The organism is Acanthopleuribacter pedis, assembly GCF_017377855.1.
Classification (GTDB): domain Bacteria; phylum Acidobacteriota; class Holophagae; order Acanthopleuribacterales; family Acanthopleuribacteraceae; genus Acanthopleuribacter; species Acanthopleuribacter pedis.
Map to the genome: position 1 here is coordinate 1 of NZ_JAFREP010000050.1, position 52542 is coordinate 52542.

Sequence of the window (52542 nt, forward strand, 5' to 3'; positions counted from 1 at the left end):
CCGTTCCGATTGCCCGGTCAGCCCCCACCCATTTCGTTTCCATCACCCGGCCAACCCACGTCCAATCCGTTCCGATTGCCCGGTCAGCCCCCACCCATTTCGTTTCCGTCACCCGGCCAACCCACGTCCAATCCGTTCCGATTGCCCGGTCAGCCCCCACCCATTTCGTTTCCATCACCCGGCCAACCCACGTCCAATCCGTTCCGATTGCCCAGTCAGCCCCCACCCATTTCGTTTCCGTCACCCGATCAACCCGCGTCCAATCCGTTCCGGTTGCCCGGTCAGCCCCCACCCATTTCGTTTCGGTTGTCGGGCCGGCCCCGCCCAATCCGGTTCCCTTGCCGGGTTAACCCTCATTCATTTCGATGGGGTTCGCCGGGTCAATCCCCTGCTTTTGTGGCACAATGTGCCGATGTTGATCCTTCTTGGAGGCGCACAACCATGCTGACCCAAGCACAACGCGAGACCTACCAAAACCAAGGCTACCTGGTGCTGCCCGATTTCCTTACCCCCGCCCTTTGCGCCCGCCTGCGTGCCGCCGCCGCGGCCCAGGTCGCCGCGTTTGAGCCCGGCGACCACGTCTCCGTTTTTTCTACCCAAGCCGACAAACAGGATCGCGATCAGTACTTCCTCGACTCCGCCACGCGCATCCACTTCTTTTTCGAGGAAGAAGCCTTTGACGCCGCGGGCCGCCCCACCGTCCCCAAAAATCAGGCGATCAACAAAATCGGCCACGCCCTCCATTACCTGGACCCCGATTTCAAAACCCTCTCCGACGATCCCCGCCTGTTCGAAATCGCCGCCGCCCTCGCCTACCGCGAACCCAAGCTGCTGCAATCCATGTACATCTTCAAACAACCCGGCATCGGCGGCGAGGTCACCTGCCACCAGGACAGCACCTTCCTCTACACCGAACCCCACAGCGTGATGGGTTTTTGGTTCGCCCTGGAAGACGCCACCCTCGAGAACGGATGCCTGTGGGCGCTACCCGGTCACCATCGCGGACCCCTCAAATCCCGCTACATCCGCAAACCCGAAGGCGGCACCGGCTTCATCACCTACGACGACACCCCCTGGCCACAAGAAGGTTTAGTCCCTTTGCCGGTCAGCGAGGGCACCCTGGTTCTGCTCCACGGTTCCCTTCCCCACCTCAGCTACGCCAACCGCTCGCCCAAATCACGCCACGCCTACGCGGTCCACATGATCGACGGCGCTTGCCGGTACCCCGCCGAGAACTGGCTGCAACCCGAATAAGCACGGGCACGACCCACGCGCCATCGAGGCCAAATAGAAACAGCCCAAACCCACCCGCGTGGATTTGGGCAATTCCGCCGTCAGCATAATTAACCGGCGTGGGAACCTAAGAAGCGCTGACGCGGTGATTTTAGCGAAACCTCTGGGCTGCAACGGTCTGTAAAAATGCTCAGAGCCACCGAGTGCGGTCGGGCGCGACCCCGGCCCGCTTTTTCCAAGCCATTTCGCTCCAGATCTTTGGCCAAAATCTCTCGCTCTCATCGCGCCTCTTAGGTCGAAACCTCGGCCGCCAATTCTTTGAGCAACGCTTCCAACAGATCCATACCGGCACCCCAACCCTGGTCGAGTCCGGCCACCGCCGCCGCGAAGCAGGACCGTTCCGCCTCGCTCGCCTCGTGTGGCGTCCACGTCAAGGTCATGCGGGTACCCGCCCCTTCTTCGACGAAATCAACCTCCGTCAACAATACCCGCGGCCAATCGGCTTGGCGTGGGTTGCCGACCACATTCCATTCAGCATCGGCGTGGGCCATCAAACACACCAAACGATTGGGCGCGTCGACCTCGGTGAATTCCATGCGTTGAAAAAAGCCGTTTTCGCCCCAACGCATTTCGTTGAGCCATAAACCGCCGGGTTTCACATCGAGCCGGTGAACAATGGTTTCGACGCCGGGTCCGTACCATGTGGCGAGCAATTCGGGTTCGGTCCAAGTCCGCCAAACCAAGGAAGGCGGCGCATTAAAAAAGCGTTCAAGCGTGTACGTCGGTAACTGGGTCACGGGGGGTCTCCTTCGGGTGTTTGTTTTTTTAAGCTTTCGAGTAGGTCGTCCAATTGATCAAAACTGGAGGACCAAAAATCGCGGAAGGTCTCCAACCAATCAATGGCGGCGGCCATGGGTTCGGCATTGAGACGGGCCGGACGACGCTGTTTATCAATGCCCCGCTGGACCAAACCCGCCTTCTCAAGGACCTTAAGGTGTTTGGAAACCGCGGGTTGGCTCATCTTAAACGGAAGCGCCAATTCGCCGACCGAGGCATCCCCCTGCGCCAAGCGAGAAAGAATGGCGCGTCGGGTAGGATCGGCAAGCGCGGCAAAAACCGCGTCGAGGTTGGGAGGTGGAGGTGCATAACCAATTTGTTCCATAACCAGAAGGTAATATAAATAACCCGTTAGGGTCAACCGCGAATTTCAGTTGCCGCCCCGTTCCCATGCGGCCATTCCCTATCCCAATCCCTGGATTGAAACCTGCCCCACGGTTGGGTGGGCGTCACGAGCAATCCATAACGGTTATCCTTGATCCCGATCCGTCAATCTATCCCGTCTGGTGGTACAATGCCGCATCACCTTTTCCAATCCGGGGGCGCCATGCACGGCGATATTCCGAATCAAGATCACCCACTGAAACAGACCCAGTCCGTTTTGTTTAAGATCAGCGCTTTGATCAGTCGCGAGTTGCCCTTGGATGCCTTCTACCAGAGCATCCACGAACTGGTGGGCGAACTCATGCCGGCCGACAACTTTTACATCGCCGTGCGCGAACCCGAATCCGACACCATCTCCTTCCCGTACCATCGCGACGAAATGGACGAGGCCCCCGAACCGCGTCTGCTCGAACGCGTGGCCGACATCGACAGTTCCCATCCCACCGATTACGTGTTCCGTACCGGGCAACCCAAACGCTTGCTCATGGACGAACAGGAAAACCTGGGTCTCAACTACGATGCGGGCACCCTCTCGGTCGCCTGGCTGGGCGTTCCGGTCAAAAATCAGCAGGGCGAAACCTTTGGCGTAATCGCGGTCCAGGTCTACCACGGCGATTGGGTTTACGGACAACAGGAAATGGACATTTTGGTGTATGTCTCGCAAAACCTCAGCGCGGTGCTGGAAATCCGCTGGAAAAACCTCGCCCTCGCCCAGGCCAACCGCGAATTGCGCGAGGCCAACCAGTCCCTGGAAGCCAAGGTCGCCGAACGCACCGCGGGCCTGGAGACGGCCCTCGCCTCCCTCGCCCAAAACCACCAACTCCTGGAAGAAAACCAGGAAGAGTTGTTGGAACAGGCCCACGCCGCGGGCATGGCCGACATCGCGTCCTCGGTGCTGCACAACATCGGCAACATGCTCAACCAATCCTTCGTGGCCGCCACCCATTTGCATGACATCCCGACCCCCACCTGGATCGGCGCCCTGGACCGCATCACCAACCTGATTGAGCAGGAACAATTGTTGGCGGCGGACCATCCCAAAAGCCAAGGCGTGCTGGACTACCTGCGCGGCCTCACCAAAACCATGGGGGAACAGCACGGTCGCCACGAAACCGAGGTCGCCGACCTCACCAATTCCCTGCGTTTAATTCGCGGCCTCACCGAATCCCAGGCCTCGCTCACCCACACCGACACCTTTTACGCCGTGACCCGTTACGAACAAACGGTGCAGCGCGTCCTGGCCTTGTTCTCGACGCGGATTGAAGCGATCCCCGTCACCGTGGCAACCCACTATGCGGACAGCAACCAGGAAAACCTGCCCACCTACACCATCAAACGCGCCATGGCCTACCTCATTGAAAATGCGCTGGATGCGCTGATCGCAACGGAACAAGCGCGCCTCACCATCCGCATGACCCGAACCGAGGACGGTACGCAACTGACCGTTGAAGACAACGGCCGCGGCGTGGCGCCCGAGCACCTCGACGCCGTGTGCAAGCTGGGTTTCTCCACCAAAGGCCGCCACGGGTTCGGCCTGCACTACGCCTGCAACGCGCTGGCCTCGGTCGGCGCCAAACTCAGCTTCGAAAGCACTTTGGGCGAAGGCACCCGCGTCACGCTGCGCTTCCCACGTTACGCGGCCGGGTAAAGAAGCGGGCCAAGCAACGGGAGCGCGACGCGAACACCGCTGGGAAACGGGTGAGATTGGAAGGGCGACTCCCACTACACCGGTCATGGCAACTTTCAATCCGCGCAACGGCTCGGAGGCCGTTGCGACCATGGGGCAACGCCGTCTTCCCTTATTTCGTTCCTTTCAATCCGCGCAACGGCTCGGAGGCCGTTGCGACACTTTTTTAGCCATCAACAGCGCCCGCGTTGGTCTTTCAATCCGCGCAACGGCTCGGAGGCCGTTGCGACGCGAATCTCATGGTGCCCTACTTGACGACATTCTTTCAATCCGCGCAACGGCTCGGAGGCCGTTGCGACGGTGGCGGCATGGCATTACAGGAGGGCGATGTCTTTCAATCCGCGCAACGGCTCGGAGGCCGTTGCGACTTTAAAAGAGGAATGGTGGCGGATTGCATCAGATCTTTCAATCCGCGCAACGGCTCGGAGGCCGTTGCGACAAAAAAAACACAAATAAACCTAAGTCGCTGCGCTTTCAATCCGCGCAACGGCTCGGAGGCCGTTGCGACTCTAGACGTTTTAACATACTTATTCCCAGCGTGTTAAGAGGTCGATTTCGCAGATGTCTGTTTCTTGCACCTTTACAGATTAGCGAATTTTCGCTAACTTCCCGTAACCAACTCAAATAAAACAGCTTACAAAATCCGCCGAAGTCCCGGGTTTTTATGTTCATTTGGGGTCGGCGGATTCGCTCTTTGGCCCCTTCCCGGTCGCAACCGCCCACCTTTCCGCCGCCCGAGGTGCTCATCGACACGGCATGGGCACCCCTGACCATAACCAGGACCCCCGCCGCGGACGGCACCCAACGCACCGTTGCGGTAAACATCCGCGACCCAGCCCTCAAGCACATCATGCCACCGCCTGATACGATTCCGGTACGTCGGATCAGCGTTCCGCCCTCGGCTTCCTTCAGGTCTCGCCGCGCGACCTGTACCCTGGCGCGCGGCGAACCCTTCACCCTAACCGGCCGGGAAGGGACATGAACCCTCGAGCGAGCGCCCCCCGAACACCCACGCAAAAAGCCCCCGGGACGGGGGCTGATCGGTCGTTTGGTCCGCGTTGATCCGAACCAGGGTCGTTATTGTTTGAACGGGGCTTCGTTGGCGATGCGGAACTGGTAACCCGCTTCCACCAAGGTTAAGTTGTCGTCTTGCACCATGCCGATTCCAGCCACGTAGACCTTGGTGGAAATCGCGCAAGGGCCGTCCAAGGGACTTGTTTCATGGAACATAACCGCGTTCTCGAACCACTGATCACCCACTTGAATGCTGCCCATGTCCACAACCTCGGCACGATCCTCCGCGATATGGGGCGCGACCTCTTGGTAAAAACGCGCGCCCAACAGCGGCGTACCCGGCATGTAAATCCCGGCCACCGCGCCGTCGACACCCGCCAACCAACTCCCGTCGTGGCCGATCACCTCACCATCTTCATAAAAGTCCACATCTTCCCCAAAATAATAGATGTCGTTGGTAGCGGCGCAAATCGCAAAATAATTTCGGGAAATCTCGTACAATTCACCGTCGATGAATTCGCGTTCCTCAATCACACGCGTGCGAACACCGGCAACCCTCTTGAATTCCTGCAACACGGTGATCTCAACCCGCACTTCCTCACCGTCATCCTCACCCTCCAATACCACCTGCCAACCTGGCTCCATCGGCCAGTAGGGATTATCGGCACGGTGTGCCAAAAAGCGGGTGCGCCACCGACACCCATCGGTACGAAACTCACTGGAAAAAGCACGTGGATCTTCTTCCTGATCGCAGGGTTCTTCATCCTGAGAGAAAAGCGGTGTGGCCACAGAAAACGCAAGGAACATCAGCAAAAGAAAACGAAAAGACACAAATAAACCGTTCATGGTAAGCCTCCAAGAGCATCCAAGTAAATTGTTGTGTGTTTTTAACTTACGAAGTCAGGCTTCGCATAAGACGCCCGCCCTTCGTTGATATTCAATATAATGCACCCAGATTTCCAACAGATTAACAACACACAATAAACCAAGATTAAATAACAGTATCCTCTCAAACATATTAAACATTAAAAAATGATGAATATGGGCCAAATAAGTTCAAAAACACGGTAGTTCATCGCAATCGAACCAACGCGCACACCCTCACTAAAACCTAAGAAGCGCGATAAGAGCGAGGTATTTTGGCTAAAAGTCTGGAGCGAAATGGTTTGGGAAAAGCGGACCGCGGTCGCGCACGACGCGCACCCATTGGGTGCGGTGAGCATTTTCACAGACCGTTGTCGCCCAGAGGTTTAGCTAAAATCACCGCGTCAGCGTTTCTTAGGTAAAAAGCCGCGGTCGGGATGGTCTCCCGACCGCGGCTTTTGGGTGCCAGTCGTCCCACCCGATCCCAAGGAACGCTTATCTCACCAACGGATTTCCCTCGGTACAGGGATCATCGTCGGTAGCCCAACACCAAGAAAAAACGGCGACCCGCGCGTTCCGTTTCCCGTCCCATCTCCGCCGGCAACGCCTCGGTGCGCGCGCCGTCATAGGTCCGATAACTGAGCCGTTTGGCGTGGTCGAGCAGATTACGGGCGGTCAGGCGCAGGGACCAATCGCCGCGTCGCCACGAAACCATGGCCTCGACATTGTGGGTTGCGGCTTCCGCCACGGTTTCGTCGTACAACCACTCGCGGCTTTCGCCTTGCATCAGCCAATTAACACCCCAGTCCAGGCCCCGACCCGGCATGCCGTGAATGAAACCCATGTTGAGCACCCCGTCCGCTTGGCCGTTAAAGGCGCGCGATGCACCGGTGAGTGGATCGCGCAACGCGGTGTGGTGCAAGGCGAGGTTGGCAAAAAGGCTGACATTGGGGAGGCCGGCGGCGTGGAGCGGCAACCCGAGGTCGAGTTCCAGGCCCGAGGCACGTGCGTCGCCGAGATTTTGGAACAACAGCAGGCGTGGACCGATTGAGGCCGCCGCGACATGATCCCGAATCGCGCGATGGTACAGGTTGAGCCCAACATTGCCGTGGTGATGCAGCCTTCGATGGACGCCCACATCCAGGCCCCAGGCGGTTTCGGCCCGTAGTCCGGGGTTGCCCAGGGTGGTCAGGCCGTCGCGAGGCGTGTCGCGAAGGGGAAAAGGCTGGAGGTTTTGGAAATCCGGCGCCGTCAGGGCGCGGCTCAGACTTAAATGATAGGTGGTGTTGGGGTCGGGCCGGCAGCGGTAATGGAACGCCGGGAGGATCGTCTGGGTTTGGCGCGACGACGCCGTTCCGGGGAAACGGCGTTCCAGGTGTTGCAAGCGCAGCCCGAATTGGAAACCGTGCGCGGGTGCCGGTTGCCAATCCAAGGTGGCAAAACCCTCGGCGCGACCTTCCTTGATGCGGAACCACGTCTGCGCCGCCGGCATCTCGGCTTCACCGGTTTCGCCGCGCGCCGCGTCTCGCTCGCGCTCGGCCAGGAGGAGACCGGTGGTTAGGTTGCGGGTGGCATTCAATCGATGGGTCCAGTCGAGGTTAAGCCGCGTCTCGCGATCATCGATGCGCGTGGTATCCCGTTCTTCGACACCCTCCTGCCGGGTACCGATCTCGGCGTCGCGGTTGAGGTCCAACAGGTTGTGGCTGAGCTTGGCTTGAAGATGACCGCCTTGACGGGTGGGTTGGGTAAACGCCGCGTGCAGGCGTCCGCCGCGGTGGGTTTCGTGACCGTAATCAAAGGGATCAGATTCGAGGGGTTCGTCGTCCTCGTCGTCCTCGTCGTCCTCGTCATCCTCGTCCTCATCCGCATCACCCGATTCGGGATTGTTTTTGCCGTCGCCTGATCGCGCCGGCGGGAGCGCGCGCGGTCGAATGCGCGCCTCCTCGCTTTCCCGGCGATCCGAGTTGAGCCAAAAGGCCGAAAGGGACCAGCGCCGACCCGACGCCTCCTGCCGATGCCAATCCAAGGCCAGACTAAGGTCTTCTGCTTCCAAGGTGTTGCGCTCGCTTTGCAGGAGGTCCGGGCGGTCGGCCTCACTAAGTAAGGTGGTTTGCCGTTTGGGGTTGTAGCGCTGTTGCCAACTCCCGTGGAGGTTGAGGCGCCCGCGCCCGAGGGTGAACCCTTGCGAGAAGGCGCCGTGCCCCTTGCGTTGGTCCGCGTGTTCGTAAGCATGGGCGGCCGCGGTCCAGGTGGGTTTCTCGCCTTCTTGGTTTTCTTTCAGCACGATGTTAATGGTGCCGCCGATGCCCGCGGCCTGGTCGGCGGCACTTGGACCGCGGCGAATTTCGACACGGGCGACCAGGGCGGCGGGGATGCGGTCCAGCGCGGCGGCGCGGTCGTCGGCCGCGGTGAGCATCGGTTGGCCGTTAATCAGGATCGTGGTGTGGCGCGCGGGCAGGCCGCGCAGCCGCGCGCGTTCGAACTCACCGGCATCCGCGTTGCCGGTAATCCCTGGCAAGCGTTTGAGGATATCGCCCAGGCTAAGCGGTTCGAAGCGATCAAAAAAGAGTTGGTCATAAACCAGGGTCGGGACCGGGTCGGCGGCGCGGTGTTGAAAGTCGCTCCGTTGGTAACGGACGGTGACCGTTTCCGCAACAGCAGGCGGTTCGTTGCCGGGGGCGCCGTCGCCCGCGAACCATGTCAGGGGTAGCAAAAGCCAGGCAAAAAGCATGGTTCCTTCCTTTGGGGAGCAATGGGGGCTGGATTGGGGGTGAAGGGCCGAATAGGATTTAACCCGCGGCACCGTCGCCGTGCGCGGCCGGTGGCGGGGTAGCTGGAAAACGCAGCTTAAAAATCAGGTTGTGATTCACCAGAGAAGTGTCGAGCTGGATGCCGCCGTGTTGGCAAAAGGCGTGGACAATGGCCAGCCCCAGCCCGGTATTTTTGCCTCCGGTTCGGGCCGCGTCCTTTTGCCAGAAGCGGTCGTACAAACAAGAGAGGTCGGCAGCTTCCAGATCCGGCGCGGGATTGCTGATGGTTAAGCCTGGATGGGGTGCGGCCTCGAGTGTGACGGCGATACGGCAGCCGTCGGGGCCGTGGGTGGCCGCGTTGTTGACCAAATTCTGCACGATGTGTTCAATCAGGGCGCGGTCGGTGGTAACCGTCAAGCTCGTGGGCGCATCCAGTGCAAGCGTGCGCGAGCCGGCCTGGGGTTGCGCCCGTGCCCAAGCCTTGGCGACGACCTGCACCAGATCGACGCGCTCGGTGACCAGCATGCGACGGCCACCGTCGCAGCGGCTGAGTTCCAATAAATTTTCGACCAGTTGCTGCATTTCCAAACCCACCTCGTGCACGTCTTCCAGGAAACCGGTGAGGAGCGCGGTGTCGTCGCGGTTGCGCAGGCCGACCTCGCTCAGCGTGCGCAGTTCCGCGAGCGGGGTGCGCAATTCATGGGCGACATCGCTGGTGAACCGACGTTCCCTGGCCACGGCCTCGTCCAAGCGTTGCAGCAAGGCGTTGAGTTGCTGGACCACCGGGGTGAGTTCATCGGCCTGGGTCGGCGGCACAATGCGGGTGGCCAGATTCTCGTGGTCGATTTTTTGGACCTGATCGCGAATCGCATCCAGGGGACGCAATCCGCGCTGAAGCGCAAGCCGGACCAGCACGATGATAAAAGCCAGCAACAAAGCCTGTGATCCCCAGATCCAGGCGCGAATCAGGTGTAGGAAGGCGTCGAATTCGTCGCGTCGGCGGGCGAGTAACAAGGTCATCACCGGCTGGTCACCGCTTGACAGCGCTTGATCGTCGGCGATAAATCCCTCGGCATCAAAGGGGCCGTCTTCTTCCTCACCTTCCCGTTGCGGTACAAACGAAAGGCGCACCACGCGACAGCGCCCGAGCGGATGACCGTCGAGATCTTGGAAAACCGCCGCCGTGACCGGTTGGTTCGGGAGGGGAATGTGGCCGCCCGCCAGGGATTCACTGGCCTCGAGAAGTTCGCCGTTGGGTAACCACAATTCGAAGAAATGCCCGCCCGCCGGGGTTTCGAAACGCGGCATAAACTCGCCGGCGAAATCGAGTTCCACCCCTTCTTCCGTTTCTTTGGTGAGGGTAATTAACATCTCGGCACCGCGCAGCAAGTCGCGGTCGTAGCGTTGTTGCAAAAAGGCGCGGATTTGGTGGTCGAGCAAAAGCGCGATGAGGAGGACCACGGTGCCGGCGCCGACCAGCAGGGCCGCCGTCAGGGTGCCGCGGATGGAGCCGGGCCCGCCGAGGAACAGCGTTTTTTTCATGGAATCACGTAACCAAAACCGCGTTTGGTTTGGATCAAATCGGCCTGGCCGGCGACGCGCACTTTTTTGCGAATTTTACAGACGACCACATCAATGACATTGCCGGTGACGTCGCCGTAGCCCTCGTAGAGGTGATCGCGGATTAAATCGCGGCTCATCACGCGGCCGCGTTTGGCGAGCAGGAATTGAAGGAGGGCGAACTCCTTGGGTGAGAGCGCGACCTCGCGGTCGTTGCACCAGACTTGGTTGAGGGCGGTATTAACCTTGACCGCGCCGATGGTGGTGATCGGGCTTTTGGCGGCGTAGCGACGGCGAACCAAGGCCTTGAGGCGCGCCACCAACTCATTGAAATCAATGGGTTTGATCAAGTAATCATCGGCACCGAGTTCGAGACCGCGGATGCGATCTTGCACCTGATCTTTGGCGGACAGAATCAGGACATGGGTCTGGCGCGCCGCGTTGCGGAGGCGGGCCAGGAGGTCGAGCCCGTTCATGCCGGGCAGCATCAAGTCGAGCACGAGCACGTCGTAGTCGTAGGCGAGGGCCCATTCCAGGCCCTCGGCGCCGTCACCGATTGCATCCACGGCAAAACCTTCTTTTTCAAGGCCTTTCTTGAGCGCGTTGCGAAGCCGCTGCGAATCTTCCACCAGCAAAAGTTTCATGGTCGGGCACCTCGTGAGGGGATGAGGGCCGGGGCCCTCCCTCCCTAATCTATTCGACGAAGATTAAGGTTGGATTAACGTTTGGGTGCCGGCGGACCTGGATTTGGCGGGTGGTGTTCCCAGACCCGGCTTCGCGAGGCGCTTGCAAACGGCCAAACCTGGCTGCGCAACCGGGTTAAGCGAAAGGGTGCGCGGCGGGCGAGCAAGGGCACAGTTCGGCGCGAAATGCGCCGAGGTTTGGCGCGAAATGCGCCGAGGTTTGGCGCGAAATGCGCCGAGGTTTGGCGCGAAGTGCGCCGAGGTTTGGCGCGAAATGCGCCGAGGTTTGGCGCGAAATGCGCCGAGGTTTGGCGCGAAATGCGCCGAGATTCGACACAAAGGCCATGACTCGAGCAAGCCTGAGTCTGCGCTGGATTCACTTTTGAGCGCGCGAGCATGATCTCGCGTTCCCCGCGCTAGCCCGCCGGGTAATAAAACAGGGTAGGCGAATTGGGTAACGACGAAGTCCGAGGAAGGCGGATGTGGGGTCCTGCCCCCGCTTGGCGGAAGGTGACGCCGCGAGGTGATGCTGCTTCAAGCCGGCGCTGGAAAAAGCGGGAACCGCCGGCCGGGTTCCCGCTCGCTTAGGTGGGTTTCAGGATCGAGCCGCGATTACCAGGGCGGAAGCGGGTAGTACAGCTGCACGGATGTGGTGGCGGTTGCGCCGTAGCGATCCGTAACGGTCACGGTCGCGTAGGAATTCGTCCCTAGCGCGGTGATGAACCGCGCCTGAGCACCGGTAAGCCCTCTATCGGGAACCACATAGGGACCGGCACGCCATTGGTAGCTGTAGGGCGCGCAGCCCCCTTGCACGGTGGCCGTGGTGGTGGAGTACACCAGCCGCCAGACGCCGCCACTCCGCACCGCGGAAGCGGAGACAAGCAGCGGGGGATGGGATTTATTTTCACGGTTAAGGTCAGTCTGGGTGGTTGGGGCGAGTTCCGAATCAAGCGCGCCGGAGGGCACGGTGATTTCGGAGGATGCGATGCTTTGGGAAGCATCGGCGCCAACCATGGGTTCGCTCATTAAGGTTGTTAACAAAAGACAGAACACAAAAGGCGTCATGGTTCACTCCCTTTGACGTTTTCTCTGAACTTTTGGAAATTTCCATGCAAAAAGCGCTTTCTGAACCCTCAAGCAAACTTTCTCGCTGAAATGGCTCATGCCAGGAGCCGAGGCCGTTGCGACGCTCGTAATTTACCGTTCCAACCGATTACCCTCTTTCAATCCGCGCAACGACCCTGAGGCCGTTCCGACGGGGTTACTTACGAACTCAATGGTTTTGTTGGGTTTCCATCCGCGCAACGACCCTGAGGCCGTTGCGACACGGGAGATCTACAAGCGGACCATCCGCTGTTGGTTTCCATCCGCGCAACGACCCTGAGGCCGTTGCGACTCAAGAGAGCGATAACGTCGCCCAATTGCACCGTTTCCATCCGCGCAACGACCCTGAGGCCGTTGCGACCCACCCGCGCGGATATGACGCGAGGTCCAGTTTTGTTTCCATCCGCGCAACGACCCTGAGGCCGTTGCGACGGTTTGGAGCATCGCCCGTCGCGACACCCACGGGTTTCCATCCGCGCAACGACCCTGAGGCCGTTGCGACTCCATATGATTCGCCAGTTTGGCCCAGGGTCGGTTTCCATCCGCGCAACGACCCTGAGGCCGTTGCGACAGACCCCCGCGGCGTATTCGCGGATCGGCTGGTTTCCATCCGCGCAACGACCCTGAGGCCGTTGCGACTAACTTGCCGCCGCTACAAGCTGAGTTATACAAAGTTTCCATCCGCGCAACGACCCTGAGGCCGTTGCGACCTGTAATTCTGTAACCGCGCCCTTGCAGCGTGCGTTTCCATCCGCGCAACGACCCTGAGGCCGTTGCGACATACCGCACCGGTGGTAGTGCGGTCCCACGCTGGTTTCCATCCGCGCAACGACCCTGAGGCCGTTGCGACCTTTCCCGAGCGAAAACATTCTCGGGGTTAAAGTTTCCATCCGCGCAACGACCCTGAGGCCGTTGCGACTTTCGATGCCACGATTCACCCCCCTAAATTGGGGTTTCCATCCGCGCAACGACCCTGAGGCCGTTGCGACAAAATACGGTGTTTTTTCCGTGTTATCCAACACGTTTCCATCCGCGCAACGACCCTGAGGCCGTTGCGACGAACATTTACAATCCCCGGAGGTGATGACGATGTTTCCATCCGCGCAACGACCCTGAGGCCGTTGCGACAGCGCGATTTTGTTGTCTTTAAGTAGCCAGGCCAGTTTCCATCCGCGCAACGACCCTGAGGCCGTTGCGACGAAATCAACCCGCCACCTTTGGCCGGGTTAACGTTTCCATCCGCGCAACGACCCTGAGGCCGTTGCGACCTTCGTGGCACTCCTCGGCGGTGACGTACCAGAGTTTCCATCCGCGCAACGACCCTGAGGCCGTTGCGACGCTGTTGCGGCAGCAAGAACCCCAAGGCTATGGGTTTCCATCCGCGCAACGACCCTGAGGCCGTTGCGACAAAGGGGCAATACGGCATAATCTCGACAATCGGTTTCCATCCGCGCAACGACCCTGAGGCCGTTGCGACGGTTCGCGGTGTGAGTACGGTCAAGACCTGGAAGTTTCCATCCGCGCAACGACCCTGAGGCCGTTGCGACGGTAGCGGTCAGCTTGAACTGTGTCCTGCTTTAGGTTTCCATCCGCGCAACGACCCTGAGGCCGTTGCGACTCACCGTGGTCATGATTTCAGCCTTGGCAAACTGTTTCCATCCGCGCAACGACCCTGAGGCCGTTGCGACTCTCTGGCTGGGAGCGTGTCGAGCGCGAACGCGTTTCCATCCGCGCAACGACCCTGAGGCCGTTGCGACTGCAGCCTTTTTAACACACTTATTCCCAGGGTGTTAAGGGGCCGATTTCGCAGATGTCTGTTTTTGGCACCTTTTAAAAATAGCGAATTTTCGCTGACTTCCTATAAACAGCTATAATTAATACACTTATGAAATCCGCCGAAGTCCCCGGTTTTTATGTTCGCTTGGGGTCGGCGGACTCCTGTTTCGCCCCTTTCTCAGTCGCCTTCGGACAACCTGTTGCGCATCCGCCGCTGCCGACGCCCGTGTTTCGCCGTCTTGCTACCATTCGCGCAACTTCGCGCCAACCGCCCAACGCACCCAGACCTCATGAACACCTACCCCGCACCCGGATGGTTTGCACCACCCGATGCGGCGAGGCGCTTCAGCCCACCGCCGCATCTCGGGCAGGGTCCGTGGCCGACGGTTGCAGCAACACGCCGGCCTCGGCACCCGGCCCACCGCCGACAACCCACGACCGGCTTTGTCGCCAATCCCCACGGAAAGCGCGGGTTAACGCGGGACGGTTCCGCCCTTGGCTGGTTTTGCTTTTTGGGGGGTGGCGGGGGGTTTGGTTGATTCGGCCAGGCGCATTTGAGCCAGTTGGTAGGTCGACACCGCCGATTCATCGACCGGGACCCGTTCGAAATAGGTTTTGGCCGTCTCCGCGAAACCGATCTGGCGCGCGATTAATCCCAGCACATACCAATCCTCATCCTCGGGCACAAAACGCCGCTCCACCGATAGCATTTCCCGCAACATCTCCAGGGCTTTGCCAATGTTGCCGTCGGTCGCATGCAAGGTCGCCAAGGTATGCAAGGTGGGACCCGAGGCGCGAACCCGTCCCTGCGTGGGGTCAACCACCACCACCGATGACTCAGCCATCTTGATCGCCTCTTTCATCGAGGCACCCTCGATGAACAAATAAAGCCAAGCCACATCATTGGCGGCCCCCATCAGGGAACTGATCTTGTGATCCGCCGCCGCGTTCATCTCTTCAAGGATCCGCTTGTAATCGCGGCTGTCCAACAGGCGCTCCACCTTGTGGTGGCGCAGCATCATGCCGTCCTCGCCCGCCGTTTCCAGTTCCGCCAGCAATTCCGCCTCACGCGCATTCATTCCGGCCTGGTGGTAGAGCCGCATCAGCACCACGCCCTGACCATGTTCCGGCTGTTCGCGGTACCAGGTTTCGTACAGGGTCGCGCCTTTTTTGGCCTTGCCGCGCGCCACCCAACCCGCGGCGACCTGCTGCAATATGCGATCTTTTAATTCGCCCGGTTCGAACCCGTCCGCAAAAGCGGTCAGTTCCTTCAACTCTTTGCGCGTCAACGCCTTCGCCGGGCCGAGTAGCGCCGCCGCAAGCCCGTAATGGGTTTCACCCTCGGGATTCAATTGGTTCCAGGTTTCGTCCAATCCTTTGATCTTGATAAAACGAAAGGCATCGGCGTTTTGCGGATCCAACAACACCTTCATCAGCGCGGTGATGTCCGCCTCCCTGCCCGCGCCGACCGCGTGACGCAGCCCTTTTCCAAGCGAACCGCCCCAGGCAAGCAAAGACGCGATCCGGTACCCGTCCGCACTCGGCAACACCCAAAAGTAATGCCCGCCCTCCTCGTCGAGCGCCAAGGCCATTTTCACCACGCGACCCCGCGCGCGCGTTTCCTCGGGCAAGCCGTCGACAAAAGTCATGCTCACATTGCTCACCAAAATATCCGTAATGGTCCTTTGGTTGAGGCCCGGTTCTTCCTGGCCACGCAACACCAATTGGTGGGCAATCCCCGCGTACGGCGTCTGCACCGCCTTGAGGGTGGTTTCGTCTTCCTCAAAAAAGATCTCATCGTTGCCAAAAGGCTTGTCGGCGCCGACGGTGCACAGGTTGGCGAGCAGTTTGTACAGCGGGGTGGTGGGATCGTCCGCCTTAAAACCATCCAGCGCAACCGGTTTGGCAGCGCCCATAAAGCGACGCCGCTTCTCGAGCAAGGCGCGGGCCTCGGGCATGTTCACCCTCTCGAGCAGCGCAATCGAAGCCGGATAATTCCGATTGCGCGACACCAAATCACTTGCCTGCACCAGCAGCATCAACCGCAAACGCGGATCGCGAACCCGGTTCACCTTGTCGAAGGTTTCCGCCAGGCGGCCCTGGTCGGCGTGCATCGCGAGTTCAAACAGCAGGCGTACCGGGGGTTCCACCGCCGCGGTTAACTTGGCCAGGGTTTCGTAATCGCGCGCAAAAAAACGGTTGAGGAGCACCTGGACCTGGCTCTCACTTTCCAGACCCGCAAAGGTCCCCTCTTTGAGGAACGCATAACTTCGGTCCAGCACCTCGCGATCCAGGCTCAACATCCCATTGCCATCGAGGTTTTCGGCGAGGGCACGGGCGGTCTGAAGGTGGGGATCGTCGGGAAAAGCGGCGAGGGCGGTGTCGATGATTTTTATGGTCCGTGGCCGCACAAAGGCGGGCCCCAACTCCTGGCCAAAATAGTTGTGCGCGGCGACGGAGGCGGCGTACAAGGCCTCGGCCACGTTGTACTCATAGGCCAACCCTTGCTCGATCTCGGTCAAAGCGGGCTCCAGCAAACCGACTTCCATCAGGGCCTGGCCCAAGCGGAAATGGGCCATGGCGTCCGGCGCCTGATCACGGGCCTCACGCAGCAGCGCAAAGGCCTCGGGCATCGCCTCTTCCGCAAGTCGCTTCAAGCCCTTGTGTTTGTAGGATTGGGTAAAGTCCGCGGCGCTGATCGCCTTCAAAAACGCCCGTACCGCGGTCACCTCTTCCCTGCCGTACCGGCCCGCCTCAAAACGCAACACCACCCGACCGCGGTTGGGCGTTTCGCTTTCAGTGCTGAACCGCACGTGTTCGGTTTTAAAATCCAATTCCTTGAACGGGGTAACCACTTCAAAATCACGGGGCACCAAAATGGTGTAGTCCATCGTATAAACGCCGGCCTCGTAAACCAAAGCCTCGTGCGCGGCTTCATCGTGCGTATGCCCCAAACTCACCGGCACGTGATCCAGCAGCCAATGGACCGGCACCTGGAGTTCGGCACCCTCGTGGGTGGTCACCAAACCGGGATGGTTGGCAAAGGTCACCGCGCGGGTCCAGGGCCGACGCAAATCAATCGGCGCAACCATGTCCCTCACACTGGTTGAAACGCCCTGTGCATCCGGGGTACCGTCGAAATCGTTCACCATATCGCGGAACTCGGAACGGAAATTGGCTTCGCTGTTGCCGCGCGGCAGGGTATTGGCCGTCGTCGTCCCGGTCCCCATGCGCCGGAGGTCAAGCTGAAGGTCAAAACGGACGCCGTGTTCTTCCGCGACAGCCGGCCCAATGCGAACCAAACCTTGATTCTCGGGATCGGCAATCAGTGCAAGGGAGCCGTGCAAACGAAACGGAAGGGCGCCGGTGCGGTTGAGGGGAACGGTGGGGTCGACCCAAAATCGCGTGCCGTCCTCGCGCGGGACCACCACAATGGCGTGGTCAAAAGCGCCCAAGCCGGGCGTTTTGGGCTCAATTTTGTGGCCGGAACCGTTGACCAGCGCGACATCCGCGGCAATGCCCACCTGGCGCAGCATGCCGGTGAGCAGGGTCGCCTTGTCCTTACAGTCGCCGTAACCCCGCTGCAGCACCACATCCGGCGCCGTGGGCACCAGATCTTTGTCGCCCAAGTACAGGCCGGTGTAGCGCACCAAAGGGTCCAGTTCATTGTTGAACCGAATCGCGGTGGCGCGGTTGTCCCCGGGCACCACCCAAGATTGTAAGTCGAAGGGATAGTTTTGGTTGGCCAAGGCGTTGTCCACCAAGGTCGCGTAGGCCGCGCCGACCGCCTGCCAGGACGCCCCCGTCGCCAAACTCAATCGACCGTGGGTAAAGGTGCCCTTGCTCAAAAAGGCGTCGAGATCGATTTCCGGCGGCGGCGTGACCAGTCGCCACGTGTGGACGGCACGGCCGTTTTCTTGGCGAACCTCGTGGTCCAAAACCATATCGGCTTCCGCCGCATGGGAAAGCGCGGTGTTTTCCGGGACCGACACCACCACTTTTTGGGGAAAGGGCGCGGTACGGAAATGAACCGCCCAGGCGTCGCCCGCGCGAAAGAAAGGGCGCACGCCGGGGGTGATGGTTTCCGCCTCAATCACCGCGCCGACCACCAAGTGCGGCAAGGGCGCGCGCAAGCGGCGATCCTCGCTAAATTGATTTTTTTCAGCATCATCGGCCGCGCTCTCGACAACATCGCCTTGCTGAAGCTGGTGGCTTTCGCCGTTGGGCCGAATGATGCGCGCCCGGAATCGCGGTCGGTCCTGATACCAAGGACGCCATTCCGCTTCCAGGGCACCGTATTCCTGCAAACCCTCGTACCGGGTGATTTGGTAGGTCTCGCGCAAGATGTGTGTGCGCCGCCCGTCGGGGCCGATCTCGACCCGTTCTTCCAAGGCCAGCATGGTCAAACCGTCTTCGTTGGGAAGATCGGGGGCCTGTTCTTTGGCCGCGGCGAGCAGGGTCGCCGGTTCGGCCTCCATAAAGGCGTGGGGCCAGACGGGCGCATCCCCCGCGACGAGTGGTTGGATCACGAGGAAGAAGAGGGGAATAAAAAAGCGCAAGGGGCCTCCGGGAAAACAAACGAAAAACGCGTGTTCAACAGCTAGAAGGGTTTGAAGTTGGATGGGGGTAATTTTAAGAAAAAGGGGGCTGGAGCAAGCCGAACGGGATCGAAACCAGGCGCGGTGGCATAGGTTGGGTCTTGGATCGGTTAGTTAAAAAAATGGAAGATAAAAAAGAAAGCGCCTTGGCGGCGACACGAACAAATCTTAAACAGACTAATAGATTGGCTTTCTTCTGGCAAATAAAAAAGTCAACAAGACAACAAAAATACGCAAAACAACCTTTCTTCAGTCACCTCCCCTTAAAATTTGCAGGAACCTCCGTGGAAAATGCTAAATTTTGCGCGTAGGGGTTAGGACCGAGATGCCAAACGCCATCCTGGGCCGTCATCCCATCTCCTCTGGAATTCGCTATGAAAGACTACGGCTTTTTTGAACATTCCGGTCAAACCACCCCTTACGGACCCGTGGTTGTCGCGACGGCCGGCCTGTTAAGCGCGCCACTTTTGGCGTTCATCTACGCGACCATGGTCCATCTTTTCCCCTACATCCTGGTGAAATTCCTGCTTCTGTTCGGGTTCATCCTCGCGCTCACAACCCTGCTCCACGTTTTATCCAAGGCCACCAAAATCCGAAATCCGGGCCTTGTCCTGGCACTGGGTTTGGTGACCGGCATCACCGCCTGGTATGGCTCCTGGGTCGCCCTGCTCCAAGTGATGGTCGAGGGCCGTCCCTTGGTCTGGCATCCCCTTGAATTATTTGCGTTCGCCCAATACCTTGCCGACAACGGCCGTTGGGAATTCTCCGACAAACCCCTCCCCGCGATCCTTACCTGGAGTATTTGGGGGGTAGAAGCAATGATTCTGATCTTCACGATTTCGATCTACCCGTGGGACCAAATTCGCAACCTACCCTATTGCGAGGATTGCAGCTGCTGGGTGGACGCCGATACCCAAATCGGGCCCTTCGCCCCCGCCGGCGACGTCCATACACTCAAACACCAAATCGAAGGTGGTGATTTGAGTGGGCTGCTGTCGCTTCAACCAAGTGAAGACCAACCCTTCTGGTTGCTCAAGTTACGCTTCTGCAATCAATGCGAGGACCTGTACCTTGCCAACCTGGTCTCGGTTACCCTGGATGATGAGGGCGATCCCGATGCCAACGATCTGATTCGCAACTTTTACATCAGCCGAACCCAATACGATCAACTCTGGGACTTGGACAAACCGGCCGATTTCCTCGAAACCTAACCGACCCAAGAATCACGCCGAATCAATGACCATCAAGGTTTCGGACGGGTCCGCGTGGTTCTCGGTAAACAACCTGCCGACAGGGTTTCAACCTCAATATCCCCAATCCTCGGCCAGGTTTGCCCAGTCCAAATTGCGAATGGGGCTTCGCGTATGCCGAGCCCCCATGACGCACAAGGCTTTCTGCTTCTCGCGACGAATCCTTGTGAGAAATGCGGGCTAGGAAAAAACGCGCGGGACCGTCTTCAATTGCGCCTACCGACCCCCCGCGCGGCGGGCGCTCCAGGCACGCATCATCATCGCCTGGTATAGGGGAACCGGTTGGCTAAACCCGCCTTCCACCATCAGCGCGGCGATTTCCTCCTGAGACAGAATGGCGACTTTCTCCCGCAACATCGGCAGCATTCCGGTCACTTCCGCTTCGTTTTTGCCCAGAAACCGGTGCATGTTTTGCCAAACGCCGAACAATCCGTCAAAATCGGCGCCCGCTGTATCCGCGCAGATGTCGGCGGAAACCAGCCGGCCACCGGGGCGGAGACGGCGCGCGATTTCGGCAAAAAAGGCCACCCGCGCGGACCGTTCCAAGATAAAGTGCGAAACAAGAACCGAGGTGGCCACATCGTAGGGCGTTTCATCCTCGAGGGTATCCAAAGTCCCCTCGTGAAACCGGCAACGCGCCAAAATACCCGCCTTGTCACAGGCCTCGTGGCAGCGGCGCAACATCGCCGCCGTCGGATCCACCGCGGTAAAAGTCCAATCCGGGAATAGGGCGGCGAGATAGCGTAACTCGGCGCCCGTACCCGCGCCGACACACAAAACGCGGGCATTGGCGGGCGCGTCGGCCAACACAAAACGCGTAATGAGGTGCATCGCATCCTTGAGCGGGGCGACGGCGGCAAATTCACGGTCATACCGACCCGCGTGTTGTTCGTCAAAAAGTTTTGTTTCCTCGGTTTGCTTCATGGTTCCTTCCTTGGTGGTGTGGGCACCGATTTATCACGTAAACGAGATCAAGATATCATTAACCATACGCATGCCGCGGGCAACGGGTTTAAACTCAGGCCACCCGCGGACGTATACCCAGGTAACAGTCCCCAATCGAATGAGGTTTTTCATGAAACTTTTCGCGACGCCCAAGTCGCATTTCTCGCGCAAGATCCGCCTGCTGCTCGACCACTGGGAACAGCCCTACCAATTAATCGACGTCGGCAATGTCGCAACCGCCGACCCAACCCAATTCCACCACAACCCCGCGATGCAGGTCCCGGTCCTTGAGGACGACGGCGTGGTTTTATTGGAATCGGATCATATCGCGAGCTACCTAACCCGCAAGCTCGATCCGGCGGACCGTTTCGGGGTGAACACCCAACAGCCGGACATCCTCAACGCACGAGCGGTCATGAACAACATCATGGCCAACGAGGTCAAGCTCATCCTCGCGGCGCGCACCGGGCTCGATCCCAAACCCCACGCCTATTTCCAGAAGGCGGAACAAGGGATTCGCCATGGCTTGAGGTGGCTGGAAGACCACATTTCCCTTTTCCAAGCGACCCAACCATCCTATGCCGACTTTCACCTGATTTGTATGTGGGACCACCTCGACCTCTACGAAACGGTGACCTTGCCCTATCCTCAGCTTCGGGACATCGTCGCCAAGCGATCCCAAAGCGCGGTCATTAGGGCATCCCATCCCCTGGCGCCGTTCGACCCCAAGATCACCGTTGCGCCAAACGATTAGATCCAACACTTGGGGGGTACGGTCGCACGCGATCCAGGTCCGCTTTGACCAACAGGTTTCGCACGAACCCTCGGCGCGTCCTGCGCCGATATGTGTACGATTGCATCCACCCGAACCGTACACCTTAGGGTTAAAAAACATATCCATTCGTTTTCATACGCGCGAAACGACAGCGCTGCCTGGGTTTCAACCAAGCGGGCTCAAGCATCCAATTCTCGATCCGGGGAGGCCGATCCCGGTTGCGACAGCCGGCTGAGTTCACCGGCGTGGGTCTCCGGCAACGAGAGCGCACCCTGATCCGCCTCTCGCGTTACCAGCGAAAGCGACCCATCATGGGCCGTCCCCTCCCTGGCCAAAATGGCTCGACGGCAATGTTCATAGGCTTGGATCGCCGCCTCGCTCGAACAATGGGCACGAGCCCTTTCAATCAAGGCTAAATCGCCGAGTTCACCCACCATGCTCAACCCGAGGAACATCTCGATTAACCCCGTTTGGCCCGCGGCGTCGTCGTAACCGGCTTCAAGCATCAGCGGCAAGGCTCGGCGCAACAAATCCGGTAAACGCGGATCCTCGCTCACGCGAAAATGTTGCAAAATGCTGTTTTGAAGTTCCCGGTCTTGCGTTTCGAAATAAATCCGAGCCAGGTGATCCAACCGCGATTCATGACCGTCCAAGTACAAACGAAAAACCTGGGGCCGCACCGAGGCGTTTTCGAGCAGTCCCGGCAAAAGCGCATCAACCGTGTGCGGCGGCAACCAATGCAACAGGTCTTCCCACAAAAAAGCCGTGCCGTCGTCGAGCGCGGGAAGCCACGCCGCAAAAAAATCAGCGCGAACCTGTTCCGGGAACAGAATCGCCGCCACCAGCCAAGCCTCAAGTGACAGATCCTCGGCTTGCAATGGGCGGTTCAAAAAATCACGGCCGGCCACCGCGGATCCACCAGGATCAAATAATTCGGGTTGGGCCTTGGGATGGTGGAGCAAGGGTGCGACCGCCTCAAACAAATCGGCCGGTTTCCGTTCTTGGTAGCCAGAGGGCAAGTCGGCGAGTCGCTGCAAGGTGCCGCGGCGAAAGGCCGCCGGCCAATCGGGCCGAAGGCGGTCGACCCATTCAATCCCACGCAATTGTTTAAAAAAGAGGGTCGCGGCCTGGCGACGAAACCAGGGATCGGGATCAAGCGCCGCCATCAAGAACAGGCGCACCAAAACCGGCTCGGGGAACTGGAGATGGTCGAGAAAGGCGCGTACCCGTCGCCAATCCGATTCAATGAGGGCCGCGCCTTCGGCCGCATAAGCAGCGGTGAACATGGCATGAACGGTGGGGAACCGACAGCGGCCTTTAACAATGTGACACAGCGGAACGCCGACGAGCAGGGCGCGAACCACCGGTGTAAAAATGGCGGCCACATCCGGTTGCTGCAAGCCTGTCACATCAAAAACCTCCCGAAAACAAGCCCCTTCGGCCGGCGGGTTTGCTTGGCTCAAGGAGCGTCGCGGTGTCAGCGTTAACCCGTCCAACATAAAATTATTGCATTCCACGTGAACCCAAAAAACATCGCCGTAGGGCTGGTGCTTAGGTTTGCCTTGAATCCAATGGTCTTCAGAAAGCGGCAAGCCAATCGCGTCCCGCTCCACCTCGTAACGCACGAAAGCTTCGGGAAGACCGGGAACAGGTGCCCCCCGCGACGCAATCCCGACTTGGTCCATCGCGTCCTCGATCCAAGCCGTTCCCGGTTGAATATAACCCTTGGGTTTGGTTCCATGCGGCCGAGGCAAGGGCTTTTCCGATGCATCGCCACGGCGAAAAAAAATGATCAGAAAGTAGGTCAACAGAAGATAAAGGAACCATCCCTCCACACCAACCTCCCTTCCAACCGTTTCGGTCCTAGCGCTCGCCCACAAAACCCCTCACCGCGAACCACCGGTTCGTGATTCAAGAAAAAACCAGAATCGCACAAAAGCTTCCATCGTTGGGACAGCTTAGGAAAAAACAACGGCCGCGACCGCCACAAGATAAACGAGCGTGCTGACGATCACCACCTGTTTTATGTCCTTTTTGACCGTAGCCACGTCCTCGGGCGACGGGGGATCGTCCTGCATCTGCTTGCTCAGGTCCCTTTCTTTGCGAATTTCGATTGCGGCACAAACAAGGAGTGCCGTCATCAACGCACCCAGGCACCAAAACAACAGGCGCCCGTAATCGGAAATGAAGGCGAAACCCGACAATGCGAACAGACTGTTTATGGCCAATGCCCAAAAGTTGGCAGGATTGAGTCGTTTCTTTCGAATTCCGCCAAGAATCATCCGCTTGGTAAGCCGCTCCAGCTTGGTTTGGTCATAGCCGCCGGCCGGGCCGTGGTGTTTTAGTGCCGCCTTTAGTTCATTAAAAAAGTCGGCGCCCTGTTCCAAGCCCATACCGAAGCTGATCGTTCTCGAAGCGCTGGTAATCGAGAGCAGGCCGGGCAAGAAAAACCGATCAAAGGTGATTGTTTCGATGGATGCAAAACCGATTTCCCCGCGCTCCTTGTGGTTTTGGTAGCTGATGCCTGTTTCGGTCAGCGCGACCCGAATCGCGTTTCGGCGCCGGGCATAAAGCCGGACCGCGGCCACCGGCAACAACACGGCGACGTCAATGGCGAGGTTCAGCATCACAACGAACCCAAAAGCGCCGCCGTCCTCCCGGGTCCAAGCCAGGGTAATCACCCAAAAAACCAGGAGTGGGGCGGCGACCCAAAGCAGCGAGCCGAGACGTTGATCGATTTCGGGATAACGGTATACCTTTGCACCGGAGGCTTGCGCGGCTTTCCCCGTTGCGGACCCCGCGGCTTGGCGCTCGCGCGGGCCCGCGAGGATCATGACAACGGAAAACAGGAATAGGGAGAGGATGACGCCCGCGAAGCTGAAACGCTGAAGGCGTTGGTACCGGGCGACAACCTGTTGGTAGGCATTGAGGTGCGCAAATAGATCAGGCGCGTGGACATCCTCGAGCAGCGCCCCGTCGTAGCCAACCGGCACGAACTGTCGCCCGGCAAAATCCACGACCAAGATGCCGCGCGCCATGGGAATGAGCCGGCTCGGCCGAGTCCCCTCGGGTATGGACACCCGTTTGACGGCCCGCCCTTGGTCATCAAGGATCAGCAGCGCGTCGGCCGGTTGGTGGTTTTGCCATAACGTCTGAAGCAGCCGTTTCGAAAAAGCGCTGTCGCGATCCCCAAAATGCCGCAACACAACCCACCAGGATGCCTCGCCGCCGGCAGCGATCTCGATGGGATAAAGGTGTTCCCCATCCAACAAATCAGTCGAGATGGTCAGCGACCAAACCGGTTCGCCGGGGCTTTCGCTGTCGGCGCGAAAGGCACGGATGACGCGGGTGCGCGCATCGGCAACCACCAAATTGCCGGCTGGGTCCCAGAGCATGTGCGCGGGTTGCCGAAGCTTTTGCGAGCCGCCGTCGATGCTGCCGGTCAGGCGACCGTTTTGGTAGACGGCGATCTTTGGTTTGCGCGATTCAGCCACAAAAATCAGATCGCCCTTTTGGCGAAGGGTGACCTTACCGGCGCCGCGCATGCTTGCTTGGGTTGCGTTTTGGATCAGGGTTCGGCAGGTGCGGTTGGGAAGATCGCACGCGAGCACATCCCCCGCATAACTTAGCAGCACCTTATCGTCGGCGAGGCCGTGGACAGCGCGGGCGCGACCCAAACCCAACTCGGCGACGGGCACCGAGAACTGGTGTTTCCCGGTTGCGTCCAACACGGTGATTGCGCGATCCGAGGCCAGGTAAATGCGGTTGTCGCCATAACCGAGCGTGGGCGGTTGGACGCCGCGCGCCCAAAAGCCGGCGAGGTTCCAGAACAGGGCTGAGGCGACAAACCCGACCCCGACAAGCACGAAGGCAATGAAAAGTACGGGATTTTTTTGGAAATGGATCATGGCTGTGACCTCGTACCGAAGAAGCGCGATAACTGGGGTAATTGTAGCGAAAACCTAACCCGCATTTCTCCCCAGAATGCGTCGCGACAAGCTGAAAACCTTGTGAGAAATGTAGGCTCACCTCAAAGCGGGTTGGGGTTGTGCCGCCCACCGTTTCACAATCGGTCTAGAATCCGAACCCCCTCAACAACCTCATTATTTTCAGCTTATTAAAAGTAAAGCTAACAATGCACCTTAGGTTGAAGAGCCGTCAAGGTAGGGTTACCATCCCGTCAACAGACCGTCCCCGAAAAGTTTTCGCGAATCTCCCTATTTCCTCCAAAATTTCTTCAACTTTCCCTGCCAGAATACACAACCAGAGAACAGCGTGCTTTCGAGACCATTCCGCAACACCGCAATTCTGCCTCTTGTCCTTTCAGGTGCGATTCAGAGGAAGGAGTTTTTCAAAACAGTCAACTGCATGTTGGGATAGGTGCCCACCGTGGTTCCACCTGTTCCTAGCAACGCCGAGGTCCGGCATCCAGCGGACCCACACCGCTCTGTTTGTTCGACAAGGGCGCACTTCGAATGGTAGGTCTTACCTGGCTTAGGCGCCCCTCTACACGAGGTCTACGCCCATCCGCAATCTTTAATCCCTTAACAACGCCGGCGGTGACCTTTGGGGTGCACGCTCCTTTGACACGGTTTCCCGCCGACAACACCACCCAAAAAGCTTGAACCAAAACCAAGCGTCGAAAACTAATACCTAATGCAACAAAATCAGCACAAAATAAAACAACCTCGAAAAACAAAAAAACCTGTTCATCCAAAAAAAACTAGCTGCTTTATCCGCCCTAGCTTATCCTGTCCTCAATCATCGGTGTTTTGATTGGTTCCCGCTCTCGTGGTGGGGTTCGTCCCATCCGAGGAACGCCGCGCCTTTTACTTTGGAGTTTTCATGTTTTCCCCTCGCACCCGTTCCAGCACACGCACCCGGTCGATTCTGCGCCAGCCTCTGATACGCCTTTTGCGGACGGTCCCAATCCGCATTTTCGCGGGGTATGGATCGCGATTCGGCATGGCTGGGGTCACCGTAAGCGTTGCGCCAAGCTTGCAACCCATCCATCAACACCACGAGATGCCCACCGACCGCCACACCCAATCCCCTTTCCATCCAGTCAGCCACGTTCGGTGTCTGGTTTAACCCCGCTCATTCTCCCAGGCCGTACCTCTACCCAGGCGTCAGCGTCTGGGATGCTGCACGGCAAACGACGGTGGCGGTCATCATCGACCTTTCCCCGCTTCGCGCCCTTGGGTTGGCGGCGCAACCCCGTTGTGTCGGCCCCTTCTTAACCCGTGGTGGCGAAATGCTTTCATGACACGCCCAAACGATTTTTCACAAACCATTCCCAAACACCTGTTCTTACCGCCCTCTGAGCTTAATCCTGATATCAAGTCAACCCATGGAAGTTGACGGCCGACGCCGGGTTTAGCCCGCGCACCCTCGATTTGTTCTGGAAACCGGCGCGCGCATTGAAGCGGCTGTGCCGCGTTGTGAGTACGAAGATTACGACCGAGAGACGGCGCGGGGTCCGACCATTCGGTGTAGCAGCGCTACGACGAAGCCGGCACGACCGAGTAATGCGGGCTAAGGCGCCGGTGAGATGAAGTTCGTCGACAGGTCGGTCGTTTGCCAAAAACCGGCCCTTATGGAGCGCATGACATGACCGCATTGAAATTGTTTCTTGAACAAGGCCTGCAAAACCCCGAAACGGCGTTTATCGACTACCTCGATGAACACGGCGACATTGAGCGCTCGTTTACCTATGGCGAACTCAATCAACTGGGCGCCGCCTTGAGCGGCTTTTTGCGGGAAAAACACCAGGTCCGGCCCGGTGACCGGGTGCTTTTGGTATTTCCGCCCGGCCCCGATTTTGCGATTGCGCTGGCCGGTTGCCTGTACGCGGGCGCGATTGCCGTTCCGGTATACCCGCCCAACCCAATGCGCGCCGACCGCGGCATGCGGGGTTTTGCCAAAATTGTGGCGGATTGCGGCGCCTCGGTCGCGCTGACCAACCGCACCTATGATCGGGTACGGCGCCTGAGCGGGATCAAAAACTTTTACCGCAAAGGTGGCAGCGGGCTGCCCGACCTCACCTGGGTCACGGTCGACAAAATGAAACCCGGAAGTTTTGACGCGGCCAAGGACGTGCAGCCACGGCTCGAGGACCTTGCACTGTTGCAATACACCTCGGGTTCGACCTCGGACCCCAAGGGCGTGATGGTGACCCATGCGAACTTGTTGCACCAGTTTGGGTTCAATAAAAAAGCGATGAAGATCCACGACGCGGCACGCGCGGTGTGTTGGGTCCCGCAATACCATGATTTCGGGTTAATCGGCTGCATCCTCAGCGTGATGTGCGGGACCTGCGCGCTGACCATGATGTCGCCGCTGAGTTTTATCAAACGGCCCGGCATTTGGTTGGCCTCAATGAGTCGCTACCGCGGAACCCACGCGGCGACGCCCAACTTCGGCCTCGCCGTTTCCGTCCAAAAAACCACGGAGGAAGAGCGGGCCGGTTGGGATTTAAGCCATGTGGAGGTCATTAACTGCGCGGCGGAACCGATCAACCACGCCACGGTGGAAGCTTTTTATAAAACCTTTGCGCCCCAGGGTTTGAAACGCGAATCCTTCTACCCGGCCTACGGTTTGGCCGAAATGACGGTGGGTGTCACCATCGGCGGTCGCTTGGTGCACGGCTTCCATCGCGAGCCTTTGGAACGAGATCGCCTTGTCCAGAAAAGCAAAGCCTGTGTCGACGACGCCCAAACCAGTGTGCTTTACAGTTGCGGGCCGGTAACCGACGATTTTTGTGTGCGCATCGTCGATCCCGAAACCCAGCAGCTCTGCCCGCCGAACGGGGTTGGCGAAATTTGGATCGATTCGGAGAGCAAGGGCAAGGGTTACTGGGGCAAACCGGCGCTATCCGAGGACGTGTTTCATGCGCGCATCAAGGGAAGTACGCGGGATCGCTCGTTTTTGAGAACCGGCGATATGGGGTTCCTGGTCGATGGAGAACTCTTCATTTGCGGCCGCCTCAAAGACCTGTTAATTGTTGCCGGCCGTAACGTCTATCCCCAAGATTTAGAGGATAGCGCGCGCGACGCCCACGCGGCGATCCGTCCCGGCGGGGTGGTTGCCTTCGGGGTACAAGGCCCTTCCGGTGACCCTGATCGCTTCGCCATTTTGGTGGAAACCTCGGACAAGAAACCCACCAAAGCGCTTATTGAAACAATCATTGCCGCGGTTCGCCAACGTATTTTGGAAGACCACAAACTGCCGTGCGCGGCGGTACTGGTCGGTCCACCCGGGGCTGTCCTGAAAACGACCAGCGGTAAGGTTCAGCGGCATGCCTGCAGCACGGCCTACGCGGCGGGCCAACTGAACACCCACGGCGCGGCCGAATTCTCGGACGCGATGCCGCTGGACGGGGGCATCACCGATGAAGGCAACGAACAGGACATCCAGCAAGCGCTCACCCGTTGGAAAGATGCGCCGCCGGCTTCACGACACGAAACCCTGACGCTGCTGTTGCGCCAAATGACGGCGGAGACCTTGGCCTTGTCCGCCGAGGCGGTCGATCTAAACAAGCCGCTTCAGGACCAGGGCCTTAGCTCGATTCAAGCGATGGCCCTCACCGAACGTTTCGAGGAATTGCTGGATCGCAAACTGTCGCCGGCCACGCTGTTTAACCACCCGAGTATCAACCAGTTAGCGCGCGTGCTCAGCGACACGCCCAGCGATTCCGCGCCGGGCGCACAATCCGCGCGTGGTGCACGCACGGTCGCGGGTGCGATGGATCCCGGCCGCGGCCGTATCGTGATTGTGGGCGGCGGCTGCGCGGGCCTCACCGCTGCCTACCAACTTTACAAAAACGGTCACCGACAGATCACCGTCCTGGAAGCAGCCCCGCAAGTCGGCGGCAAAATTTGCACCACCCAAATTGGCGAAACGCCCGTCGACATGGGCCAGGTCATTTTTTGTGACCATTACCGGGCCAGCCTCAACATGCTCCAAGAAGTACTCGGCGAGATTGATTTTCGGGTAATCACCAATTTGATTTTCTATCCAGACACCGAAAAGTTGGCCTACCTGGATATCGACAACGGCTCGATCTGGTGGCAAAAGGTGCTGGATGCGGCGGGCCTGGAACCGGGTTTCCAACTCCCCTTACCAATCACCCCCGCGTTAAGCGAATCCTCGCGGACGTGGTTGGCCAAGCACCACCTCACCGAGGTGCCGGATGCGGTGCGGTTGTTTTGGGAGGGTTTTGGCTACGGCGCCGCCACCGAGGACATCCCGATTTATTACCTCATTATCTATATGAGGAACGTGTTGCCGCTCACCCCGGCCTTCGCTGCCAAACAAGGTAACCGGAGTTTATGGATTGACTTTGCGACCAAACTGGCCGAATGGGGCATTTCCGTCCAAACCAACACGCCGGTGAAAGCGATCCACCGCGGTGAGGAAGGGGTGCGCATCGATCTAGAAGGCGGGGGCGACCTTCAGTGTGACGAGGTCGTGCTGGCCTGTCCACCCTATCGGATCGCCGAGCTGCTGGACACCGACGCGGAAGAACAAAAACTCTGGCAAGCCTTTGACTATTACGACTACATGGTGCAAGCCCTGCGCGTGGACAACCTGCCCTCGGATTGGCTGATGCTCCCCGACCCGGATACCTCGTTTTACAACGGCAGACTGATTAGTTACGGCCGGGTCAGCCCAGACGACAATGTGTTTATTACCGCCCAGTACGGTTCGGAGCCGGGTCGCTTTGGGGACTTGGACCAAGCAACACTCGAGGAACAATTATTAGCGGGTTTGCGTCTTTACGGCGGCGAACCCGGTGAACCCTTAGCCCACTACCGCTGGCGGATGTTCCCCCACCTACGCACCAAGCATTTCGCCGTGCTCGATCAAATCGCGGCGCGTCAGGGCAAGCGAAGGAGCTGGTTTATCGGGAGTTGGCACGCGGTAGAGACCGTTGAGGCAACCGTCGCCGACACCCTGCACTTTATCGACCAAGCTTTTCCCGCCGCAGCAATAGCGCCGGCTTATCAGGTGGACGAACCCATCGCCGTGGTCGGCATGGCGTGCCGTTTTCCCCGCGGCATCGAGACACCGGAAGCCTATTGGGCGGCATTGGCCGAGGGGGCCGACCTGATCACGGAGGTTCCCGCGGATCGCTGGGACGCGGATGCCTGGTACGATCCCGACCCCAACCAACCCGGCAAATGCACGACCCGGTGGGGCGGGTTTCTCAACAACATCGACCAATTCGAACCGGGCATTTTCGGCATATCGCCGAAGGAAGCGCCCTACATCGATCCCCAACAACGCCTCCTGCTGGAATGCAGTTGGGAGGCCTTGGAACGCGCGGGCATGGCGCCCCAACAATTACAGGGTAGCCGCACGGGCGTCTACATGGGGATCTCGACCAGCGAATACCAAAACTTGGTGTTAAACGATCCCAACCAAATCACGGGTTTTTCGCTGCTGGGCACGGCGCACAGCACCTCGGTCGGGCGAATTAGTTATCTGCTGGGGTTGCAAGGCCCCAACATGCCGGTCGACACGGCCTGTTCCTCGGGTTTGACGGCGGTCCACCTGGCCTGCCAAAGCCTGCGGACGGGTGAATCGACCATGGCCCTGGCGGGCGGCGTCAACGCGATCCTGTCCCCCCACGTCAATGTATACTTCAGCCGTTTGAACGCGATGTCACCCAGCGGACACTGTCACACCTTCGGCGCGGCCGCCGACGGGTATGTCCGTTCCGAGGGATGCGGCGTCGTGGTTTTGAAAAGGCTGCGCGATGCGCAACGGGACGGCGACCCGATCCTCGCAATCATTCACGGGTCCGCCGCCAACCAAGACGGCAGCAGCCAAGGCCCGACCGCACCCAACGGCCAAGCACAACAGGCGGTCATCCGCCAAGCCCTGCAAAACGCCGGGTGCGACGGCGCTGATCTGCAGTACGTCGAATGCCACGGCACGGGTACCCCCATCGGCGATCCCATCGAAGTCGAGGCCTTGGCCGAGGTATGCGGCCAAGGTCGCGAACAGGATCTCATCATCGGTTCCGTCAAAACCAACATCGGTCATACCGAGGCGGCCGCGGGCATGGCGGGCCTGATCAAAACGGTGTTGGCCGTCCAACACGAACAGATTCCGCCGACCCTGCACAGCGAACCCGCCAATCCCCGCATTCCCTGGGACAACCTTCAGGTCCGGCCGGCGCGCGCCGGCGAAGCCTGGCCACGCGGTCCGCGAGCCCGCTACGCCGGGGTCAGCGCCTTCGGCTTCAGCGGCACCAATGTCCACGTGGTCTTGGGCGAAGCGGAGCCGGTTCCGCCCCAACCCAGCCGACACAACCACCACCTCTTACCCCTTTCAGCGGCGGGCAGTGTCGCCCTGGAAACCTTGACGGGGAAACTCTGCGATCATTTGCTGGATCAAGCCGAGGACGCGATTGCCGATGTGGCCCACAGCTTACAAAACGGCCGGTCGGCGATGGCCTGCCGCCGATTCACGGTCGTTTCCGACCGCGATGACGCGCTGGACGTTTTGGAAATGCGCGATCCCGCCCGCCTGTTGAGCGCGGTGGTCGAAGGGCTCCAACCCCGCGTGGCCTTTATGTTTTCCGGTGTCGGCGACCAGTACCCGGACATGGCGCGGGAACTGTTCCAAACGCGACCTGTCTTTGCGGAAGCCTTGACCCATTGCTGCGCACTGCTGCGGCCCCACATGGACCGCGACCCGATGTCCTTGATTTTTAGCGAGGACGGCGAGGCCGCCGAACCCGTCGCCGGCGGTTCGGCCGACCGCATCGACTTGCGCGCCATGTTGGGTGCCCACCGTGAAAAGCCGAGCGCGGCCGACACGCTGCTGCGGCGAACCTGTTATGCGCAACCCATTGTTTTCGCGGTGGATTACGCCATGGCCAAACTGTGGCTGTCCCTGGGTGTTGAACCGGCCGTGATGATCGGGCACAGCGTCGGCGAGTGGGTCGCCGCCCATTTTGCGGGCGTCCTCAGCCTGGAGGACGCCGCGGCCTTGGTCGCCAAACGGGCGCGCCTGATTGATGCCTGTCCCGAGGGGGGCGTCTGCGCGGTCCAACTGAGCGAAACCGAGCTGCAACCCCTGCTGGGCGAGGAACTCGACGTTTCTTCGATTAACGCGCCCAACCTCTGCGTGGTGGCCGGACCCGTGGACGCCTTGGACCGGTTTGAGCAGCGCATTGATGAGGACGACATCGGCTTTACCCGCATTGCCGCGGTCCACGCCTACCACTCCCGCATGCTGGAACCGGCCGCGGCGCAACTGCGCGACCTGGTTGCCGCGGTCGATCTCAAACCGCCCACCCTGCCGTTCATCTCCAATACCAGCGGGACCTGGATCACCGACGCGGAAGCCGTTTCGCCCGACTACTGGGCGCGCCACCTTTGCTCGCCGGTTCGCTTCAGCGCGGGGCTCGCGGCGCTGGTCGCGGAGCACCCCACGGTTTTGCTCGAGGTCGGCGCGGGTCAAGCGTTGACAACCTTCGCCCACCAGCAGTTCCGCGCCGCGAGCGGTCACCGTCAGCAGGTTATCCCTTCGATTCGGAACCGCTACGACCGCTTACCCGACAACGCCTTTTGGCTGCACAGCGTGGGCCGATTATGGCTGGCGGGGCTTGCGATTGATTGGCCCGCCCTGTACCAAGGCGAAAAGCGCCGCACCCTTTCCCTGCCGACCTATCCGTTCGAACGATCGCGGTTTTGGTTCGAGGGTGGGCCCGATTTCAGCACCCCGGAACGGCTCAAACAATCATTGGCCGGCGGCGACGAGCCGCTTGCAACCCGACCGCTGGAAGAATGGTTCTATCGGCCGGTCTGGCAAAAGGTGGAACCCACGCCTGCCGAAACCCCGCAAGGATCCAAGCAAGCCCTCGTTTACAGCGAAGGCGGCGCCTTAAGCCAAGCAGTGATTGACCGTTACCGCGCCGATGGTTGGGCGGTCTGTTGTGTGCATCCCGGCGATTTTGCGCTGGATCCCGAACTGGCCTCGGTGCACCTCTCGCCCGACGACGCCGAGCACCACGCGCGCCTTTTCAAAGCGCTCGCGGAACACAAGCGATCCCCGGACGTCGTGGTTTATCTGTGGGGCCTGAAGGCCGCAACGGACCCATCAGGCGCAAAGGAAACAGACCGCGGCACGCCGGACGAGGCGGAAGAATGGTGTTTTTACCGCCTGCTCTCACTGTGCCAAGCCATTGCAAACCATGGTGCCGGCGCGACTTCGCGGCTGGTCGTGGTCACCCGCGGCGCTTGGGACGCCGACGGGCGCGGCACCACCTGTCCCGAGGGCGCGCTCGCGAGTGGTTTGGTCGAAGTGCTCCCCCTTGAGCAGGGGATCACCCAAGCGATTCACCTCGATCTTGCGCCACACGACGAAGCGCCGGAAGCCGCGGTGGACGCCGTCATCCGCCACGGCGAGCAGGCCCACCAGAGCCCGCTCGCGCTGCGCGACGGGGAACTCCGCCAACGACACTTTGCCCTGAACCCACTCGCGGCCACGCCCGAAACGGGCGATGATGCCGCGACCCGGTTCCGCCACCAAGGCGTTTACCTCATCACCGGCGGCCTGGGCGGGATCGGCGCGGCCATGGCCCGCTTCCTCGCGGAACAGTACCAGGCGCGATTGGTGCTCGTCGGTCGCTCCGAGGTCCCGCAACGCGCTTCGTGGCAACAAATCCTGAACGAGGACCCCCAAAGCAAAGAAGCCGCGCGCATTCGCACGGTAGAAAAAATTGAAGCCTTGGGTGGCAAAGTCTTGGCCTGCGCCGCCGATGTGGCCGACGCCGCCGCCATGGCGCGGGTGTTCGCCCAGGCTGATTCCCACTTCGGCGGGTTAAACGGCATCGTCCACGCCGCCGGTGTCGCGGGCGCCGCCCTGCTGCAACGCCACGACCGCGAGATGGCGGCCGCGGTCCTTGCCGCCAAGGTGTCCGGCACCAAAATCCTGGCGCAACGCACGGCCGATCAAAACTTGGATTTCATCGCCTTGTTCGGTTCCGCCTTCTCCGTGGTACCCACCGTGGGCCAATCGAGTTACGCGTCCGCCAATGCCTTCATGGACGCCTTTGCGGCCCAAGCCGGCAAAACCCATGTGGTCACCATTTCCTGGGGCGCCTGGCAATGGGATGCATGGCAGAGCGACCTGTTGGAGGATTTACCCGAATTGCAGCGGCAAAGCTGGATGTTGCGCGAGCAAATCGGGATCTCTTTTGAACAGGGCACCGAGGCGTTCCGCCGTGCCGTCAACGGCGACCAACCCCACCTGGTCGCCATGCCGGTCAGTCCCGAATACCTGCAGCGTTTGGTGAACGACCTCGGCCAAAGCGCCCTGGGCGCCGGCGCCCAAGGCACAACCCAAACCCACCAACGCCCCGCCCTGCTGACCCCCTTCACCGAACCACGCAACCCGATTGAAACCGAGCTGGCGGCGATGTGGGCCCAGGTGCTCGGCGTCGACCGGGTCGGCATCCACGACAATTTCTTGGAATTGGGCGGCACCTCCCTGTTGGGGGTGCAAATCCTCAACCGCCTGCAAACCACCTATGGCTTGCACATGCCGATGCAGCGTTTGTTTGAGAAACCCACCGTCGCCGGCTTGGCGGAAGCGGTCTCGGCATCCGCCGCGGCTGTCGCGGCAACGCCGGTCCAACTGACCACGACCCAGCCCACCACGGGCAAACCCGCGCCGGTTCAGGAACGGCTGTGGTACCTGCACCAGCTCAGCCCGGAAAATCCCGGCTACCACATGGCGGCGGCTTTGACCTTGACGGGCCCCCTCGACACGGCGCTCCTGGCCCGCGCGTTACAGACCGTGGTGGCCAGGCACGACAGTTTGCGCGCGGCCTTTATGGAGGAGGACGGCGCGCCCAAGGTGGTTTACCAAGCTGAGGCACCCCTGCACCTGGAAACCCTGGATTTTGGCGCGGTTCCCGCCGAAGCGCGCGATGATGCCTACCGTGAGCAGCTTCAGGCCTTGGTGCGTGAGCCCTTTGACCTGGGACGGCCGCCTTTGATGCGGGTCCGGTTGCTCGCCTTCGGCGAACAGCAGCACATCCTCATGTTGGTCATCCACCACATCGTGTCCGACCTGCTTTCGATGCCGCTGCTCACCGACGAAGTGGCTGCTTGCTACCGCGCCTGGAGCGAGGATCAGGCGCCGGTGTTGCGCGACTTGCCCAGCAGTTACGCGGATTTTGCCGCGTACCATCAACATCGCTTAAACACCGCCCAATTCGGCCAGGTCGAATCCTATTGGAACCAACGTTTTCAAACCAGACCGCCGCTGTGCCGGCTCCCGACCGACCATCCCCGCCCGGATCGGTTAAGCGGGATCGGCCACGAGGAAATCGCGGCGATTCCGCCCGCCCTGTTCACCGCCCTGGAAGGCACCGCCCGAGCCCAAAACGCCACGCTGTACATGACCATGTTGGCCGCCTTCGAGGTGCTGCTCCACGCCTACAGCGGCGAAACCGATCTCGTGGTGGGCACACCCGTGACCCTGCGCGACCGGCCCGAATACGAGTCGATGGTGGGCCTGCTGTTCGAGACCTCCGCGCTGCGAATCAGCTTGGCGGGCAACCCTGATTTAACGGAAATCACGCGGCGGGTTCGCGACGCGCTGACCGCCGCTTACGACAACCGGGACATGCCCTTCGACCGCTTGGTGCGCGGCTTGCCCTGGAAACGGGATCTCGCCTATTCGCCGCTGTTCCAAGTGATGTTCGGGTATCAGGAATTGCCCGGCCGCCAACAATGGGGACCCACCGCGGTCGCGCCGCGGCATGTGCCGCGCGGGGCGTCGATGGTGGATGTCGCCTTGTTCGTTCGCCGTCACGGTGAGGATGCCCATGTGGTGCTTGAATACAGCGCCGATCTTTTCGAATCGCCGCGCATGCGCCGCATGCTGGCGCGCTACCTCTCCATTCTTGAAGATTTTGCCGCCAACCCGAACCGCACCCTCGATCAGATGCACCGGCTCCCCCAAGCGGAACGCGCCCTGTTGCTGGAAACCTGGAACCAAAGCGAACGCCCGCGCGCGCCGCTTTGCCTGCACCAACGCTTCGAAATCCAGGCCGCCGCGACCCCTGACGCGGTGGCGCTGATTTCGCAATCCGGCACCTGCAGCTATCGCGCCTTGGAACAACAAAGCAACCAGTTGGCCCATTGGCTGATCGAACGGGGCGCGGCGCCCGAGCAGCGCATCGGCATCTGTATGTCGCGCTCGCGGAGCTTGGTGGTTGCACTGCTGGCCGTGCTCAAAGCCGGCGCGGCCTACGTGCCTTTCGACCCCAAGCTACCGCCCGGCCGCATCCGTCACATGCTGGACGACGCCGCCCCGCTGCTGATCATCGCGGAACAAGCCCGCACCGCCGCTTTTGACGGCGCCGAGGTTCCCGTGGTGACGCTTGAGGAACTTGCCGACGAAATCCCGCGCTTGAGCGACCGCGCGCCGCGCACCGGTGTTTCCGTCGAGAACCTGATGTACCTCATGTACACCTCGGGTTCGAGCGGGGTGCCCAAGGCGGTTGCGGTGACCCACGCCAATACCGACAACCTCATTGATTCGATGGCCGAGGGTTATGGGTTCGGGCCCGACACCCGTTTCCTGCAACGCATGCCGTTTCACTTCGATGCCTCCGTTTGGGGTTTCTACCGGCCCCTGCTCAGCGGCGCCACCTTGGTGTTGATGCCCGAATCCGGTGAGGCGGACCCCGCCGAGCTGGTGACCTGGATCGAGAAACACCGGGTGACCGGCATGATGATGGTGCCCTCGTTGCTGGGCGCCTGGCTGTCGGCACTGACGGATGCGGACGCCGCCCGCTGTGCCGGCTTAACCGACCTCTTTGTCGGCGGCGAAGCCCTGTCTCGCGAACATCGCAACCAGTGCCTCGCCCGTTTCAAGGCCAACCTGCACAACCTGTACGGACCGACCGAAACCTCGGTTCATGTCTTGGCCCACAACCATCGCCACGACAGCCCGGACGAGGCCGCGGCGATCGGCCGCCCCATCAGCAACGCGCGTATCTACATTTTGGACCACCATCACCGGCTTTGTCCGGTCGGTGTGCCCGGCACCCTTTACGTCGGTGGTCTGCCGGTCACCCGCGGTTATTTCGGGGATCCCGCCAAAACCGCCGCGGCCTTTCTACCCGACCCCTTTACCGACCAACCCGGCCTGCGCATGTACCGAACCGGTGATCTCGGCGTGTACCGCGAATCGGGTCTGGTGGATTACTTGGGTCGCGAGGACGCGCAGATCAAGCTGCGCGGCTACCGCATCGAGTTGGGTGAAATTGAGGCGGTCCTGCAAAGACACGAAACCGTTTCAGAAGCCGCGGTGCTGCTCGCCAAGGTCGGTCAGGTCGGGTCAAGGATCATCGCCCACGTGGCTGCTACCAGTTCCGAGCAAACCCTTCACGACCACCTCGCCGCCTTCCTGCCGGCCTACATGGTGCCGAGCAACATCATCATCCACCGCGAATTACCGCGCGGACCCAGCGGCAAAATTGATCGGCGTCGGCTGGCCGAAACCGCGCTTGACCAACCGCAACCCGTGGAACAGGTTCAAGATAGCGCCCTGCCGGCGGCAAACCGAGACAGCGAATACCAAAAGCTGCTCGCCGTTTGGTGCGATCTGCTCGAACTGGATCCCGAGGACATCGGGCCCGAGGACGGCTTCTTTGAATTGGGTGGCGATTCCATTTTGACCATTCACCTGATTTCGAAGGCGCGCAAACAGGACATCCATCTGTCGCCCGCCCAATTTGTCGGCGATCCCACCATCGACCAACTGCTGGCGACGCGCGAAGGCGTACCGGCGCAGGAAGCCCCCGCGCCGGCCCAGCCCCCGGCAAGCCTGACACCGCTGCAACAATGGTTCTTGGACTTGGATCCCCAACACCTGAACCATTTCAACATGGTGGTCAGCCTGGCCATGCGTGAACGCAAAGAACCAGACCTGATCGCCCGTGCTCTGCAAAGCTTGGTGGCCCATTACCCCGCGCTTAGCATGCGCTTTCTTCAAGACGGCGCGGCCTGGCGCCAAGAACCCACCAGGGTCCCGGATCCCGAGCTGCTCACCGTGGTGGACGGTTCCGCTTTCGCGCCCGAGGCCTGGTATGCCGAAAAAACGGCGGTGGGTACCCGCATCCACCAAAGTTTCGACATCAGCACCGGCCGGCTTTTCAAAGCCGTGTTGTTCCGCAACCAGCCGGACCAAGCGGATGAACTCGTTTGGATCGTCCACCACTTAATTGTGGATGTGGTGTCGCTGCAATTCCTCGCCGACGATTTGCAAAGCCTGATCCACGGCCTGGAACAGGGAACCCCGCACCAACTTGCGCCGCCCACCACACCCGCCGGCCAATATGCCGACCGCCTCAAAACCATCGACTGGTTTCAATCAGGTGAAACCGCGTTTTGGCAACACCACGCGCAGGCCCCGCCGGTCCCCGTCCCGCGCGATTTTGAGGCGGGCCAACCGGAAACCGAAGCCACCGACTGTTCCCTGTTGGTCGGCCTGGACGAGGCGGAAACGCGCATCCTCGTCGAGCGGGTGATGCCCACCCTGGGCGCCGGCGTATTTGAATGTTTGATTGCCGCGCTGACGACCACCCTCGCCGAATGGTGCGGCCACGAGGACGTTCAAATTGGTTTGGAAGGCCATGGTCGGGGCAACCTGTTTGGCGATGAAATGGACCTAACCCGCTCCGTCGGCTGGTTTACCACCGTGTACCCCATGCGTTTCACCGTGGACCGCAACGGCAGTCCCACCGCCCGCCTCAAACGCGTCCAGGCGGAGATGCGCGGCCTGCGTTATCAGGGCCAAGCTTATTCCGTGTTGCGTTACTTGCGCGCGGACGACCAACGCACCGCCGCCTTACGCCGACATCCCGAACCCCAGGTGTACCTGGACTACATCGGTCGCATGGACGCGCTTGCAAGCGAGGACTCGCTGTTTTATGTCGACCCGAATCCCGAGAAACACGAAACCTACGGGCCGACACGGGCGCCCGAACTGCTACGACCGCAACAAACCGTGGTCATGTGCTCGATCCAACAGGGTTGCCTGCGTGTTCTCTGGCAATACAGCAGCGCGGTCCATCGCCGTGAAACCGCCGCGTGGGCGGCCGCCACCTTCATCGATCACCTGCGGGCCTTTATCGCCGAGGCCGGCGACCCGCGCGACACAACCACCTAACAAAAAAACTACAGATTAGTTCACGAATGACGGGAACCCTCGTGGTCCGGGCCGGTGCCTACCGGCCGACACGCGTGCTTCCGTCCAACCAAAAAGAGAGGCATTCATGACAAGAGAAACGATTGGTGTGCTCGGGGCCGGGGTGATGGGAACCGGGGTGGCCCACGCGCTCGCGGCGTCCGGTTTCAAGGTGACCTTGGTCGATGTGGACCAAACCCGCGCCGACGCCGCCCGAGCCAACATTGAGAAAAACATCCGCATGTACCAGCTACTCCACAAAATGGACCAGCAACAGGCCGACGGCATCATGGGCCGCATCCAGGCAACCGCCGACGCAAGCGCCGTCTATGACGCCGATTTTTTGATTGAGAACATCACCGAGAAATGGGCGCTCAAAGAAGCCTTACACCGCACCCTAAGCCAAAACCTCAAGCCGGGAACCCCGGTCGTGGCCAACACCTCCGCGATTCCCATCGCCCATTTCGCCAAATGTTATGCCGATCCGGCCAGGGTCGCCGGCATGCACTTTATGAACCCCGTGCCCCTGATGCCGATGGTGGAGGTGATTCGCGCACCCACGACCTCCGAGCAAACCCTTGCCGCCTGCCGCGCCCTCATCGAGGGCATGGGCAAGCAGAGCATTGTGGTCAACGATTCACCGGGATTCATCACCAACCGCGTCATGATGCTGACCGTGAACGAGGCGATCTTTTGCCTGCACGAAAAGGTGGCCGCGTCGGCCAAGGACATTGATCGCCTGTTCATGAGCTGTTTCGGGCACAAAATGGGGCCCCTCGCCACCACCGATTTGATCGGGGTCGACACCGTGCTGCTTTCGTTGGAAGTGCTCCATCACGAGTTTAAGGACGACAAATACCGACCCTGTCCTTTGTTGCGCGAGATGGTTGCCGCGGGCCGACTGGGCCGCAAAAACGGAAAAGGTTTTTACGACTACGACGACGCCGAGTAACAGAAAACCGTCGCCCCGGCCGGGCCGCAACCGCCGTATCAGCACGGCAGGCCGGCACCCCATTACCAAGTAAGAGACACAATAGGGAGGATGTAATGGCACAGAGTGAGACCAAGGAACGGATTGTTCGATTTGTAACCCGCCATGTCGGCGTTGAGATCCAGACGGATCAAGCCATTTTTGAGCAAGGCCTTGTCGATTCCATGTTCGCCATGCAGTTGGTGCAATTTTTGGAACGCAAATTCGCCATTCAAATCGGCGCGGAAGATCTGGACATGGCCAATTTCGCCAGTGTCGACGCCATGGCCGACTTGATCGCGCGCAAGCAAGGCACCGAGGCGGTGCGACAGTGAGGCTCGCCTTAACCGAGGAACACCTGCGACTGCGGGCGGATTTCGACCGCTTCGCTCGGGAAAAAATCCTGCCCTACGCCGCGGAAATCGATGAGCAGGAGCAAGTGCCCCGGCACATCATCGAGGATTTGGCCCAGGCCGGCTATTTCGCCAGCGGCCTGCCCGAGGACTTTGGCGGCATCCACGAGGATCCGGTGCTTCACGGTTTGATGCACGAGGCCATGGGCGGCGCCAGCGCCAGCGTGCAGGGCGTGCTCAACGTGCACCACATGGCCGCCTCGCCGATCATGCGCTGGGGAACCGCCGAACAAAAAGCCCTGTGGCTGCCCCGGCTCGCTTGCGGCAGCCACACCGCCGCCTTCGCCATCACCGAACCGCGCGCCGGCAGCGATGCCGCCGCGGTCGAAACCCAAGCGGAGCGGCAGGGCGACGAATGGGTGCTGAGCGGCGTCAAAAAGTGGATTACCTGCGGGGCCCACGCCGACGTGTTTGTGATGTTGGCCCGCTGTCCCAAGGGACCGACCGTGTTCATTGTTCCCGCCGATTCGCCCGGCCTGAAGCGCCGGCCCATCACCGGCCTGCTGGGCTGTCGGGGTTACATGTTGGCCGAGCTGGTTCTGGACCAGGTACGGCTGCCCGCCAACGCGCTCCTGGGTGCCCAGGGTTTCGGCCTGACCCACATCGCCTCCGTCGGCCTGGACGCGGGCCGTTACAACTTGGCCTGGGCCTGCGTCGGCATGGCCGAGGCCTGTCTCAAGGACAGCAAGGACTACGCCTCAAAACGCACCCAGTTCGGCTCCCAAATCCACGAATTCCAACTCATTGCGCAAATGATCACGCAAATGATCGTCTCCGTGCGCGCGGCGCGCCTGCTGTGTTGGCAAGCCGCCCACGCCCGCCAAGAGCAAACCGAAAGCGCCGGCCTGGACGCCATGATTGCCAAGTACTACGCCTCAACCACGCTCAACGATGTGGCCGCCAAGGCGCTTCAGGTCCACGGTGCCGTGGGCGTCGCCGCGGGCAGCCCGATCCAGCGCCACCTGCGCGATGCACGCATCATGGAGATCATTGAAACCAGCACCCAGGTTTTGGAGTTGATGATCGCCAAGTTGGACCGCGCCGCCGAAATGGAGGATTGGGATGACTGACTTTCGTCGCAAGGTTCTTTTGAAACACCAAGCCGCGCAACAGTTCCCGCTCGCGGGGGACGCGGCGCTCGCCGCCTCGCCGGATGTGATCCAGGTCGGCCCCGGCCTCATCGGTTTTCGGGGTGCCTTGATGGCCCTGTACCGCTTCTTCGAGCACCGTTTTTTGCGACTCTCCCAAGAGTTTGAAGCCGAGCAACACCATTATCCCGTGATGTTGCCGCTCCAAATTTTGCACGAGGTTTCCTACTTCAGTCATTTCCCCCAGCAGGTGCTGTGCTGCGCCCATTTACCGGACGACCTCCCGGTTTTGGAATCCGCGGCCCATGCCGCCGCCAACCACGCCGGCACGCTGAGCCCGGAATTTTACAGCCAACTGGCCCCGCCGAAGCTGGCCCTCAAACCCGCGGTCTGTTTGCCCAGCTACAGCGCGATGCGGGGACACCGACTCGCCGAGGGTGAAACGCGGGTGATCACCATGCAAAACCACGTGTTCCGCCGCGAATGCACCACCGGTTTCTCACCCGCCCGCTTGTGGGACTTTCAAGTGCGCGACATCGTCTTTTTCGGCGCCTACGCCGATCTGCGTCGCCTGCGCCAAACCGCCATGGAACGGACCATGGACCTGTGTCGCGAGCTGGATCTCAGCGCCGAGATGGAACTGGCCAACGATCCCTTTTTCCTGGAAGAGAGCCGCGACAAAATCATGTACCAGCGCCTGGGCGAGGTGAAGTACGAATTGTCCTTGGCCGTGCCCCATCGCGAGAAACCGGTCGCGGCTTCCTCCTTCAACCTGCACCGCGGTTTTTACACATCGATCTACGATATTGGCCGCGGCGAGGAAGGCAAAGCGGAATCGGCCTGTATGGGTTTCGGATTGGAACGCTGGCTCTACGGATTTGTGGCCCAAAAAGGCTTGGATCCCGATAAATGGCCCGACCCCGTCCGTCGTTTTATCAAGGACGCCTCATGTTGATCAACGAACAAGCGCTACTGGACCATGTCTTCCCCGAGCGCCGAAGCCGCTGGGACGCCGACGCCGTCATCCTCTACCATCTGGGTTTGGGCACCGGCCTGTACCCGGGCGCCGAGGCCGCCACCCATTACCTGTACGAAAAAGATTTGCGGGTTTTGCCCAGTTTCGCCGTCACCCTCGTCTTCGAGAGTATTCAGGATCTCAACGACCTGCCGGGAATCGACATCGACCCGAGCCAACTCTTGCATGCCGCCCATGAATTGCGGGTGTACCGCCCATTGCCCGTGACCGGGGAGCTGGTGCACCAAGCGCGGGTGGTCGGGGTCTACGACCGGGGCACCGCCGCGCAACTGGAAATTGAGGTGACCTCCCGTGATGGGGAAAACCGCGTCTGCTGCACCAATCGTTTTTCCCTGCTGTTAACGGATCGCGGCGGGTTCGGGGGGCAACGACCGCCGCGAAGTCCTTACCGGCGGCCGACCCGCCCGCCCGACCAAAGCATCGAGATCCCGGTTATGCCGGGCCAAGCCGCGCTGTACCGGTTAAGCGGCGACAAGAACCCCGTCCATATCGAACCGGAGGTCGCCCAAAAAGCCGGTTTCAGTCAGCCGCTGTTGCACGGGCTGTGCAGCTTCGGCATCGCCTGTCGCGGCGCGGCCGACCTGTTTTTCGCCGGTGACCCAGGCCGGATTACCGGGCTTCAGGCCACCTTCGGCGGACCGGCCTTTCCGGGTGAAACCCTGTTGCTCGCGCTGTGGCAAACCGACGAAATCCTTTTCTACACCGTGAAAAGCGCGCAACGGGGGACCCCGGTGATCTCGGGCGGGGCTGTTTTCACAAGCTGATTGACGAACCAAGGAGAACCTGATGAACCGAACATTTCCCCTGTTTCTGCATCATCAAGAGGCGCGCGGCGACAGCCTGGCTACCTGGCTGGCAAGCAAACCGGAGCGCTTGCAGCATGCGTTGGCCGACCACGGCGGCCTCGTGTTCCGCGGTTTCGAGGTGGTCACGCCGGACGATTTCCAGGCCGTGGCCGAGCAATGCTGCGATCAATTGGTCGCCGACAACGGCGAGCATGATCGCGACAGCCTGACGGGTAGCGTTTACACCCCCGTGCGTTACCGAGCCTCGGAAAAACTGTTGTGGCACAACGAGAACACCTTTAACCATTTCTGGCCCTCGCGGATTTTGTTCGCCTGTGCCCAGCCCGCCAAAGTCGGCGGCGAGACGCCGATTGTGGATTGCCGCGCGCTGTACCGCCGCCTGGATGCGGGGATTCGCGCCAAGTTCGAACAACACGGGGTGATGTACGTGCGTCGGTACACACCGGGTCTCGGCCGCTCCTGGCAGGACATCTTCAACGCGCAAACCCGGGCCGAGGCCGAGACGTTTTTGGCCCGAAACCGGATGACGGCCAAGTGGCGCGGTGATCTGTTGGAAACCCACGCGGTGCGACCGGCGGTGTGGCACCATCCGCAAACGGGGATGGCGACCTGGGTCAACCAAGCGCAACATTGGCACCCGTCCTGTTTATCCGAGTATTTGCGCGAGGCGCTCGCGGATGTGGTGCCGCCCGACCAATTCCCCCGCGATTGCCGTTACGGCGACGGCAGCCGGATCGAAGACGCCGTCATGGCGGAAATTTTGGCAGTGTACGCCGAACTGGAACAGTCCTTCGCTTGGGAGCCGGGCGATGTCATGGTGCTCGACAACACGGCGGTGGCCCACGGACGAAATCCCTACCGGGGCAAACGAAAGCTGTACGTCGCCATTGGCGACCTGGTCGCATTCCCCACTTAGCCCCCGGTTCAAGCAAGGAATTCTGCTACGAAGCCGAAAGCCATGCGATTGTTTCGCTTACTTGGTCGCGCAGCCTTCGCCGCGGCGCTGCGGCGGCGAAGGCGCTTTTGGGCAGTAATCTTCGTGCTGACGTGGATTGCGGCCTTGGATGGAAGGGTCAAGGGCGGAAAGCCCCATCCGCGCAACGACCCGAGGACCCTTGCGACGGTCACATCCTGACCCACAATCCCGATGCTCTTGTTTCCATCCGCGCAACGACCCGAGGGCCGTTGTGACGGTCAAGCCGTTGGCTTCGCCTTCCTCGAACCTGTTTCCATCCGCGCAACAACCGAGGGCCGTTGCGACAATAGTGATGTCCCCATGTACGAGACATTTGGGGTTTCCATCCGCGCAACGACCCGAGGGCCGTTGCGACATCCAAGACAGTATCGGCGACCTAATGGAACAGGTTTCCATCCGCGCAACGACCCGAGGGCCGTTGCGACCGGCCCCGGATTTTGCGGTACATCTTTTCAGTGTTTCCATCCGCGCAACGACCCGAGGGCCGTTGCGACTCAACAACGTGGCGTTTCGATCCGGCGATACCGTTGTTTCCATCCGCGCAACGACCCGAGGGCCGTTGCGACATACGCTGAATTCGGAGGCGTATAAGCACATTGTTTCCATCCGCGCAACGACCCGAGGGCCGTTGCGACAAAAGTTTGCCGCCGGTGGCTTCCTGAACCAAGTTTCCATCCGCGCAACGACCCGAGGGCCGTTGCGACGCTTGAGCCGCTAGATCGGCTTGCGAGGTTTTGTTTCCATCCGCGCAACGACCCGAGGGCCGTTGCGACCTCAACCCACCCAGCACGCCATCTCATCATAACGGTTTCCATCCGCGCAACGACCCGAGGGCCGTTGCGACGGGACGATCGCGCAGAACCCAAGGATTGGCCAGTTTCCATCCGCGCAACGACCCGAGGGCCGTTGCGACTTTCCAGTGGTTTAGGATCGCCGGAAGTTGCCGGTTTCCATCCGCGCAACGACCCGAGGGCCGTTGCGACACCTCCCCACATCAACAGCCTCGCGGACCGTGGAGTGCAATCCGCTCCACGTCCCGAGGGCCGTTGCGACTTTCCATGGTTGTAGGATCGCCGGAAGTTGCCGGTTTCCATCCGCGCAACGACCCGAGGGCCGTTGCGACACCTCCCCACATCAACAGCCTCGCGGACCGTGTGTTTCCATCCGCGCAACGACCCGAGGGCCGTTGCGACCAGCTCGAAAAGTCGGTTATAAACGTCGGTATGGTTTCCATCCGCGCAACGACCCGAGGGCCGTTGCGACACGTGTCAGCCGTCAAAATCGCCACCAATGTCGTTTCCATCCGCGCAACGACCCGAGGGCCGTTGCGACTTTCGATCTCTTGCTTTGGCGCGTCCTCTTTAAGTTTCCATCCGCGCAACGACCCGAGGGCCGTTGCGACCTCATGGTCTGGCGTTTCTGCGGTGGCTCATTGTTTCCATCCGCGCAACGACCCGAGGGCCGTTGCGACTGCAGCCGTTTTAACACACTTATTCCCAGTATGTTAAGAGGCCATTTCCGCAGATGTCTGTTTTTGAGCCTTCTCTAAACTTGCGAATATTCGCTGACTTCTCGCAAACAACTCGAAACAAACATCTTACAAAACCCGCCGAAGTCCCGGGTTTTTATGTTCGCTATAGGTCCGCGGCTCGCCCGGATCGCTTCGCAACCCACCCCGTTGCACCTCATCAAAAATTAACAAACACCTCTCCCCTTTTTGTTTTCGCCGCCCCGCGCTTCATGCTTGAATACCTGGATGCGGGCCCAAAACATCCGCCCCGCGGTCGCTCACCGCTTTTCGCCCGCTTCTTTCACCGCATCGCTCTCTTCAATTGCACTTTACCGCCATCCATCTTTATTAAAGGCGATGCACATGCACCTTATTTATCGAACCAGTTTGTTCTTTTTGCTTTTTTCTAACCTTCTTCTCAGCGCGCAGCCCGCGCACCTCAAACCGGGCACCCGCTGGACCTGCCGTCAAAACACCCTGTTCAGCTTGCAGTTGACCCACACCGAGAACGGCGAAACACGCACTGTCCCAGGTTATCGCCAGAAGCGCGAAGTTTTTGAAGATCGGGTTGAAGCCGTCGACGCGAATCATCGACCGACCGCGCTGCGCCGGGTGATTTGGGAAGACCTGACCCTGCCCGGCGATGGTTCGCGGGAACGCAAACCCACCGAAGACGTAACCCTGGCCCTGAAGCACGCAACGCCACACTGGCAGTTTCGCATCCAATCCGAAAAGACCCTGAAAAGCCTGCTCGGCGATGCCGAGTTCCCCACCCAACCTTTTCAAGACTTTCAGCCCGACTTTGCCACCGCGATGTGGTTTCTCTTTGACCCCGCTGAATGGGCCGGGCGTAAAGGCGAAATCCTGAGTCTCGCGGACGGCGACGGCAAGGCTTTGGCCGCCTTTAAACTGGGATTGCAATCCCTCGTCGACGGCGACCTCGGCCCCAACCCCGTCCTCACCCTCGAGGTGGCCGAGGAAACCGAACACGAATCCAAACTCATCCTGGCCGCCAAATTCGATACCGAGGTACCCGGCATCGAAGGGACGCAGCGCTGCCGGGTCCAAATGACCGGCCATTTTTGGCTGCGCAAAAACGGCCTGCCCCCCCGCGACATCGTGGTCCACCAAACCTACACCTACCTGGACGCGGCGGAGGGCGGCGTCGACAAACCCACCTGGTTCAACGCGGAGGCGACGCTGCGTGCCGGCTGGGAACCGCAACCGGCCTTTGAACACGGCGGCACCCCGGTCACCCCGGAAAAACTCGAACGCGTCATGGCGGCCTCGGGCCTCAACAGTTGGCTGCGCGCCTTCGACAACGAAACGACACAACTGGCCGCCCTCCAAACAGCCAATTTGAAACGAAAAAAACGGATCGCACGGTTCGAGCGCTTGACCGCCGACGCCTTTGGTCCGGCCGCCGTGCGCGCATCGGTGATCGCGCTGCTGCGCCAACGGCTGAGTGAGCAACAGGCCGACGCCCTGCTCTCCCGGTGGGAAGCTTTACCCGCCGCCGCGGTGGTACGCAATTACCAACCCGTCGACGAGGCCACCTTGGACCAGGGTATTCGGGACCTTTTCGATACGGTGCCCGATGCGCAAAAACACATATTTTTGATGCGGCGTTTGTTGGCCGGGCAGCGGGTTGACTGGGCCAACCACCACTTCGCCGCGTACCGACAGTCTGTGCTGAGCAACGCGAGCCTGATCGCGAACCGCAAGCGACCCAAGCAGCAGGAAAACGCGGTCCGGTATATGTTGGCGGCCCTGTTGCGCGATGCCGAGTTCCGATCACTCGCCGAAAAAGGCCTGTTCCGCCAATTGATCTACCAATGGCGCGCGGTACCCGAGGCCGAGCTGCGCCCGTGGGTCGAATTCCACGAAAGTGCGCTGGGCACCTGGTGGGCGCGGCTGGTGCAGATGACCCTGGTCAAAGCCGCCGAAGCCCGCCACGCCGCATTTGAGGAAACCCAACTAAGCCGCAACTAACCCGGTCGCCGGGTGGTGGAGAGATCCGCGCGGCAGCCCGGGGGCCGTTGCGACGACGTGTATTGCCCGCCCGACGTGAGTGCGGTTTTTCCAGCCGCGCAACGACCCTGCGGCCGTTGCGACTCGATGGATCGCTGTTTACCAGGCGACCTACCAGTTTCCATCCGCGTAACGACCTTGGGGCCGTTGCGACTTTATGGTGAGCCTTCACCAGCTTTTGTATGAGGTTTCCATCCGCGCAACGACCCGAGGGCCGTTGCGACCGCGAGCGCTGGGTGTTCGGTGGCAGGGCCCGAGTTTCCATCCGCGCAACGACCCTGAGGCCGTTGCGACGAGATTTGGACATCACCTACCCACGGCAATTGGTTTCCATCCGCGCAACGACCCTGGGGCCGTTGCGACTGCATTCATACCCGACCGTGTGGCGAGTCTTCTGTTTCCATCCGCGCAACGACCCTGGGGCCGTTGCGACATAAAAATCGGTCAGCCACCAGCGGTTGGAATGTTTCCATCCGCGCAACGACCCTGGGGCCGTTGCGACCACGTCCTGATGACAACGGGAATGCGTGTCGGTGTTTCCATCCGCGCAACGACCCTGGGGCCGTTGCGACGACCGCACGGGGCAACAAAATAACGTTTGGGGTGTTTCCATCCGCGCAACGACCCTGAGGCCGTTGCGACCGGGTCCGTATACTTTCGCCACTGCATTGGGATGTTTCCATCCGCGCAACGACCCTGAGGCCGTTGCGACCGGATATAATGCCGCTTGCTGTGTCGCCTTGGCGTTTCCATCCGCGCAACGACCCTGAGGCCGTTGCGACAGCCAAGTCGAGAGCAGCGAAAACGTATTAATCGTTTCCATCCGCGCAACGACCCTGAGGCCGTTGCGACAGCCGGCAGCGGCAGCAGTTCGGCATCTCCGATGTTTCCATCCGCGCAACGACCCTGAGGCCGTTGCGACCGCCAAACAGTGTGGAGGCGTAACCATGACACGGTTTCCATCCGCGCAACGACCCTGAGGCCGTTGCGACTATCGAGATCAACCCCCACGATATCAACATCAGTTTCCATCCGCGCAACGACCCTGAGGCCGTTGCGACGGTTCGATCCTCTATTTCCGGCCTGCCGGTGTGTTTCCATCCGCGCAACGACCCTGAGGCCGTTGCGACTGCAGCCGTTTTAACACACTTATTCCCAGTATGTTAAGAGGCCATTTTCGCAGATGTCTGTTTTTGTTGCCTTGGCATTCTTGCGAATATTCGCTGGATTATCGCAACCAGCTCAAAACAATCATCTTATTAAATCCGCCGAAGTCCCGGGTTTTTATGTTCGCTTGGCAGGTGCAGAGAGAACAATCTAAGTCTCTCCATTTTATACGCTTAGCAAGAAGAGATTTTCGCATAGCGACACATGGGCGACATCCAAATGATCTTTACATATTCTTTACTTAATTCGGCCACAATTTACAAAGAAAGCAGCGGCATCGCTTGGGGTCTCTTAACCTTCCAGCAAGGGCAATTTTACCAAAAGGGCTTGGTCTGGACAAAGGCCTAAGGAAAAGAGCTTCGAGGGAGCCTGGGCGGCAGGAATCACCAATCTCCCAGTTTGGGGCAAGCACATATGGCCTCGAAAAGACGACCTGCTAGTTGGAAAGACGAATAGGTTCACCGAAACGGTCAGGCCTTTTGAGACCCGTGATGTTACACCAAGCCTCCCACCCTCATTCTGTTCAACCAAAACCAGCCAGGAATGGTTTGGGACCAAAAAAGGTTCCAAAACAAAGGCTGTAGAAAACTACTAAAAGATAACAACAAACAGCTAAAAAGGAATTCCAAAAAGATGCATACGCACGGGAGAGAACTGGTAGAATCGAAAAACCGATCTTAACTGACAACCAGCTGCGCCACCTCCTTTCCAGGCGGCCAAGAATCCTGAGCCAACTCTTGCCGAGAAGTTGGGATTATCAAAATTAACTTAAGAAATTCGCAAGTAATTGAGATTCTAGAACGGCAAGAAAAAAACCTTGCGGTAAAACCAGACAACAGGTGGATTAGTTTTTGAAGCCGTGAGAAAAATCGCGAAGACTATTTTTTTTTACGAAGCAATCTGGGAGGAGCATATGGGCCAATTAAAAACAGGATATAAAGTAACCTTTAATTCAATGTTTGATGGCTGGAAGGCAGAGTATGAAATTGTTGACTTGAATAAAGCTGTCATAGCTGCAAAAAAGTTAAAAATTGGAAGCAAAGAAAACCTTTATTCTGTTGATGAAGATGACAATCTCATGCACAGAAGCGGAAGGGATGTAATTATTGCTGCGTTAAACATGGTTTCTCAAAGCGTTTTTACAGAAGCCTTTCCTCACGATGATGATATTGAAAAGGCTTTAAAAGGACTGAGTCACCAATGGTATGTAAACCGAGGGTATCCTACGCTTGATGGTTCATCTGGCATTAAGCTGACAAAGGTAAGAGTCCCTAGTTTTTATTACAAAGAGATGGAATTCAAGATTAGTTAGCATAGAAAAACAGCCAATTTCAGGAAGAAAAATTGCACAAAAATGTTGACAAGGAGCGCTTGTTGATACTGTTTAAAGATTTACAATGCCTGTAAGGAAATAATTAGCTTTTGACGGGGGTCAACAAGAAGTGCAGATCGCAATCAAAGATACTAAGAGAAGTCGAGCATTCTGGGGAGCTACTGGTTTCCGATGTCCTGGGTGCGATGGTGAAGTCTTGCCTAAATGCGGTTCAAAAAACGTTCACCACTGGGCCCACACTATTAGTGCGGACTGCGATACTTGGAGTGAACCAGAGGGCGAATGGCACCTTTATTGGAAAAGCCTTTTCCCGGAAGATTGGCTGGAAGTGGTTATGGGAGAAAACCGGGAACACCGTGCCGATATCCGAAGACCAGATGGCTTGGTAATCGAATTGCAGCACTCTTCGATTCTATTTCCCGAAGCAGAGGAACGGTGTGAATTTTATGGCGACATCATCTGGGTGTTCAATGCCCATCAGTATATCAGTCGCTGCTCCATACTCTGTTGGCACAATGAATATCCCCCCAGATGGAATGGAGGAGATAAGCCGCCCGAATGGTTTGGAAAAGGAAGTTGGAATACAGACCTTACATTGAGTTGTCCCGATCAAATATGGAGTAGAAACTCGGAATTTCACTCTTCTACCGATAAAGGGTCGCTTTCAATTTCTGTTTCCATGAGCGAGGTGAACGAAGATTTAGCAAGCGCAAGTTTTATATCATGGGATATAAAAAAGGTTCTCGAAAGAATTGTTCATTGCAAGGAGCGTTTGAGGCATTTTGCAGGCAAAGACAATAAAATAATCGAATGGTCATCGAAGCTAAAAAAGGCCGAAGAAGAATTGGCAAGCTGGGATACCTCTATCTGCTTTTTGAAACAGGCGGTGCCTGTAAATGCTGAAGAGTTTAAACTTGTTGAAGTGGCAGGGGTTCAAATTGAGGGTGTACCATTACGGATTAAATGGTCTCACCCCCGCCAAGCTTTTTCTGAATTAGAGTGCCCTTATCTCTGGGATTTCGACAAAGACTATATCCTCTTTTTTCCTGCCGTCGAAGCAAAGCGACAGGTTAAACCTTTTCTTGAGAGTGTGTTGCTCAAAAAGAACGCTGTGATTGCGGCTTTGCGGAAGATCTAACAACTGGTATTACGATCACGGTTTGGATGGTGGTCATCAATTCCCTATGAAGCCGTTGTCGGCGATCCGATGGGATAGGGCTAGTCGTGGTTGCCAACTTCTATGAAGAAGTTGGGGGCGGTCAGACAGCTACGAATTAATTCAGCATCTTTGAAGAGCATCGAAAAGGCATAAGGTTGTCGCCTGAACCTTCGGACAGCATGAAAAAGTGAGGTAGAATGCACCAACTTCCAGAATTAGGAGCACTCGTTGCGTAAGCCTCGCCTGCGTGGCCCAAGCGTGAACAGGAATTTCAGAAGGCGAGCATAAGGATCAGCGGGAGCGGTGTCAATCCCAGAGGCAAATGTTTGGTGCCATCGCTACCAGGTTGGAATACCACCGCGCATCCTTGA

The 52542-nt window shown here is 59.5% G+C and carries 28 protein-coding genes and 4 CRISPR repeat arrays; of the genes, 17 read left to right on the forward strand and 11 right to left on the reverse strand.

Annotated elements, in window-relative coordinates; translation table 11 throughout:
- Together J3U88_RS31870 and J3U88_RS31875 are read left to right on the forward strand one after the other, a co-directional pair.
- Positions 1-350: hypothetical protein (locus J3U88_RS31870; protein WP_207863075.1), on the forward strand; the 350-nt coding region annotated here is incomplete at its 5' end.
- Positions 351-441: 91 nt separating this feature from the next.
- Complete coding sequence (locus J3U88_RS31875) at positions 442-1254, forward strand: phytanoyl-CoA dioxygenase family protein (RefSeq protein ID WP_207863076.1); 813 nt, start codon at positions 442-444, stop codon at positions 1252-1254.
- A gap of 269 nt (positions 1255-1523) precedes the next feature.
- Here J3U88_RS31875 and J3U88_RS31880 read toward each other — a convergent pair whose 3' ends face one another.
- Together J3U88_RS31880 and J3U88_RS31885 are read right to left on the reverse strand one after the other, a co-directional pair.
- Positions 1524-2030: an SRPBCC family protein gene (locus J3U88_RS31880; protein WP_207863077.1), complete on the reverse strand. Its 507-nt coding sequence runs from the start codon at positions 2028-2030 to the stop codon at positions 1524-1526.
- Positions 2027-2395 carry an ArsR/SmtB family transcription factor gene (locus J3U88_RS31885; protein WP_207863102.1) on the reverse strand — a complete coding sequence of 123 codons (369 nt, stop codon included), beginning with the start codon at positions 2393-2395 and terminating at the stop codon, positions 2027-2029. Before J3U88_RS31885 ends, J3U88_RS31880 begins: the two co-directional genes overlap by 4 nt.
- Before the next feature lie 189 nt (positions 2396-2584).
- Between J3U88_RS31885 and J3U88_RS31890 the strand changes: the two genes are divergently transcribed.
- Positions 2585-4102: a sensor histidine kinase gene (locus J3U88_RS31890; RefSeq protein ID WP_207863078.1), complete on the forward strand. Its 1518-nt coding sequence runs from the start codon at positions 2585-2587 to the stop codon at positions 4100-4102.
- 92 nt (positions 4103-4194) lie between these two features.
- Positions 4195-4649: a CRISPR direct-repeat array (repeat unit 37 nt; unit sequence CTTTCAATCCGCGCAACGGCTCGGAGGCCGTTGCGAC).
- A 569-nt stretch (positions 4650-5218) separates the two neighbouring features.
- Here J3U88_RS31890 and J3U88_RS31895 read toward each other — a convergent pair.
- The 6 genes from J3U88_RS31895 to J3U88_RS31920 all read right to left on the reverse strand — a co-directional run bounded on the left by J3U88_RS31895 (position 5219) and on the right by J3U88_RS31920 (position 18451).
- Positions 5219-6001, reverse strand: coding sequence for a hypothetical protein (locus tag J3U88_RS31895; protein ID WP_207863079.1), 783 nt, complete (start codon positions 5999-6001; stop codon positions 5219-5221).
- Between the two features lie 547 nt (positions 6002-6548).
- A complete protein-coding gene (locus tag J3U88_RS31900) occupies positions 6549-8750 on the reverse strand; it encodes a TonB-dependent receptor plug domain-containing protein (RefSeq protein ID WP_207863080.1) in 2202 nt (733 codons plus the stop codon).
- Positions 8751-8808: 58 nt separating this feature from the next.
- On the reverse strand, positions 8809-10311 hold the full coding sequence (locus J3U88_RS31905) for an ATP-binding protein (protein ID WP_207863081.1): 1503 nt from the start codon (positions 10309-10311) through the stop codon (positions 8809-8811).
- The gene (locus tag J3U88_RS31910; protein WP_207863082.1) at positions 10308-10973 is read right to left on the reverse strand and encodes a response regulator transcription factor; all 666 of its coding nucleotides are present in this window, start codon (positions 10971-10973) and stop codon (positions 10308-10310) included. Before J3U88_RS31910 ends, J3U88_RS31905 begins: the two co-directional genes overlap by 4 nt.
- Positions 10974-11624: 651 nt before the next feature.
- Positions 11625-12077, reverse strand: coding sequence for a hypothetical protein (locus J3U88_RS31915; protein ID WP_207863083.1), 453 nt, complete (start codon positions 12075-12077; stop codon positions 11625-11627).
- A gap of 155 nt (positions 12078-12232) precedes the next feature.
- A CRISPR array of direct repeats spans positions 12233-13873; the repeat unit is 37 nt; unit sequence GTTTCCATCCGCGCAACGACCCTGAGGCCGTTGCGAC.
- Between the two features lie 492 nt (positions 13874-14365).
- The gene (locus J3U88_RS31920; protein WP_207863084.1) at positions 14366-18451 is read right to left on the reverse strand and encodes a DUF3857 domain-containing protein; all 4086 of its coding nucleotides are present in this window, start codon (positions 18449-18451) and stop codon (positions 14366-14368) included.
- Positions 18452-18591: 140 nt separating this feature from the next.
- Between J3U88_RS31920 and J3U88_RS31925 the strand changes: the two genes are divergently transcribed.
- Both J3U88_RS31925 and J3U88_RS31930 read left to right on the forward strand, forming a co-directional pair.
- Positions 18592-18801 (forward strand): hypothetical protein, encoded by a 210-nt coding sequence (locus J3U88_RS31925; RefSeq protein WP_207863085.1) that lies wholly within the window; start codon positions 18592-18594, stop codon positions 18799-18801.
- 63 nt (positions 18802-18864) lie between these two features.
- A complete protein-coding gene (locus J3U88_RS31930) occupies positions 18865-19701 on the forward strand; it encodes a hypothetical protein (RefSeq protein ID WP_207863086.1) in 837 nt (278 codons plus the stop codon).
- A 255-nt stretch (positions 19702-19956) separates the two neighbouring features.
- On the opposite strand, the gene J3U88_RS31935 is transcribed toward J3U88_RS31930, so the two are convergent.
- Positions 19957-20664 (reverse strand): class I SAM-dependent methyltransferase, encoded by a 708-nt coding sequence (locus tag J3U88_RS31935; RefSeq protein ID WP_207863087.1) that lies wholly within the window; start codon positions 20662-20664, stop codon positions 19957-19959.
- A gap of 151 nt (positions 20665-20815) precedes the next feature.
- Here J3U88_RS31935 and J3U88_RS31940 point away from each other — a divergent pair, with 151 nt between their 5' ends.
- Positions 20816-21439: a glutathione S-transferase family protein gene (locus tag J3U88_RS31940; protein WP_207863088.1), complete on the forward strand. Its 624-nt coding sequence runs from the start codon at positions 20816-20818 to the stop codon at positions 21437-21439.
- A 200-nt stretch (positions 21440-21639) separates the two neighbouring features.
- Here the strand turns inward: J3U88_RS31940 and J3U88_RS31945 are convergent, their stop codons facing one another.
- On the reverse strand, positions 21640-23214 hold the full coding sequence (locus J3U88_RS31945; protein ID WP_207863089.1) for a hypothetical protein: 1575 nt from the start codon (positions 23212-23214) through the stop codon (positions 21640-21642).
- Between the two features lie 204 nt (positions 23215-23418).
- Positions 23419-25368 (reverse strand): NHL repeat-containing protein, encoded by a 1950-nt coding sequence (locus tag J3U88_RS31950; RefSeq protein WP_207863090.1) that lies wholly within the window; start codon positions 25366-25368, stop codon positions 23419-23421.
- Positions 25369-27070: 1702 nt separating this feature from the next.
- Between J3U88_RS31950 and J3U88_RS31955 the strand changes: the two genes are divergently transcribed.
- The 11 genes from J3U88_RS31955 to J3U88_RS32005 all read left to right on the forward strand — a co-directional run bounded on the left by J3U88_RS31955 (position 27071) and on the right by J3U88_RS32005 (position 52150).
- Entirely contained in the window at positions 27071-39664 is a 12594-nt protein-coding gene (locus J3U88_RS31955) for a non-ribosomal peptide synthetase/type I polyketide synthase (protein WP_207863091.1), read from the forward strand.
- 106 nt (positions 39665-39770) lie between these two features.
- Positions 39771-40634, forward strand: coding sequence for a 3-hydroxyacyl-CoA dehydrogenase family protein (locus J3U88_RS31960; RefSeq protein WP_207863092.1), 864 nt, complete (start codon positions 39771-39773; stop codon positions 40632-40634).
- 95 nt (positions 40635-40729) lie between these two features.
- Entirely contained in the window at positions 40730-40987 is a 258-nt protein-coding gene (locus J3U88_RS31965) for an acyl carrier protein (RefSeq protein ID WP_207863093.1), read from the forward strand.
- A complete protein-coding gene (locus J3U88_RS31970; protein WP_207863094.1) occupies positions 40984-42135 on the forward strand; it encodes an acyl-CoA dehydrogenase family protein in 1152 nt (383 codons plus the stop codon). The genes J3U88_RS31965 and J3U88_RS31970 overlap by 4 nt, the downstream gene beginning before the upstream one ends.
- The gene (locus J3U88_RS31975) at positions 42128-43108 is read left to right on the forward strand and encodes a class-II aminoacyl-tRNA synthetase family protein (protein WP_207863095.1); all 981 of its coding nucleotides are present in this window, start codon (positions 42128-42130) and stop codon (positions 43106-43108) included. The genes J3U88_RS31970 and J3U88_RS31975 overlap by 8 nt, the downstream gene beginning before the upstream one ends.
- A complete protein-coding gene (locus tag J3U88_RS31980; protein WP_207863096.1) occupies positions 43102-43953 on the forward strand; it encodes a MaoC/PaaZ C-terminal domain-containing protein in 852 nt (283 codons plus the stop codon). The genes J3U88_RS31975 and J3U88_RS31980 overlap by 7 nt, the downstream gene beginning before the upstream one ends.
- 22 nt (positions 43954-43975) lie before the next feature.
- Positions 43976-44911, forward strand: coding sequence for a TauD/TfdA family dioxygenase (locus J3U88_RS31985; RefSeq protein ID WP_207863097.1), 936 nt, complete (start codon positions 43976-43978; stop codon positions 44909-44911).
- Positions 44912-45289: 378 nt separating this feature from the next.
- Positions 45290-46442: a CRISPR direct-repeat array (repeat unit 37 nt; unit sequence GTTTCCATCCGCGCAACGACCCGAGGGCCGTTGCGAC).
- A gap of 53 nt (positions 46443-46495) precedes the next feature.
- Complete coding sequence (locus J3U88_RS31990; RefSeq protein ID WP_207863098.1) at positions 46496-46891, forward strand: hypothetical protein; 396 nt, start codon at positions 46496-46498, stop codon at positions 46889-46891.
- A complete protein-coding gene (locus tag J3U88_RS31995; RefSeq protein ID WP_207863099.1) occupies positions 46845-48473 on the forward strand; it encodes a hypothetical protein in 1629 nt (542 codons plus the stop codon). Before J3U88_RS31990 ends, J3U88_RS31995 begins: the two co-directional genes overlap by 47 nt.
- Positions 48474-48559: 86 nt before the next feature.
- Positions 48560-49642: a CRISPR direct-repeat array (repeat unit 37 nt; unit sequence GTTTCCATCCGCGCAACGACCCTGAGGCCGTTGCGAC).
- A 950-nt stretch (positions 49643-50592) separates the two neighbouring features.
- A complete protein-coding gene (locus tag J3U88_RS32000; protein ID WP_207863100.1) occupies positions 50593-50991 on the forward strand; it encodes a DUF2528 family protein in 399 nt (132 codons plus the stop codon).
- A 130-nt stretch (positions 50992-51121) separates the two neighbouring features.
- Positions 51122-52150 carry a competence protein CoiA family protein gene (locus J3U88_RS32005; RefSeq protein WP_207863101.1) on the forward strand — a complete coding sequence of 343 codons (1029 nt, stop codon included), beginning with the start codon at positions 51122-51124 and terminating at the stop codon, positions 52148-52150.
- Positions 52151-52542: the final 392 nt, after the last annotated feature.

Bases quoted from the DNA above. Each gene is read 5' to 3' on its own strand.
- J3U88_RS31875 (WP_207863076.1), top strand. From the start codon at position 442: ATGCTGACCCAAGCACAACGCGAGACCTACCAAAACCAAGGCTACCTG.
- J3U88_RS31885 (WP_207863102.1), bottom strand. From the start codon at position 2,395: ATGGAACAAATTGGTTATGCACCTCCACCTCCCAACCTCGACGCGGTT.
- J3U88_RS31890 (WP_207863078.1), top strand. From the start codon at position 2,585: ATGCCGCATCACCTTTTCCAATCCGGGGGCGCCATGCACGGCGATATT.
- J3U88_RS31895 (WP_207863079.1), bottom strand. From the start codon at position 6,001: ATGAACGGTTTATTTGTGTCTTTTCGTTTTCTTTTGCTGATGTTCCTT.
- J3U88_RS31900 (WP_207863080.1), bottom strand. From the start codon at position 8,750: ATGCTTTTTGCCTGGCTTTTGCTACCCCTGACATGGTTCGCGGGCGAC.
- J3U88_RS31905 (WP_207863081.1), bottom strand. From the start codon at position 10,311: ATGAAAAAAACGCTGTTCCTCGGCGGGCCCGGCTCCATCCGCGGCACC.
- J3U88_RS31910 (WP_207863082.1), bottom strand. From the start codon at position 10,973: ATGAAACTTTTGCTGGTGGAAGATTCGCAGCGGCTTCGCAACGCGCTC.
- J3U88_RS31915 (WP_207863083.1), bottom strand. From the start codon at position 12,077: ATGACGCCTTTTGTGTTCTGTCTTTTGTTAACAACCTTAATGAGCGAA.
- J3U88_RS31930 (WP_207863086.1), top strand. From the start codon at position 18,865: ATGAAAGACTACGGCTTTTTTGAACATTCCGGTCAAACCACCCCTTAC.
- J3U88_RS31935 (WP_207863087.1), bottom strand. From the start codon at position 20,664: ATGAAGCAAACCGAGGAAACAAAACTTTTTGACGAACAACACGCGGGT.
- J3U88_RS31940 (WP_207863088.1), top strand. From the start codon at position 20,816: ATGAAACTTTTCGCGACGCCCAAGTCGCATTTCTCGCGCAAGATCCGC.
- J3U88_RS31950 (WP_207863090.1), bottom strand. From the start codon at position 25,368: ATGATCCATTTCCAAAAAAATCCCGTACTTTTCATTGCCTTCGTGCTT.
- J3U88_RS31955 (WP_207863091.1), top strand. From the start codon at position 27,071: ATGACCGCATTGAAATTGTTTCTTGAACAAGGCCTGCAAAACCCCGAA.
- J3U88_RS31960 (WP_207863092.1), top strand. From the start codon at position 39,771: ATGACAAGAGAAACGATTGGTGTGCTCGGGGCCGGGGTGATGGGAACC.
- J3U88_RS31965 (WP_207863093.1), top strand. From the start codon at position 40,730: ATGGCACAGAGTGAGACCAAGGAACGGATTGTTCGATTTGTAACCCGC.
- J3U88_RS31975 (WP_207863095.1), top strand. From the start codon at position 42,128: ATGACTGACTTTCGTCGCAAGGTTCTTTTGAAACACCAAGCCGCGCAA.
- J3U88_RS31980 (WP_207863096.1), top strand. From the start codon at position 43,102: ATGTTGATCAACGAACAAGCGCTACTGGACCATGTCTTCCCCGAGCGC.
- J3U88_RS31985 (WP_207863097.1), top strand. From the start codon at position 43,976: ATGAACCGAACATTTCCCCTGTTTCTGCATCATCAAGAGGCGCGCGGC.
- J3U88_RS31990 (WP_207863098.1), top strand. From the start codon at position 46,496: ATGTCTGTTTTTGAGCCTTCTCTAAACTTGCGAATATTCGCTGACTTC.
- J3U88_RS31995 (WP_207863099.1), top strand. From the start codon at position 46,845: ATGCACCTTATTTATCGAACCAGTTTGTTCTTTTTGCTTTTTTCTAAC.
- J3U88_RS32000 (WP_207863100.1), top strand. From the start codon at position 50,593: ATGGGCCAATTAAAAACAGGATATAAAGTAACCTTTAATTCAATGTTT.